Origin of the sequence: Pseudomonas sp. 57B-090624, assembly GCF_003234055.1 — a bacterium.
In the GTDB taxonomy this organism is placed as follows: domain Bacteria; phylum Pseudomonadota; class Gammaproteobacteria; order Pseudomonadales; family Pseudomonadaceae; genus Metapseudomonas; species Metapseudomonas tohonis.
Genome location: NZ_QKRU01000037.1, coordinates 1 through 54062 on the forward strand (window position 1 = coordinate 1; position 54062 = coordinate 54062).

Sequence of the window (54062 nt, forward strand, 5' to 3'; positions counted from 1 at the left end):
CAACTGCCACGACAACGCGGTCGCGGAAAGCTTTTTCCAGTTGCTGAAGCGGGAACGCATCCGACGGAAAACCTACGGCACCCGCGAAGAAGCCCGCAGTGATGTGTTCGATTACATCGAGATGTTTTATAACCCAAAGCGCCGGCACAGCAGCGCTATGCAGCTATCGCCAGTGGAGTTTGAAAAGCGCTATTTCCAGAGCTTGGAGAGTGTCTAGAAAACCTGGGGCGATTCAATGTGGGTCAGATTGTCGAGCCGTTCAGAAGTCAGTAGCTTGCTCGGTGTCGCTGGCGACTAGCTGGTTAATGAGGATCGACCGGCATGAGTTCGATCAAGGGTTTCAGTTGAACTCTGACACTGGCCAGCCAATTGCCCAGTTCCACCAGATCCTCATCAAGCGACTCGGCTTCCTCCCAGATACTGCCGCCTTCCGTCACAGACACCGATAGTGCCGCACCATCGAGCACCGTTTTCGCCATGGCATGTACCCGCAGGAGGCCATCCCTGAGGCCGCCGATGTTGTTCATTTCCTTCAGCAGCAGATCCAGCCCATCGACTAGACGCAGCAACTGGATGGTGTCGTAGTCGTCATGCAAACGCTCCAGCGCCTCGGCATCTACCTCGCCGTAGGGCGTGACGCGAAATGACGCAGGAGGAATGTTCATCAGGTCATCTCCTCGGTTTCCGCAGTACCGAGCTTGCCAGTGCGGATGGACCCGGCTGCCTGCTGGAACACCGAGTCTTTGATCCAGGGCTCCGGCGGCCGGTTGAGCTTGAGGTTGAACTCGCCGAAACGCTTGACGTTGCTGGTCAGGTAGGGGCTGAGGAAGGACACATCTTCATCGGTGAACTGCCAGCCCTCGCGGGCCAATTTCTGCAGGATCCGCATCATGTCCACAGTGTTCTGCAGGATCACCGACGAGGCCACCATGTCGTTGTAGCGCAGTCGCTTCTGTTGCTCGTCCGGATCGTTCTCGGCGATCACGTCGCCACCGAAGGACTGGGCGCGAAGGTTTCTCATAGTACGGAGCTTCGCGCTCCGTACTGGTGACTGGCTGTAGGCTTACCCCTCAAAACCGCAAGGGCATCTTCGGAATGCAAACCGGGCATGGCCGAAGCGCAACCCGTACACAGGAAGAGTATTTAGCTCCAAGCACAGAGAAGATGGTTCACTACGTCTAACCAGATCTGAGTTGCGTCAGCTGTGGACGACTGAGGCGTTCCGTGATTTTTGCCGGTCGCACATCATGTGGTACGCGGAGCAACATCCCCATCATGTCTTCGGTGTTCGATATCCGTTTCGCTTTCCCCGCTGGTAAGCGCTTACCAGCAGGTATCCGACAGTTGGTAAAGGGGGCAGGGGAGCAGTCCCATAGCAAACCCCACAGATGTGCAACACTGAGTGCAGGGTCTTTAGCGCAGGTGCCCGACCATGAACCAGGAATTGCTAAAGCTCGTCACTGAGAAGGTGCTGTTGGCAGGGAAGCTCCTTGCAGCCGAGTGGGATCTTCCAGGCGGGCCGCGTGGCTACGGCGACAAGGCAGAAGTAGACGCCGAAATCGAAGTGGTACTGCGCAGGGGGCTCCTTGACCTTCTGCCATGCGATTTCTGGGGAGAAGAAACAGGCTCCAGCCTGGCTGGCCACGAGTATTGTTGGGTTGTAGACCCCAACGATGGAACCAGCGATTTTCTACAAGGGCATAAAGGATCTGCAGTTTCAGTAGGGCTTCTGCGCAATGCGACGCCCGTTCTCGGTGTGGTCTACGCACCGGTCACTCCAGATCTGGGGCCCGATTGCATCTCATGGGCGGAAGGCTGCGGAAGCGTTATCCGCAATAACCACAAAGTGAGCGCTCAGCTTGCGCATCGAGCTCTGGACGCGGGCTGCCAGGTCCTGGTGAGCACTGCGGCAATTAACAAGCCAGAACTCAACGCCGAGCTGTGCGCGCCCGCAGCTTTTGTTCCTTCCCCCAGCATTGCGTATCGCTTGGCTCGCGTAGCCGCCGGCGACGCTATTGCGGGAATTTCTCTCGTGCCGGTCTCGGCTCATGACGTCGTTGGTGGCCATGCTCTGCTAATCGGGGCTGGCGGTGTGTTGCTTAACGAAGATGGCGTAACAGTGACTTACGACTCAGAGGCCCGGATGAAAATAGTGTCGCTACGTTGCTTTGGTGGCGCCCCCAGTGTGTGTAGCGCGTTAGCCCACAGAGAGTGGGGAAAGCTCTTTTGAGGGCTCGGACGAACGATCTTTACTGATGAATATGCATATATTTTTGCACTTTTCACCATGACAGCTTAAGGCCTCTAGAATAAGGGTTCCAGTGCCGGCAGATGTGCTGTTCTGCAGATTTATTTGCAGATTTAGGCGGGCAGCAGGTCCCTTAGCTGTCACTTTCTTCATTAGGCACCGTGGCGGTGTAGCGGATTACATCACGGATGCGAAGAGCGGCTTGTAACTCCAAAACATTGAGGTTCGGTGAGGCAAGCCTGGCAGAGGTGTTACGGATCCACTGGAGCGATGCCGATCGTAACTGATCAACCTCCATTTCACTCCACCCGTCCTGCCGCATTCGAACAAGGGCTAAATCAAACACCGGCTGGAGGAGTCCGCGGATGTGGTGGTCGGACAATCCCGGTCGCCCTCTCAGGGTACATAGTAGAGGTACGGCCTCGTCGTCGGAGGGCAGGGGAGGTAGGTTTAAAATGCGCCGGTAACGTGCAAGGTAAACATCCAGGTACTCCTGCGGCGCACGAACTCTGTCTATCAACCGGCCGCCTTTACGCAAATAGAGCCACCAGAGACCAGCAGCGTCCCTGCGAAAATCCTTCATCGCCGGAGCGTCGCGCCCTGTACCTGATAAATCGGATACGTTCAGGTACATGGCGTAAACGGTGGCGAGGATGAATAACGTCCGCTCATGTCGGACGTCTTCTGAAGCCATACCAGCTGCTGTATCAATCACGTATAGCCATTGATCCTTGCTCAGCGAACGCGCTCCATCGTTCCGCAGGATACGGCCTCCACGAGTAGGAAGGCGTCTAGATGCGAATGGGTTGACGTTGGTTAGATCCTCACCAACGGCATAGACAAAGAGGCATTTGCACACAGATATGCACTTATTAAGGCTTGCCTGAGATAGGCCCACTGGTGGACCGGATAGCGGAGGAGGTGCGGATCCTGAGGAGGCAGATCGATCGCGTTTTGGACAGTGCCAATTGAACGGCCGCCAGTCTCCATTGACCATGTAGCTGTCTGACTCATGCGCCATCCTACTGCCAATGCGAGTGAACCTACCCCTTACGACCGGCCCAACCCAGCTGTTCGGCGGTTTAAGGCAGAATGCTATGAAGCTCTTGCTATCCGAGTGGTTTAACTCGAGGAGCGGCTTCTGGGCCTCCAGGAGCGACCAAAGAAGTAAGCACTCTGCATGATTTCGGTAGCTGTTGAATGTTGTCTCGTTGTCGCTGCGGGTTTTTAGGAAAGCACCTACTGCAGCGTATCCCTCCTTGGCGCGAAGCGCCGCCGGAAACCCTTCCAGGAACGCGCGCACCTCAGGTAGCTCATATCGCAGCTCTGGGGATTTAAACTCGAGCTTCTTGAAACGAGTGAGTACCTCAAAAAGAGGTTGTGGCGCGATCTTCATGACGTTAATCCCGGCTCTGAGCCCTAAGAGCCATAAGGGAATCGGCGTGCGTACCTGAGCGCGACGTGAGTCGTACTGATTCAGGCTAGTTCCGGGTGTCTAGGGGATCAACTGATCGAGAGATGCGTGGCCGAATCGAATGGACGCGCTGGCGAACTGAAGATTAGAAACGGAGAGGCAGGTGAACCAAAGATTCGAAATGGAAAGGTCATCCATGAGCTGAAGATTAGAAATGGGATTATTTCGTGAACCAAAGATTGGAAACGGGAGGGCATGGAGTGAACTGAAGGTTAGAAACGGAGAGCTCACTCCCGTTTCTAATCTGTAGTTACCAGAAATTCGAATCTTTAGTTCAGATCACTCGAAACCGGGAGGGCTGACGAGTTCATGGGCATGATTCATCCCTACGCGATTTAACATAATCTACATTATGAGTAACCCGAGGTAACGACGGCTGCGCCGTTGCCCTCAGATTCGAACCAGCCTGAGGATGGTCGGCAAAAGCCCGAGAGCCAGGCCGATGGCAAGACCGTAGCGAAACGCGCGGTTACGCTCACGCTGGACAGTCCTGGCAATGCGAACCTGCCACACCGCGTCCGATGACGAAGCAGGCAGCCCAGGGTCGTTTGCAGCAGTACGGGAATCCATTCAGGGGCGCTCCAGGGGAAAGCCGAGAGCGTATCGTCATGGCTGGGCCTGGCCAAGCGGCAACAGGCATCAGCATGAAGGAAAAAGGCTTCGCCAGCTGGATCACGGCTGCGCGAGCGCAGACGTGACCCCAGCCGGCTTCAGAGCGTTGATTTCGCGCTGTGGAACGTTGCCGAAGTTGTCCAGGGGCCAGGGCCTGACGACGTACGACCTATCACCCTTGCTAATCAGAATGCCGTAATCGAACCGCTCAATACGCCAGCCCAAGCTAGCCACATCGCGACGCGACATGCGCTCTTTGATCCTATATCCAGGGTCGAGAAAGTCGATAACGAACTCAAAAGCGGCCTTGCCTTCCTCGGCCTCCTTACGATCCATGATGGCCGACAAACGAAGTTGGTACTTAAGGGCGAACTTGTCGAGGTAATCAATAGGCTCAACTTCCTTGGCGGCGCCCTGGGATGGTTCTGCAGCTGGAGTAACGGACTGAGCTGCAGGCGGAATGATCGGCTCAGGCTCAGGAGTCAAAGGGGAACTAGCAGTAGACTCAGCGACACTCGGACTGGAAAGTTCTGCCGGGTGCCAGAAGCTCCAGATATTCCAAACTGCAGCGACCAGGGCGATCCCGAACAACACGGCCCAAAATTTGTGTTTGGCCTGAAATACGGAAAAACGAACGTCTTTATAGTTGCCCTTGTTTGTCGTTTCATCGCGGTGACTCTTATAGAAGCCGAAGAAATCTTTGTTATATGGCTTCTTGCCCTGAGCGGTCTGCTTGAATCGACCGCGCGAGACGTTCGTCAGAGTCGACCAGTGATAATGATCCTCCTTGCCCATCATATCCATCTTGGTAAAGCGCGTATAACGCTGCAACCGCTTGCGCCAAGTTTGATGAAGCTCGGTTAAATCTTGACCCATGATCAGAATATCTATGCCCAAGTGGCCATGCTCAGTAACGAACTTAGCCCAGTCGGCGGACAGTGGCTGGCGATCAGGCGGCCAGAATTGATTTATCTCATCCCAAATCCAAAGACTGTCATTTATACGGTGATCCCAAAAAGCCTTCTTGTACCACTTAAGCTTTTCATCCTCATCCATATCCTGGGGAGCCTCAAGACATGTAATGAGAAGCTCAACAGAGTGAATGGGGATGCCAATATAGTCGGCAATAGCTCGCTTATTGATGCCATGCACGTTAGTAACAATGTGGCGACCATGTCGAAGCGCATCGACGACGTGCTGCATAGCCTCCAGGGACTTGCCGGAGCGCGGTAAACCTTCGTGTCCAAATATCATGTCACTCCCCTACCCTTACCACTGGCCTAGCGTAAGCGCTTTGCGAGTGAGATTGAAAATAATGGCCGCACCAATTAAGCCAAGGCCGGTATCAATGCCGAAAAAATCAACGAAGTAGATAACGTCAGGACCCAGCGAATTAAACATCGTCTGAAGCGCGCCCTGCTGAAGAAAATCCGGGACGGGTATGAGGGATAGAATATATATGACGCCATCAAGTATGCCGCCAAATATCTTGACCGGTATATCCATCACGAATTCCATAAAATCCGTGAACAAGCCCTTCAGCCATTCAAATATCCGGCCCACCCAGGAAATAAGAGCAGAAAGCCAACTCTTAATAGTAGCGATCATTAAAGGAGTCCTATGCGAATTGCGAGATACATAAAGCCAATGAGCACGATTGCTTGAACATATGTTTTCTTATCAATAAACCAAGGTAAGCAGTGGTAATCGAATACGAGATCAATATTCATAGTCTCGCCTAGGAGTTCCATTTGCTGATGAGTTTCCCATATAGGGCACTGAGCACCCTGGACTTGAACATCAAACAAACCAATAACCGCTTTCATCAGCGGGATGTTCTTGACGCGAGAAGAGTAACTATCAATCTCACCTTCCTTGGTCTTGTCAGTAGGCTGATAGAGGTCTTTATACGCAGGGCCATCGCAGCCAGTTACGCAAGGATCGGCGTCCTCCTTGTCCTCCTCGGCAGGCTTTTCTTCGGTTACATCATCAGTCTCGCCGGTAGTTTCGTCGGAAACCTTTTCGCCATCTTTATATATGGTTACCGCCTTATTTTCGGTGAAGTCGAAATAAGTCGGACCATATTTGATGTTGTAGTTAGTCGTGGTCTCCGTCCTAGTGGAACCATAAGTGCCATCAGGCTTCAGGTATGTTCCAGTGGAGACGGTCTTGTCGGCAGTAACTGTCGCAGGGCCTGACGTCGTTACTTGGTCGCGCAGGGACTGCATACAAGCCTCAGGAGACTGCGAGCCCTGGCACGACTCACGGAGAAGGCCTTTGAGCCATTCAGCATCCTGTGCGGCGGCATAATCGCCAAATTTTTGGTCAATCTCTTCGGGAGTAACTTCAACAGTGGAATCGGGACTAACGTTGATCGGAAAATCAGATGCAAATGCCTGAGAAAGATAAGGGTCATCACAGTTACCGACATACGTAAATGGCGCTTTAGTGTAAGGAGTACCGGCGGAAACAACATATACCCACCCGCCGCCGCTATATACGCCAGGACCATACTGACGAGCAGCGGAACAGCCCATACCACTAAAACCGGCGCCCTTGTAAGGAAGGCCAATACCTTCAACAGTACCTGGAACTTTCTTAACGAGTTTCCTTTCAGTGCCGCCACCAGGCTTAACGCCCTCCTCCATCACCCAGTCAACTGCACTAACGGCGCCCATGATCACGCCAGTCAAGAGGAGTTGCCCAAGATTAGACTTGAGCAAACTTTTCCCCGCATTAATCGTCCTGGGAATCGAATAATCAACGGTCTTTAATACCTTTACTGGGACTTTCTTATTGAGTTTATGAGCCTCAATATACTCACCCTCATGAACGCCAACCTTGAGCACATCGCCGGCGCGAGTAGCAACACTCTTGTTAGAAGTCATAACCTCATTATTCGGGATGGTGACATTCTGCCGAGTCGCGCCAAATGAAGTTACTGACGCGCATAGAATGCAAAGGCCGAAACTCCACCGCACACAAAGCCGCCGAACACCGCTATCACGAGCCATATCATAGTTCCACCAATTGAGAGGCGCCCCGAAGGGCGCAGGAATTAATGCCAGTAGTTATCGGGGTCGTTCGGGTCTTCAAAAAACATGATGACCTGATTAATGCACCACTGACAGAAATCAGCAATGCCGCGAATACCACCCATGGCAAGTAGAACAGCAACAAGCCCGATAACTTGCCCAGTTACTTCAGCAATCATTACTGCAAAGTTGAGATCAGCATCCATGGCGAACTCCGGATAAAAAAAGGGAGCCCGAAGGCTCCCCAGGCATTGCGCCGAGTTGCAGTTAGCGGCCGAAGAAGCCGGCAACTTTGTTGATCGCCCATTTGGCGAAGTTCGGACCGAGCTTGATGACGCCCATCGACACGAAAGCAGCGATGACCGCAGTGGCGGAAACGGCGCCGACCATGGTCGAGAAGTCGAGGTCACCAGCAGCTGCCATGGAGAGCGGAGATGCCACTACCAGGGCGAGAGCGACGGACAGTTGGTTGCGAGTGAATTTCATAGTTCTTCCTCCTTGGAAGAGTCGAAAAAGCCGGCTACAGAGCCGACGGTATGAGCCACCACGGCGCATCTGAGAACGATCCCGAACGACGCCATGAAGGCGGATGCAAAGGCGACCGGATCGGGCCACCCAAAGAGCTGGGCGATGGTCATGGAGCCCGCGTAATCAGCAGGCGTCATCAGGACGTAGCCGTTGCACTCACCGGTAAATTCACCCCGAGAAACAAGGGCGCCAGTGGAGTCAACGACGACGCAAAGGGGCATCATTCAGAGACGCCCAGGACAACAACGCCACGGCGAGTAGCCATGCGCATACGGCCGTCTACGCCACGCCAAATGCGACCACAGACCCACCCCAGCAGGAAGCCAGAAAGGGAACCAACGAGGACCCAGAGCAGCGCGGCAAAAACGAAAGAAGACATGACACCCCCTCCCCCTTTATCAGGCCGTGGCAGCAGGCTTGGCGGCCGAAGGCGTAGCAATACGGCGACCTTGCCGAGGATCGAGGTGGAATTGAACTCGACCGTCTTTGATTTCGCCCTTGAGGGGAACTTCATAATCCCCAGTGGGGAGGGCTTCTTGCTGGGAAGTGCAGTAGTAAGAGAACTTCTGCGGGAAGTCACAGCCAGGAAGATGAGCATAGGCTTCAGCCATGCAATAAGGTTTGCCAGCGCCGGAAGTACCAGAACGAGTCATGCAACTTGCGGTGATGGAGACTTTTACGAAAACATCCATTAGTTTTGCTCCGATTGAGATATAACAAAGGCATCACCAAGAAACTTGGCGCCACCGGCTGCCGAATACTCTTCGACAAACTTAGAGTCTTTCCAATCTTGGAAAGAGTGCTGAGCCTCGGCAATAACACTGCCCGAGGTTTTCATAGTGCGAATCTTTTCTTGCATGGCAGCCCTGGAAGAGAGATTGCCACCGAAATAAACATCAAACATCGATTTCATGCCGATACCCTGCGAGTGGAATGATGAACAATATTCCTCTCAAAGAAGAAAGCAGGAATCTGAGCGGGCTTGGCCTCAAGGATTCGAATCATTGGAACGACGTTCGTATCATCGCGGCGATCGCAGCGAATATTAATATCGATGCCCAGGGCGAGAAGTTCTTTGCGATGACGGTAATAAGTTGGCTTGGAAAGCATGCTGGAAAGGTCGTGACCCTGCTTCCAAAGAACATACGTCGCGCGGAGCTTATTGGGAAGTTCAAGTAATTGCTTACTGTTCAGCTCGATTTGCTCGGACATGTCTAGTTCACCAAGAAAAATGCGGTACTGTTTCCAAAGTTCCGCCGGAGTAAGAGAGTGGCCGTTTTGTAGGCCTAGAGAAATTAACTTCTTGGAGCACAAGCGCAGTTCAGCGCGAAGTTTGTTATCGATAAATTCGTGTATCTCAGGTATCTGGACAAACTCCTCAGCGAGCTTGTGGGAGCCCTTCCCTGCTATTTCATCGGCCTTGCAATAAAACGTGAATTGCCAGTGAGTCGAGCCCTTGCCGAACTTCAAAGTTCCCCGATCATTAACGGGCCGTCCATGACGTGACTTGCACTTGAACTCACCAGCTCGTAGCCAGGCGCGCACATCAGCCCTACTGGGAAGTTCAAACATGCGGTTATAGTCGATACGGGTAACACGGTAGTGCCCTGCCCTGACCTTCTGACGCTCAAAGTCATTGGGGACAAGTTGAAATATCCCGCAGAGTCTGGCGAACACGTCGTTGATGAGAGCGATAAGGTCATCCGAACCAACAAGGTTGTGGCCTTGTAACCACTTGGAAGGGTTTCCATCGATATACAGGTGAGTTGCATTGCCCTTTCCATCCCCGCCTACGCTACGGATATGCATCGACGATTCGTGGGAACCACGGACTTGCATCTTTCGCGGGGTCTCCCAGGCAAGGGAGCCATCAGCTTCGACACAGATCACAGCACCAGAGCGAATGGGTGCGTGATTGGGGTTTGGGGAGCAATGGAACCAAAAACCAACGTAAGCTCTGAATCCCACCGTAAAGGGGCTTTCCGATCTCCAGCTCACCCGCCAGGCATTACTCTCTGATCAGTGCCTCGATGATCGGGCAGATCGTTCCGCCGTCTCCCGCATCACATTGCTGCACCAGTTCGCCTAACAGTTGCTGCATGACGACCAAGTCGGCCATCTTCTGCTCGATCAACGCGAGCTTGCGTGCAGCCCGTGCTCGCGTTTCGGCACAGGCGCACGACTCATCCAGCGTCAGCAGTCCACCGACTTCCGAGAGCGTGAAACCCAGCGCCTGAGCCCGCTTGATGAAACGCAGTCGCTTCACCATGTCCACCGGATAGCGCCGATGGCCACCCAAGGGTTTGGCTGGTTCATCCAGCAGCCCGCGTCGCTGGTAGTAGCGGATCGTCTCGACGTTCACCCCGGCGGCGTCTGCCAGCTTGCCAATGGTCAGCTCTGTGGCCATCACTTTCTCCTTGATTCCGTACTTTGGTACGGAGTTTAGAATAGCACCTAGGCAATCAGGCTCAGGAGATGGGAATGGGGATGCAACTCACCGGGAAAGGCTCGCTGGTCGCGAGTTCGCTGACCGCCATCGGTGCGTCGGTGTGCTGTGTCGGGCCACTGGTGCTGTTGGCACTCGGTGTCGGCGGTACGTGGGTGGGCGCTCTGACCATGATGGAGCCACTACGCCCCCTCTTCATCGGGTTGACTCTACTGTTCCTGGGATTGGCATTCCGCAAGCTCTACCTGGTGCCACAGGTTTGTACGCCAGGTACACCCTGCGCCGATCCGCGCACGCTCGTGCGACAGCGACTCGTGTTCTGGATCGTCAGCGTGCTGCTGCTCGGCCTATTGGCCGTGCCGTGGCTCGCCCCGCTGTTCTACTGAAGGAGATTAACCATGCGCAAACTGCTGATCGCCGTGCTTTTCGCCTTGCCCTTCGTGGCGCTGGCGGCTCCCCCGAAAACCGTCACGCTCGACGTGCAGAACATGACGTGCGGACTCTGTCCGATCACGGTCAAGAAGTCGCTGGAGAAGGTGTCCGGCGTGAGTGACGTCCAGGTCAATTTCGACCAGAAGACGGCGACCGTCACCTACGATCCCGATAAGGCCCAGCCCGAGGCACTGACTGAGGCGACCGCGAACGCGGGATACCCCTCCACAGTGCAGAAGTGAGGTCACGATGAGCGCCATTGTCCTTGAGTCCGTGCTGACTTGCCCGCGCTGCGGCTTCGCCAAGCCGGAAACCATGCCCACGGACGCCTGCCAGTTCTATTACGAGTGCAGCAACTGCAAGGCGCTGCTGCGCCCCAACCCAGGGGATTGCTGCGTTTTCTGTTCGTTCGGCTCGGTGAAGTGCCCGCCGATCCAGCAGCAGCTTGGGTGTTGCTCATAGCGTTTAGGGGGATCACAGGTCGTCGTCTGGATTACGCAGTGGCCGCAGCTCGCCGCGCGCAACTTCTTCCGGTACCGCAAAGGAATACCGCCCGAGCATGTTGATGTGCTCGTAGATCAGCGGCGATAGCCGGGCCAAATCCTCTTCCAGCACTGGATAGCCGTGCTGCTTGAGCCGTTCCACGGCCGCCGTCATGTAGAGGGTGTTCCACAGCACGATGATGTTCACCACCAGGCCCAGAGCACCGAGCTGGTCTTCCTGGCCTTCGCGGTAGCGCTGGCGGAGCTCGCCGCGTTTGCCGTGGAACACGGCGCGGGCCAGGCTGTGCCGGCCTTCGCCTCGGTTCAACTGGGTCAGGGTGGCGCGGCGCTTGGACTCGTCGTCGATATAGGTCAACGTGTGCAGAGTCTTTTCGATCCGCCCGAATTCGGCCAGCGCCTGGGCCAGCCGGGTGGGTCTATCTCCCGTTTGCAGCGTGCGCATGATGCCAGTCGCCGGCACCCGGCCGAGTTTGAGCGAGCCGGCCAGGCGCAGCAGGTCGTCCCAGTGCTCGGCGATCAGGTCGAGTTTGACCGACTGGCGGGCCAGCCCGTTGAGCTTGCCGTAGTCCGCGTCCGGGCGCGTGCGCCAGAAGCGGGTACCGCCGACATCGGCCAGCCGCGGACTGAAGTGGTAGCCAAGTAGGCGGAAGAGCCCGAACACCACATCGCTGTAGGCCCCGGTGTCGGTCATGATTTGCGTCGGCTGCAACTCGGTCTGCTGTTCCAGCACGACCGCCAGCAACACCAGGCTGTCGCGCAGCGTGCCGGGCACGGTGATGGCGTTGAGGCCGGAGAATTGGTCGGAAATCAGGTTGTACCAGGTGACACCCCGGCCGGTGCCGAAATACTTCGGATTGGGGCCGGCATGCACGGTGCGCACCGGTACGACGAAGCGCATGCCATCGGCGGAGGCGACCTCGCCGCCACCCCAGACTTGGGCCAGTTCCAGTTGGCTTTGCGCTCCGACCAGGATGGCGTTAGCCGCTGACAGGGTGTCGTCGCGGATATAATTCTGGCTGACCCAGGACAGCCGGTCACGGCGCAGCGCCGGGTTGTCGGTGCGGATCAAGGGCTCCAGGCCGGTGTTGCAGGCCCCGCCCAACAGCACCGCGCAGAGGCTGGTGACCAGGTTGTCGGCGCGTGCATTGCGTTCGGAGACATGGGTGAAGGCCTCGGAAAAGCCAGTGCGGGCGGCGATTTCCAAGAGGATTTCCGGCAGATCGACACGCGGCATCAGGTCAGACACGGCCGCCCGCAGTTGCAGCAACGAGCAGGGCTCGTCCAGCTTGTCCAGCGCCCCGAGCGACAGTTCGGTCTTGCCCTCGGTGTTCTCGCTCAGTTGAATCGCCGGGTTGTCGGGCAGGCGCGCGGCTACTGCCAGCCAGGTTGCATCCAGCTCGACGGACAAGGCGTCCAGGGTGGTTTTGGCGTCGATGGTCAGGCCCAGTGACCGGCAGATGATCGGTCGCGCCGCCAGCCATTCGGCACCGTCGAGCAGGCCAAGGCGCGGGTCGGCATAGCGCCAACTGGGCGAGACGAAGACATCGCGGCGGCGCAGGGCCGTGCGCAGCGCATCGAGCGTGCAGAACACATAGGCACCCATGTCGAGGGAGCCATCTTCGCGGGTGATGTGCTTCTGCCAAGCCTTGGCCACGATCTCCTGCGGCGCGTCATCCTCTGGCTTCCGGCGCGGCAGGTTCAGTTGCAGCCACTCCAGACTAGCCGCCACGCCCTTGCCGGCCGGGCTGAAGCCGAAGCGGATGTGCTTGAGCAGGTCGGGCAGGAAGCGGCGCACGCTGCGGTAGCGCGCTTCCAATGCAAGAAAATAGACGTCATCTACCGGGCGGATCAGCGCGTTGACCTCTTCCAGGGCCTTTTCCAGGGTGGTCCTCGGCAGGTCGTTGAACAGCCGGGCGCGCACGTTGTCATCGCTGATCGAGCTGTCCAGCACGACCTTGCACGCGGCGGCGAGCGTCGCGGCCGACCGATCCAGGTCTTTCAGGCTGCGCATGCGGGCTTTCTTGTCGGCCTTCTCCGCGTTGCTGAACAGGTCGCGCAGCAAGGCCTCCAGGACTTCCAGTGCGTCGTCGTGCGCAGTCGCCTCCAGGCAGAGTGCGAAGGCCACCAGTGTCGCCATCCGCCGCGACGCCGGCAGCCGATTAATCGCGGTGACCTTGGCCGTGTTGGCGAAGCGGGCCAGGGCGGCGATACGGCTGGGAGGGATGTGCGCCGCCGCCGGCAAGGTGATGCCGATGCCGCGCACGTCATCGAGCCGGCGCAGTGCCCGAATCAACGCGGGGCCACTGACCATGACCGGGCCGGAGCGCAATTGATCCAGCCGGGAGCTGCGGTTGCCTTCGGCCACCGTCAGCAAGTCTTGCAGTTGCAATCGCTGTTCCTCAGTCACGCTGCGGCCCAGCGTAAACCAGAGGCGTTCTTCGACCCGACTGCGCAACTGGGCGATAAAGCGCTCTAGTTGAGACACACCAGGCAGGAGGACTTTCTGTGTGAACAGCCACGAGGTGGCTCGCTCAAACAGCACTCCCGGCCGGTCGGTGCCCGTCCAGCAGAGGGCATACAGCCAGCGGCTCAAGCGAAAGCCGATGCCCGGATCGGTGAAATGACGATAGCCAAAGCGGTTCTGAATATCGGTGGCATGTATCCAGCGGCGATGATCGCTATAGCGCTGGAGGCAGTCGGGGTCTGGAATCGCCAGTTGTCGGCAAAGCACCTGCAGGACTTCCACCGGCACGGCGGCGGGCTTGTCCGGCAGAACGCCAACGAAGCGGACGGTGGTCAGCAGAACGGCATAACCCAGACGGTTATGGCTACCCCGCAGCACCTGGATGGCTTCACGGTCTTCATCGCTCAGGTGGAAGTAACGTTCCAGCTCTTCACGGCTGGGCGAATCAACATAGCGGCCAAAACCGTCGCGTTGCTCTTGAGTCAGAAAACCGACCGGCATTGATCACAGCACCTCGACGCAGAACACGGCGGGCGTGACGATCCGCGTGCGTTCGATGTGCCCGCGTTGCAGCAGGCCGGCGCGGCGATCACCGGTTACCAGGTAGTCCGCATCGCCCGCCAAGGCCATGGCCAGCAAAAACGAGTCATCCGGATCATCGGCTTCGACCTCGATGGTCAGGCGCTCCAGTACCACAGCCCGTTGCAGGTTATTGATCATGGCGCCCACCTTGGCGGGCTGTAGGATGGCCTGAAGCTTGGGATAGCGGCTGGCTCGACGAATTTCATCGAGTTGCATCCGCGAGGTCACCACCTCGAAACGCGCCGCCCGCCAGGCACGGTAGATCGCATCGGGCGCGCCATGTGGCGAGATCAGGGCGCTGAACAGGATGTTGGTATCCAACACGACCCGCATCAGCGCTTACGTGCCCAGTCGAGCGCTTCGTCAACCGCGTTGGTCAATTCTGCCTCACTCAGATGGGCGTTAGCGGCCTTGGCCTGCTCAGCGCTCAGCTCCAGGATGTGTGCCCGTACCGCTTCTTCGATGAAGCGCGACAGGTCGCCCTTACGGCCGCCGCCCTGGCTGGCCAGAAACATCCGAAGCGACTGGTCGGTGTCGGCCGAGACGGCGACATTCCAGCGAATGGTATTCATAGCGTTCTCCGCTAATAGGTGTTTGTGTGTTTATACGCCAATCACAAAGGGCGATGCAATGGTTCGACAAAACGATGGTTTTCCCGAACTAACCAGACGCCACAAGGGTTTGCGGGCAGGCGCTGGGCTTAAGTGCACTTTCTGTTCCGTTGCTCCCCAAACCCCCTCGACCGGCCTCTCATTGGACAGCACGACATTCGGTGCCGTTAGCCAGTGGAGCGCACCTCCTAGATCCCCATCGTACAGCTCCAATAGCGCATCGAGGATCTCGATAAGACGACAGAACACCTCACCAGCCTGTATAGACATCACGGCACTGCCGGGGGACGCAGTGATCCACTGCGCGATCTGCGCTGGCGATCGCTCCAACTCGCTTGCCAAATCGGAGATCAACGACACCGGCAGGCCCGCCAGTACGGCGACGTGCAGATAGTAGTGGCCTCTCGGCAAATCCAGTTTTTCGCGGAGCCTTTCCATAACTGCCTCCAGGATAATTGGCCATTTGATAATGTCATCTTGGCCCCGAGTTTGCGCATGATGGTCTCGAACCATCCGCACCGTAGCTTCGAGAGAGAGCGAATGAACACTATCTGAAGGCTACTCGGCAGTGCGAGAGGGCTTTGGCAGTGACGCTTTGATCGGTGTTATTATTGAAACCTGCCCAAGAGCTTCCTCTCCCGGGTGCGTGTACCGGTGATGAAACTTGGTTTGAGGCGGTCTCGTTGAGGCCGCCTTTGTCGCTTCTGGGAGAGCCCCCAGTACTAAGCAGCCGTTATGCGTCGAAGCGCAAAGCCTCGACCAAAGCTGTTCGCAGGCCCTCTAACTCGGCATTTCTCCAATCTTATGAACTCGCGCTGGGTACGGACGGCGGGAATTATCTGCAATTATCTCGGCATAGATAATTGATCAATATTTAGCCGCCACTACTGAGCAGCGCCTCTCAAAGTTAATCCTTTAGATACAGCAGGTTACAGAACGAATGTCCTAATTTTTGCCTTATCTCGGCATGCCCCCTAATGCGGAAAATGGCTGCTGCGAGGTGCTCGCGGCGGCCAAAAACGGAGAACTGAGCGGGTTACCTGGTCGATTTTGATCGACGGCCCGCTTTCAAAAGCAGCAAGGGCTGAAGTCGACCGGAAATACAGGGTTACTTCAGACCTTCCTTAGGTAGCGGCCATTGCTGCGAGTGAACAACGCGCCAACTTCCGTTCGACAGACATTCACGGCGATCGCCAGGCAAAACAGCGGGAACGAGAGGCGTCCCAGAATGAACAGGTTATCCAGTGATGGCCATGCCAGACGCATGTGGTCGAGCACCATCGTGAGCAGGGCGATCCACTTGATGAGGTCCTGTCCGTTGTGTCGTTCAACCCGCGAAGGTGGTGATTCGTACGCGCTCAACTCAGGTTCTCCAGGATGAGAATCGCAAGGACCAGATACCGTCCGCCCTTGGCGAGCGTGACGATCAGGACGAACCGCCAGAGCGGCTCTTTCATCACGCCGGCGATCACGGTTAGCGGGTCTCCAATGATGGGTACCCAACTGAGCAGCAGCGACCAGTACCCGTAACGTTCATAGGAGGCTTTGGCTTTTTCGAAGGCCGCTTGCTTTACCGGAAACCAGCGCTTTTCGCGATAAGCCTCGATACCTCGTCCCAGCAGCCAGTTCACAACCGATCCGAGTACGTTGCCTGTGGTGGCCACCACCAGCAGGATGGCTGTGGAAAAACGCTCGGATATCAGCAGTCCGCCCAGCACTGCCTCCGATTGCATGGGCAGCAGGGTTGCCGCGCCGAATGCAGCCAGAAACAGGCCGAGGTAACCGCCGTACTCAAACATTCAACAACCGAGCACCGTGCCTACAGGTATTTGGTGATTTGCTTGAATTCGTCCAGTGCCGAACGGTCGCCCTTGCTCAGGGCTGTCACCGAGTCTTCCAGGCAATGGTCGATGTGGTCCTGGATCAGTGTCCGCTTCGCCTGGCACACGGCCTTTTCAACAGCATGGAGCTGCTGGGCGATGTCCACGCATTCACGTCCTTCATCGATCATGGTGATGATGCTGCGCAGGTGGCCGTCCGCTCGCTTGAGGCGTTTGATGATGGCGTCGTGAGTCTGGTGGGTATGAGCGTGACCATGCGGTTGGTCGTGAACGTGTTCTGACATGACTTGAGTCTCAGACGGCGATACTTTACGCTCTGCATGCTATCCCCCTGGGGGGGTTGGGTCAAACGCGCTATTTCACACCGTGTTTCAACCGGATAAGCATTGGGATGTCTCGTCGTTTTCTTTCAGCGACCATGATCGTGGCTTTGGCAATGGCCTTTCTGCTGGCCTGGACCGGTCATGCCTATTCACTTTCCGTCCTCTCGCAAATCACGGCAAAGAGCGCCCAGAGCCTGACTCATGATCACTCCCACGACTCGTCCCTGAGTTGTGCGCAGTGCTCTGATCACTACCACTCCCCCCTGACGCCCGATCACCAGCACGAAACGCCTCAGATACCAGCTGCAATCCACTTCTCCAGTCATTTCGAAGCCTCGGTACACCTGGCCATGCTGGGCGATTCCGTGCCTTGGCCCCCCATCTTCCGTATCGAACGCCCACCCCGTCCTGTGCTTGCTTCCTGACCAAGGCCGCTCTGCGGCCAACAATCACTGCAAGAAAGGATTGATCCATGCATTCGCACTCCCTAAAGGGTGGGGGCCTGTTCGCCATGCGTTCACGCCACCTGTTGTATCTGCTGTTCCTGCTCGTCGCCTCGCTGTTCATCGGCATGCCAGAAGCTCTGGCCCATGCCGTGGCCGAGGGTGACAAGGGCTTCATCCAGGAAAGCACCGGGGTCATGCTGATCCCCTTCATCTACATGGGCGCCAAGCACATGGTCACGGGATACGACCATCTGCTGTTCCTGTTCGGCGTCATCTTCTTCCTCTACCGGCTGAAGGATGTCGGCCTGTACGTCACGCTGTTTGCGGTCGGCCATTCGGTGACGCTGCTGATCGGCGTGCTGACGGAAGTCAGCATCAGCTCGTACGTCATCGACGCAATCATCGGTTTCTCGGTGGTGTACAAGGCCCTGGATAACCTGGGCGCCTTCCAGCGCTGGTTCGGCTATCAGCCGAACACCAAGGCCGCCACGCTGATTTTCGGCCTGCTGCACGGCTTCGGCCTGGCAACCAAGATCCAGGAATACGAGATCTCTCCCGATGGGCTGATCCCCAACCTGATCGCCTTCAACGTAGGGGTGGAGATCGGTCAGCTGATGGCGTTGAGCGCCATTCTGATCCTGATGGGCTTCTGGAGGCAGACCCCAAGCTTCTGGCGTCATGCCTATACCGCCAACGTCGCAATGATGAGTGCTGGTTTCCTGTTGATGGGTTACCAGATCTCCGGCCTGTTTCTGACCGCTTAAGGACTCCTGATCATGTTCAATTCTCCACTCCCATCGGCAAGCGAATTGCCGAGCAGCCGCCAACTCGTTCGTTCCACCGTCATTGCCCTGGCTGTCGCCATGGGCCTGCTGGTCACCGTGGTGATGCCTTCGGAATACGCGGTCGACCCGACCGGCCTGGGCCGCGCCATGGGCCTGACGCAAATGGGCGAGATCAAGATCACCCTCGCTGCCGAGGCTTTGGCTGACGAGGCTGCGTCGAAAGCGGCAGCTGCTCCGGCCCCAGCTCCTGTCGTTGCTGCTGCACCGGCACCTGCACCGGTAGCGCCACCCGTACAGCAAGTGGCAGCAGCCCCTCAGCCCGCGGCTCCCGTATCCAGCAAACCTGCTGCCAACGCCAAGTCCGATCAGGTCACCGTAACCCTGACGCCAGGCGAAGGTCGGGAGATCAAGCTGGAAATGCTCAAGGGCAGCACTGTGAGCTATGAATGGACCGCATCCGGCCCGGTCAACCACGACACCCACGGTGAGATCTACAACGCCGCCCAAGGCGATTTCCACAGCTACAGCAAAGGGCGTCAGGTGAAAGGCGACAAGGGCGACCTGACCGCGCTGTTCGATGGCACCCATGGCTGGTTCTGGCGTAACCGCACCAACGCCGATGTCACCATCGTGCTGAACACGACTGGCGACTACCTGAACGTGAAGAAGTAATCCCGCCGGGGCGAACCTGTTGTTCGCCCCGACTTTTTGATCTCAATTGGAATAGCTGAAGATGACTACCAAAATCCTCAAATCGCTCGTTGTGCTGAGCTTCCTCGGCCTGTTGGCTGCCTGCGGTGGTACTGATACCGAATCGAAGTCTGGCGATGCGGGTCACGGCCACTCGCACGAGTGATGCAAACAGGGCCGCTAAAGCGGCCCTGTTTCTTTCTGGATTACGCGAAGATCATCGATAGAACCCGTGCAACGCGGGCTTTATGGCTTTGGCCATTTCCGGTGATCGTCATCGATGACGAACGAGTGCGCATGCGCATTGCCGTTGGCCACGTGCGGGTGGTCTTCCGGCAGGTCATCGTGATTGTGCGCTACCACGTCTTCCTCATACTCCGGGCGCCAGATCCGCTTGCTCACCAGCCAGGCTACGGCGGCAACCAGACTCAGTCCGATGAACGAAGCCGTCAGGCTGACGCTTGCCCCCAACCATCCCGCGAGCGGGTAGGTGATCAGCCAGCAGGCGTGTGAAAGGGCGAACTGGGCGGCGAACAGCGCAGGTCGATCCTGGGCTGAGGACGAGCGCCGCAGAATGCGTCCGGACGGTGTCTGTGCCAGGGAGTAGCCGGCACCCAACACCAGCCACAACAGGATCAGCGCCGGGTAACTGGAGACGAAGGTACCCAGGATCAAACCGGCTACCAGCACGGCACCGCCGGCCAGCATCGCCTTGCGATCGTCCAGTCGTTCCAGCAGCTTGGGCAGCATCAGGGCGACCACCATCGAGCCACCGCCGAAGGCCATCAAGGCCATGGCGGTAGAGCTCTGGGGCAGCGCGAACTTGGATTGCACCAGTACCACGGTGTTGACGATGACCATGGCGCTGGCGGCTGCGATCGTCAGGTTCAGTGCAAGAAGGCCACGCAGCCGCGGGGTGCGCAGGAAAATCCGCATGCCCTTGGTGGTGCGTTCATAGATGCTGCGTTTGGGTCCTCGTGCCGCCAGGGGCAGCACCACGGTACCGACCATCGCGGCGGACACCAGGAAGCCCACCACCGTGCCCGCGAACAGGCTGTGGAAGCTGACCACCGTAAGCAACAGCGCGGCCAGCATCGGACTGATCACGCTTTCCAGGTCATAGGCCAGGCGCGAAAGGGAAAGCGCCCGGGTGTACTCGCGCTCATCCGGCAGGATGTCAGGGATGGTGGCCTGGAAGGTTGGCGTAAACGCCGCAGAGGCCGACTGCAGCACGAAAATCAGCACGTACACCTGCCAGATCTCGGTGACGAAGGGCAGCATCAGCGCGACCGCTGCCCTGACCAGATCGAGGGTGACCAGCATCGCCTTGCGCGGCAGATGCTCGGCGAACGCGGCGGCAACCGGTGCAACGCCGATGTAAGCCGCCATCTTGATGGCGAGCGCGGTACCCAATACAGCTCCCGCCTGGGCGCCGGCCAGGTCGAATGCCAGAAGCCCGAGGGCAACCGTCGCCAGACCAGTGCCCACCAGGGCGATCACCTGGGCCAGAAAGAGGTGTCGATAAGTACGATTTTTTAGAACGGATAGCATGCGCTACCTCCGGGTAGTGCGGGTGATTCATGTTTCTAGCGTATCCCCCCTGGGGGGATACGGTCAACGTGAGTGAATCGAACCCTCATCCCGGCAGTGCATTTTCCTGAGAACAGAGCTAAAGTAGAGATTCATACATTTTATGTTTGATTCTCTACATGAAAAATTGGCTTCTTCTTGTGTTGGCACTCCCCACGGCCAACGCGACCGAACGTATGCGTGCCTGGCGGGCGTTGAAGGCTTGCGGCGCTGCCGTGCTGCGCGACGGTGTGTACCTGTTGCCTGAGCAGGACGCGGGCCGCGAGGCGTTCGAGTCCGTGGAGCGCGATGTGACGGTCAGCGGCGGCACTGCGTTTCTGCTGGCATTCCCGGACGAAGAAACTCGCTTCGCCGGCCTGTTCGACCGGAGTGAGGAGTACAGCAAGCTGCGCGACGAAGTCGCCGCGTGCAGGGAGGGACTGCTTCCCGAGAACGCCCTGCAGGTCGCTCGCCAGGTCAGAAAACTGCGCAAGAGCTTCGCCCAGTTGGCCCTGATCGACTTCTTCCCCGGCGTTGCGAAGCAGCAGACGGAGACCGCGCTGGAAGCGCTGGAGACGGCAATCAGCCGTGCCCTCTCACCTGATGAACCGCACATTCAGGATCATCCCGTCACGCTGCTGGACCACAGTCATTACCAGGGGCGTCGCTGGGCAACCCGTCGACGTCCCTGGGTCGACCGGCTGGCCTGTGCCTGGCTCATCCAGCGCTTCATCGACAGCGGCGCGGAAATCCTCTGGCTGGAATCCCCGAGCGACTGCCCCGCCGATGCACTGGGCTTTGACTTCGATGGCGCCGCGTTCAGCCATGTCGGGCACCGCGTCACCTTCGAAACCCTGATCGACAGCTTCGTGCTGCAGGCTCCAGGCCTTTCACGCATCGCCGCGCTGGTTCACTACCTCGATGTCGGTGGCAGCCAGCCTGCGGAAGCGTCCGGCATCGAGCGTGTCCTGGCGGGCCTGCGCGAGAGCATTACCGATGACAACCAACTGATGGCAGCGGCAAACGGCATCTTCGACGGGCTGCTGGCGGCCTTTGCCAACGAGGAAAACGGTCATGGCTGAAACGACGACGCTGGCCACGGGCGAAGCCCCCCTCAAGCCAGCGACCCCGGTGGGCTTGTTCGAAGCGTTGCTGTTCTGGCTGAAGATCGGCTTCATCAGCTTTGGCGGGCCGGCAGGACAGATCTCCATCCTCCACCAGGAGTTGGTGGAGCGTCGCCGCTGGATCAGCGAGAAGCGCTTTCTGCATGCCCTGAACTACTGCATGTTGCTGCCCGGGCCCGAGGCCCAGCAGCTCGCGACCTACATCGGTTGGTTGATGCACCGGACCTGGGGCGGGGTGATTGCTGGCGGGCTGTTCGTGCTGCCGTCGCTGTTCATCCTGATCGGGCTGTCGTGGGTCTATATCGAGTTCGGCAACGTTCCGGTGGTTGCCGGGATCTTCTATGGCATCAAGCCGGCGGTCACCGCGATCGTCGTTCATGCGGCGCACCGCATCGGTTCCCGGGCATTGAAGAATGGCTGGCTATGGGCGATCGCCGCAGCATCCTTCGTCGCCATTTTTGCCCTGAACGTCCCGTTCCCGCTGATCGTTCTGGCCGCTGCCGTGCTGGGCTACATCGGCGGAAAAGTGCTGCCGGACAAGTTCGTGACCGCTGGCAAGCATGGCTCCGGGAAGGCCAGTTACGGGCCTGCGCTGATCGATGACGATACACCGCCACCCGCGCATGCCCGTTTCCGCTGGAGCTATCTGCTCAAGCTGATCCTGATCGGTGCGGCGCTATGGATGCTCCCCATGGGGTTGCTGACCGTCATCTTCGGCTGGCAAGGCACTCTGACCCAGATGGGGTGGTTCTTCACCAAGGCTGCGTTGCTCACCTTCGGCGGTGCCTACGCGGTGTTGCCCTATGTCTACCAAGGTGCGGTCGGTCACTACGGCTGGCTGTCGCCCACGCAGATGATCGACGGCCTGGCCCTGGGGGAAACAACGCCGGGGCCGTTGATCATGGTGGTGACTTTCGTCGGCTTCATTGGCAGCTACATCCACCCGATGTTCGGCACCGACCATCCGTTCCTGGCGGGCGCGGTGGCGGCTGTGCTGGTCACCTGGTTCACCTTCCTGCCCTCGTTCCTGTTCATCCTTGCCGGCGGTCCGCTGGTGGAGTCGACGCACAACGAACTGAAGTTCACAGCGCCGCTGACCGGGATCACCGCCGCCGTGGTAGGTGTGATCCTGAATCTGGCGTTGTTCTTCGGTTACCACGTGCTCTGGCCCAACGGCTTTGGGGGAGGATTCGAGTGGGCCTCCGCACTTATCGCCGCGGCCGCCGCTATTGCCCTGTTCTACTTCAAGCGCGGTGTGATCCAGGTGCTGGTGATGAGTGCACTGGCGGGGCTGGCGGTCCAGCTGTCGATGCGTTGAGGAGGATGCCGCTTGAGGGTGATCCGGGGCAGGCGGTCAAGCGCCTGCCTCAAGATCGAGGGGGAAGGAGGAAGTAGAGAAACAGCACATCCATGAGCCTAGGATGGGCTTTTAGCGTTTTCCTTTTCTTTGGTCTCTGCCGGTTTGGCTTTGTCTGCGGTGTCTTTTTCACCCCAGAGGCGTTTCTGGTCCTCGCGGAATTTCTTGTTGAATTCGATCGAGCGGTCGTAGCCATCTTCGGCAAATACCGGTGTCGTCACACCAACAGCCAGTACACCGATGAGAAGCGCTTGGGTCAGTCGCATTTTCAGAAACTCCAGGGGTTTGGATCTCAATGGATCGTGAGATTTTCGATACCCCTGAAGCTTAAAGAAGCGTCTCTGACGACAACGTGAGGCGCGAATTACAATGTTGAAAGACGCCTTGGGCTCAGAGACGGTTCACCGGAAAACTCAGGTGGAACCAGGTAAAGCCCGAGCCCGTTATTTCTACCTTCGCCACGCCTTGGTGCAGGCTCATGATCGATCGCACGATGGCAAGCCCGAGGCCTGTGCCTCCCTCGCTGCGCGCACGCCCTTTGTCGACCCGATAGAAGCGTTCGAACAGATGAGGCAGGTGCTCTTCCGGAATACCTTGGCCTGGATTGCCTACGCTGAGCCTGATGTGCTCCTGCTCACGGTGAACCTTCACCACTACAGCCTGCCCTTGTGGGCAGTAGCGAATGGCGTTGGAGAGCAAATTGGACACTGCCCGTTGAATCATCAGGCGATTGCCTTGGATCACATCGACACTGCCTGACACATCGAGCCGAACGCCGCTCTCTTCGGCACTCAGGCTGAACAAGTCACTGACCCTCTGCACCTCGTCGACCAGTGCCACCGTCTCGAATTGCACCAAGGCTGCAGGCTGGCTGACATGTGCCAGGAAAAGCATGTCGGCCACCATGCTTTTCATGCGATCCAGCTCCTCGGCGCAGGATTCCAGCACCTCACGGTACTCCTCCGAGCTGCGTGGTCGTGACAGGGCCACCTGTGCTTTGCCCATCAGGTTAGTGAGCGGAGCACGCAACTCGTGGGACAGGTCGTCCGAGAACTGCGATAGCTGCTGCACGCCACCGTCCAGGCGGTGCAGCATAAAGTTGATGCCGTCCGCGAGCTCCAGCAGTTCGATCGGCAAGCGGTCGGTAGGCAGCCGATGCTGCATGTTGTCGGTGGAGATCTTCGACGCGACTTTCAGAAAGCGCGTAAGCGGCAGCAAGCCCCGGCGTACCGTCCACCAGGCCACGACCATGATCAGCGCCAGGATGAAGGGTGACGCCATCAGGGCCCAGCTCAGCATCGCCCGGAGCAATTCGGCATCGGAGGATTCATCCACGGTCATGTACACACCGACCTGGGTACCGTCAGCCAGACGCATGAGCTGGGAAACGCTGAGCATGGGCATGCCCAGTTCGTTGTTCCACTCGTAGAACTCCACTTGATCGTTGGCAGGAAAGCTGGTGAGTTCGGTGGTTATCTTTTTCGAGCCGATGGTCAGCAGGGGGATTCGGCTGTTTGCCGTATCGAAAATGCTGACGAACAGGTTGTTGTGGCCCATCGCAAGGTCGACCAACTGGTGGGAGTCTGCGGTGACCTCGGACAGATCCGCGACGGTCGATAGGTTATGGGCCATGCCACCCATCTTGGTGATCAGGCTGCTTTGCGCCGTGCGCTCCAGCGCCTGGCCGAGCATCAGGTAGCCCACGATAGAGAGCAGCACCAGCAGTATCACGCTCATCAAGCCGACTTTGAGTCCCAACCTGGCGGCCAGGCTGAAGCGCTTCATGAACGCTCCTCGATCACATAGCCCACACCGCGCAGGGTGTGGATAAGTTTGTTCTCGAACGGATCGTCGATCTTGGCGCGCAGGCGCCGGATCGCCACGTCGATCACGTTGGTATCGCAGTCGAAGTTCATGTCCCAGACCAGGGAAATGATCTGCGAGCGGGTCAGGGCTTCCCCTGGGTGGCTCATGAGCAGGCGCAACAGGGCGAATTCCTTGGTAGTCAGCTCGACGCGCAGGTCACCCCGGAACGCGCGGTGGCGACCCGGATCCAGCTCAAGGTCTGCGACCCGCAAGGTCGGGTGGTCCACCACCTTGTCGCCACGCCGCTGCAGCGAGCGGATGCGGGCAAGCAGTTCCGGAAACTCGAACGGCTTCACTAGATAGTCGTCGGCGCCGCCGTCCAGGCCCTTCAGCTTGTCGTGCAGGCGGCCACGACCGGTCAGCATGATGATGCGAACCCGACTGGTCTTGCGGATCGTGTCGAGCACGTCCCAGCCGTCCACCTTGGGCAGGTTCACATCCAGGATGACCAGGCCGTAGGTGTTGTGCTGGAACAGGTGCAGCGCATCGACACCATTACTTGCCCGGTCAACGATATAGCCACTTTCGGTAAGCCCTTGCTGAAGATATTCGGCAGTTTTGGCTTCGTCTTCCACTACTAGAACACGCATTATTTGTTTATCTCAAATTAAAAAAGTATTCGGGTGTCAAATAAAAAAATATTCATTTATTTCTTGAAGTGGGCGGTTGCAGGAGCTGAGTGCAACACGGTTATTGAATTAAAGCTGGAGCATCATGCCGCATAACCAAGGCTTCCTGCATCACCTCGCCCATGACTTCGATCGGGCACTTGAAATCAAAGCGTTTACGGGGGCGCATATTCAGTTCCAAGGCGATGGCATTCAATTGCTCTTGGCTGTGTACCGACAAGTCAGTCCCCTTGGGCAAGTACTGGCGAATCAGGCCGTTGATGTTTTCGTTGCTGCCGCGCTGCCAGGGGCTGTGCGGGTCGCAGAAGTAGATCGCCACGCCGGTTCTTTGGGTGATCTCGGCATGTCGCGCCATCTCCCGGCCCTGGTCGTAGGTCATACTCTTGCGCATCGCCAGCGGCATGCCATTAAGCGCTGCACTGAAGCCCTCCATCGCCGAGGTCGCCGTTGCGTCGTTCATCTTCACCAGCATCAGGTAGCCACTGGTGCGCTCCACCAACGTGCCTACCGACGAGGCGTTGGCCTTACCCTTGATCAGGTCGCCCTCCCAATGCCCCGGCATCAGCCGGTCTTCGATCTCTGGCGGGCGCACATGAATGCTGACCATTTCAGGGATCTGGCCGCGCCGATCCACGCCACCAGAGCGCGGCCGGCGCGTCGTCTTGCCTTGGCGCAGGCAGACGATCAGCTCCTTGCGCAACTCGCCGACCGGCAAGGCATAGATCGCGTTATAGATCGTCTCACGACAGACGTAGGCGTCTCTGAGGTTGGGTATGGTCATGCTGCGCAGCTTGCCGGCAATCTGCTCGGGAGACAAACGCTTACGCAGCATGTGGGCCACCAACTTGAAGCGCTCGCTACCCGGCAACAGCTTTCGTTTCGGTCGACAGCGTTGGCGGCGGGCCTGCATCTGCTGCTGGGCCACGCGGGCCGAGTAGCTGCCACAGGCATCTCGATTGCGGCGCAGCTCGCGACTGATGGTCGAAGGGGATCGGGTGATCAAGCAAGCAATCTTGCGTAGGCTGAACCCTTGGGCACGGCCGATTTGAATGGTGGCGCGTTCTTCAACGCTGAGTTCGGAATAGGACATAGGGGCAGCACGGTACCGGAAAGGTCAGGTGTTGCACTCAGTTTTCGCGGCCGCCGTGTCATTGCCTCATGCACCGAACCAGCATGGTGATCATCGATGAATCAATCTTAAAACGAAAATCAGGAGGGAGGTGGAATCCTTCAAATTTGTAATTCAGCGGTAACGTTCCTGATAGTCACCCCCCTCTAGAATCGAACCTGTAGAGGAGTCTACGACAATCTCCTTCCATGCAAAGGGTGCAGCAGACGAGTGGGTTACTCATGTGTGTCCTGCGACCGCGCTCGCCTTGCGATTTAAAAATCCTCAAAGACAGGTCTAAAGCATGCCCATGTCATGGCGCTTCACGGGGAACTTTCGATGAATAACGAACATTATCTGCGCAGTGTAAAGGGGCTCTCTTTCGCCATCGCTTTTATTATTTCAGGGCCTGCCATGAGTGCTGAGAAGTTCTCTGTCGCCAATGAACAGATTCAAGCGCTGGGTATCAAGACGTCTGCTGTGCAAAGCATGAAACAGACGGTCAGCACGCGATATCCCGGCCAGGTTGTCGTGCCTCCGAAAGCGGAGCAGATCGTCAGTTCCCCACTTGAAGGTGTGGTGGTGCAACTGCTGGTGGGCGAGTACCAGGCCGTTCGCAAAGGCGAGCCGGTCGTGCGCCTGTCCAGTCCGGCGATGAGCCAGCTCCAGCTCCAGCTGTTGCAGGCATCTGCCCGCGCCACGCTGGCCCGGCAGGCCTACACCCGGGAACAGAAGCTGTTCGATGAGGGCATCATTCCGCAGCGTCGGGCGCAGGAAGCCCAGGCAACGCTGAAGGAAGCGGAAGCGACTCTGGTGCAGACCAAGGCCGAACTGGCCCTGGCGGGAATGACCCCGGCCATGATCGAGCAGGTCATCCGCTCCGGGATTCCTTCCGACAGGATCACCCTCAGCGCCGTTCAGGACGGCATTGTCAGCAACATCTCGGTCCGGCCCGGCCAGCGGGTCGACGGTGCCACGTCGCTGCTGAACATCACCCAGGTCGATGCGCTGTGGCTGGACGTGCAGATTCCGGCCGCGGCCAGTATTGGCATTCAGCCGGGCGCGGGCGTAACGGTGGTCGACAAGGGCATTAATGGGCGTGTCATCAACCTGAGCCCGACCCTCTCGGCTACCAGCCAGTTCGTGGTGCTGCGCGCCGAAATCGAAAATGCCAACGGCGCCCTGCGTCCCGGCGAGCTCGTCACCGTGGAGATCCCGGTTCAGGCCGCTGGCAAATCCTGGGACATCCCTCTGTCTGCCGTCGCTCGCAACAAGACCGACTCCGTGGTGTTCGTCCGCACGCCCGACGGTTTTGAAGCCCGCCCGGTCAAGGTCGAAGCCAGCGCGGGGCAACTGGTCCGTGTCCAGGGCAACATCAGCGAACAGGACCAGGTTGCCGTCGCCGGCGTGATTGCGCTGAAAGGCGCCTGGCTTGAAGAGGACGGTGAGTGATGCTGAGCCGTCTTATCCAATTCTCTTTGTCCCAGCGCCTGTTCATGGTGCTGGCGACGCTGTTGCTGACCGGCGCGGGCTGGTATGCCTACCGTGGGCTGCCCATCGATGCCTTCCCTGATGTGGCCAGCACCCAGGTCAAGGTGATCATGAAGGCACCGGGGATGACCCCGGAAGAAGTTGAAAGCCGGATTGCCGTGCCGATCGAAGTGGAAATGCTCGGTATTCCCAAGACCAAGATCCTGCGCTCGGTCACCAAGTACGGCCTGGTCGATGTCACCATCGATTTTCAGGATGGCACTGACATCTACTGGGCGCGGCAACAGGTTTCCGAGCGTCTCGGCAACCTGAGCGACAGCCTGCCGGACGGCATCAGTGGCGGCATGGCGCCGATCACCACACCGCTGGGCGAGATGTTTATGTTCACGGTGGACGGTACAACCTTGTCTCTGGTCGAACGTCGCAGCCTGCTCGACTGGGTGATCCGGCCGGCGCTGCGTACCGTACCTGGCGTGGCGGATGTGAACTCCCTCGGTGGCCAGGTCAGGACCTTCGAGGTACTGCCAGATCCCATCCGCATGGCTGCCAGCGGCGTGAGCCTTGAGCAGCTGACCAACGCGGTCAACACCAACAACCGTAACGACGGTGCCGGCCGACTGGGTGAAGGTGACGAAGTCCTGCTGGTACGCAGCGAGGGCAGCATCCGCACCCTGGATGACCTGCGGGCCGTTGTGGTCAATTCCAACAGCTCCAGCCCGGTGCGGGTTGGCGACCTGGCCGAGGTTCGCCTTGGCACCCTGACCCGCTACGGCGTGGTGACCCAGGATGGCAAGGGCGAGGCTGTGCAAGGCCTGGTGCTCGGCCTGGCTGGCGCCAACGCCCGCCAAGTGGTCGCCGGTGTGCAACTGAAGCTCAAGGAACTGGAGGCCACACTACCGAAAGGCATCACCATCACCAGCTTCTACGATCGCTCGTCGCTGGTCGATAAAGCGGTAGGGGCTGTGTCCAAGGCGCTGATCGAGGCCACCGTGTTGGTCATCGTGTTGCTGGCCCTGTTCCTCGGCAACGTTCGCGCAGCGCTGACGGTTGCCCTGGTACTTCCGCTGGCGGCGTTGATCACCTTCATCCTGATGCGCTTCGTCGGCATGTCCGCCAACCTGATGAGTCTGGGAGGGCTGGCCATTGCCATCGGCATGTTGGTGGATGCCGCGGTGGTGGTGGTCGAGAACATCGTCCAGCGTCTGGCCACCGATCCTTCCGGTGGCAAGCTGCCGCGTCTGCACATCATCTACCGGGCGGTGCGCGAGGTCGCGGTACCGGTGACGTCCGGCATCCTGATCATCATCACGGTGTTCCTGCCGCTGCTCACCCTGCAGGACCTCGAAGGCAAGTTCTTCGTCCCGGTGGCGCTGACCATCGTCTTCGCTCTGGCGGGATCGTTGCTGCTGTCGCTGACCGTGATCCCCGTGCTGTCCTCCTACCTGCTGCGCGAGGTCAAGCACGAAGACCCCTGGCTTGCCCGCAAGCTGCTGGGCATCTATGGCCCGGTGCTGGAGTGGGGGCTTGGCCGGCAGAAACTGATCGCGATCATCGCTGGCGCCATGTTGGTCGTCGCTGGCCTGGTCTACACCCAGGTGGGCAAGACCTTCATGCCGACCATGGATGAAGGCGACCTGATCGTGGGTATCGAGAAACTGCCATCGGTCAGCCTCGAACAGACGGCCGAGCTGGACAAGAAGATCCAGACCGCGCTGATGGCAGCGGTCCCGGAGATCCGGGGCATCGTGGCGCGGGCCGGTTCCGACGAGATCGGTCTTGATCCCATGGGCCTGAACCAGACCGATACCTACCTGCTGCTCAAGCCCATGAGCGAATGGCGGATGGACACCAAGGAAGAGCTGATGGACGAGGTCCGCAAGGTGCTCGATCCAATGCCGGGTATCGGCTACAGCTTTACCCAGCCCATCGAGATGCGCGTCTCCGAGATGATCATCGGTGTGCGCGGCGACCTCGCCGTGAAGATCTATGGCCCTGACCTGGGCACCCTGAGCCAACTGGGCGGCAAGATCGAGTCGCTGCTCAAGACTGTGCAGGGCAACCAGGACGTCTACACCGTGCAGAACGACGGTGTGCAGTATCTGCGCGTGGAGATCGACCGGCTGCAGGCTGGCCGTTTCGGCCTGAGCGTCGAGGCCATCCAGGATGCACTGCGCGTGCAGATCGAAGGCCAGCAGGCCGGCCTGGTGATCGAAGGCAACCAGCGCACGCCGATCCTCATTCGCTCGGACGAGTCGGTGCGCACGTCGCCGGCGGACTTCAACGCGGTGCGGATCACCACGCCGGATGGCCAGACCATTCCGCTGAGCAGCGTGGCGAGACTGGAGCGTGCCGATGGCCCGGTGAAGATCGACCGGGAAATGGGCAGCCGCTACAGCGTGGTGATCGCCAACGTCAGCGGTCGTGACCTGGTCGGCTTCGTCGAGGAGGCCAAGGCGCTGGTGGCTCAGCAGGTGGAACTGCCCAACGGCTATCGCATCAGCTGGGGCGGCCAGTTCGAGAACCAGCAGCGTGCGGCTGCCCGGCTGTCCATCGTCGTTCCCGTGGCGCTTGGTCTGATCTTCGTCCTGCTGTTCTCGACCTTCGGCTCCGTGCGCCAGGCGTTGCTTATCCTCAGCAACATCCCCTTCGCCCTGGTGGGCGGCATCGTCGCGCTGTGGGTCACTGGCGAGTACCTCTCGGTGCCAGCGTCGGTGGGGTTCATCGCTTTGTTGGGTATCGCGGTGCTCAACGGCATCGTGCTGGTCAGTTACTTCAACCAGTTGCATGGCGAAGGCCTGCCACTGCGGGAAGTGGTGCTCCAGGGTGCCCGTCGCCGGTTACGCCCGGTACTGATGACCGCCTCGATCACCGCCTTCGGTCTGGTCCCACTGTTGTTCGCTACCGGGCCCGGCTCCGAGATCCAGCGGCCGTTGGCCATCGTGGTGATCGGCGGTTTGATCACCGTCACCGCGCTCACCCTCATGTTGCTCCCGATTCTCTATCTGCGATTCGCCCACGCGAAAAAGGAGGCCAAAGATGCCTGATACCTGGTTGACGCTGCTCTGCACCCCAAGCTTGGAGGAGAAGCTCATCGACCACCTCCTGGTCGTGACGGGGAACCAGATCTTCACCAGCACACCGGTTGCGGCGCACGGGCTGTCCACCGCGGCACTCAATCCGATGGAGCGTGTCATGGGGCGGGCCAAGGCTGTGCAGATCCAACTCGTGGTGGAACGGCAGCAACTCACGGAGGTGCTGCAATCCCTCAAGGAGGAGTTTCCAAATACCGGGCTGCGCTATTGGACGGTCCAGGTCAGTAACTTTGGGGAGTTCGTGTGATGAAGCGCCTTGTTCCCCTGGCTCTGCTGATCAGTGTGTGTGGCACGGCCGTGGCGCAACCTGCCGCTCCGGCAAACATTCTGCCCAAGCCGCTGGTGGTGTCGCTGCTCAACGCCGATCCCCGCGTGGCCTCGGCACGCTCCAGCATGGATGCCGCCATGCTGGAGGCTGGCATCATCCGGCGTTCGCCTTATGAATGGACGGCCACGGCAATCGGCCAGCAACGGCGTACCGACGCTGGCCCCAACTACAACGAATGGAACGTGGGTATCGAGCGCACGGTGCGCCTGCCTGGCAAGGCCAGTGCCGACCAGGACATCAGTTCGGCAACGCTGCGATTGGCAGATGCCACCTATGGCGAAGTCCGTCATGAAGCCGCGCGGGAACTGATGACCCTGTGGCTGGATTGGCTGGTGTCGGAGCACGCGCTCACCATCGCCAATAAAGGCCTGGCCTCAGCCAAGGAAAGCCTGGCGGCGGCGGAAAAACGCAACCGTGCGGGTGACGCCTCTAAGCTGGATGTAAGCCTGGTCAAGGCGGAAGTGGCCGAGCAACTGCGACAAGGCAACGAAGCCAAGATAAAAGCCGCTGCGAGCTGGGCAACACTGTCGCGGCGCTTCCCTGGCATCGAGCGCAAAGTGGTTGATCTGCCCATTCCTTCGGCCGAACTCGGTCAGTACGACACCTGGCGCGAGCGGATCCTGGCCGAAAGCGATGTGCTGCGTCGGGTCGAAGCCTCTCTGCTGAGAAATCAGGGGCAATCGGCCCGGGCGAAGGCTGACAGGGTGCCGGATCCTACGTTGGGGGTATTCACCGCCTCCGAGCAGGGCAACCGTGAGCGCATCTACGGTGTCAGCTTCAGCATGCCGATCCCCAGCGGGTCGCGCAGTGCTCGCTACAGCCAGGCGCTGGCCCAGGAGAATGCGGCTCGCGAGGATGTCGACCTGGCCAAACGCGAGCTGGAAGCCGGGATTGCCCGTGACGTCGAACTGGCTTCAGGTGCTTACGAGAGCTACCTGATCGCGAAGGATGGCGCCGCTGCCATGACCCAGAACGAAGCACAGATGCAGCGTGCCTACGAACTGGGCGAGGTGGATCTGCAGTCGTTGTTGCTGGCTCGCCGGCAAGCCGTCGCATCGTCTACCAGCGCCCTGCAGGCCCACGCGGATACGCTGCGCACCCATCTGTCGCTGTTGATCGATGCCCACTGGATATGGGGGTTGGACGAAAGCTGAGTTGTTGCGTTGCCCGGCATAGGCCGGGCAACCTTTCAGAATCGTAATGAGTTACTCATGCTCCGGTTAGTTTTCGGCAGCAATGATAGGAAACGGCCAGTGACCACAGCTGAATAATAAACGGCCGTCCTATCTCAATAAGGGAAGGTCTGAAGTAACCCTGTATTTCCGGTCGACTTCAGCCCTTGCTGCTTTTGAAAGCGGGCCGTCGATCAAAATCGACCAGGTAACCCGCTCAGTTCTCCGTTTTTGGCCGCCGCGAGCACCTCGCAGCAGCCATTTTCCGCATTACAGGTGCACCTTTCCTGCGGTAGTCAGCAAATGTCGGCGCGCCATCCATAGGTTCGACAGCGCGAACAGCGTCACCAGCTGAGCGGTGTTCTTGGCCAGGCCACGGAAGCGCACCTTCACGTAACCGAACTGGCGCTTGATCACTCGAAACGGGTGCTCGACCTTCGCTCGCACTTGTGCCTTGGCCTTCTCGATCTTGCGCTTGGCTTTGTACAGGGCGCTGCGTTTATCGAGCTTCTTGTAGGTGCTGCGGCGTGCTGCGACCTGCCAGATCACTTCGCGGCCCGCATGTTCGGGGCGCTTTTCGACGCCGGTGTAGCCGGCATCGGCGCAGACGACGTTCTCGTTACCGTGCAGCAGTTTGTCGACCTGGGTGATATCGGGGTTTGGGGAGCAACGGAACAGAAAGTGCACTTAAGCCCAGCGCCTGCCCGCAAACCCTTGTGGCGTCTGGTTAGTTCGGGAAAACCAAGGTTTTGCCGAACTCTATCGAGGAATGGCTCGGTTCGTTAAGCTCCCCACGCTACGGTTCAAATAACTGGTACGCTTTATCAAAGTTCAACTATTACTAACGTAGTCGAGTAAACGGTACTTTTGATGAAGATCGGTTATGCGCGAGTGAGCACTCGGGATCAGAAAGCCGACCTACAAGTCGATGCCCTGAAACAGGCCGGGTGCGAACGCATCTACCAAGACATCGCCAGCGGCGCGAAAAGCGCCCGTCCGGAACTGGACAAACTGCTGGCCAACGTGCGTCCGGGTGATGCCGTGGTGATCTGGAAACTGGATCGCCTCGGGCGCTCGCTCAAGCACCTGGTCGAGCTGGTCGGCGAGCTGGCAGAGCGTAAGGTCGGCTTGCAGAGCCTGAATGACCCCATCGACACCACCCATGCCCAAGGCCGCCTGGTGTTCAACCTGTTCGCCTCGCTGGCCGAGTTCGAGCGCGAGCTGATCCGCGAGCGGACTCAGGCGGGCCTGTCGGCCGCACGGTCGCGGGGCCGGATCGGTGGCCGTCCCAAGGGTCTGCCCGCCAAGGCCGAGGCCACCGCCATGGCGGCGCAAACGCTGTACCGCGAGGGTCGCCTGAGCGTCAGCGCCATCGGCGAGAAGCTACACATCTCCAAGAGCACACTGTACAGCTACCTGCGCCACCGGGGTGTCGAGATCGGCGCATACCAGAAGAGCGCCCGGTCACGCGATCAGCAGATCACGGCCTCGTCGTCATCGCCGGCAGAGCCGCCCGCTGTCGAGCGGGTGGCCACCGTCACCCTGCGCCTGGCGGTGGTGAATAACAGCAAGTTCGTGCGCGGCCGGAAACGGGCCAAGGAGAACATCGAGCGCTACTGCCTGGAACCCTACGGCATGAAACGGCTGGAGTCGGGCCACTACGAGTTGGCCATTTCGTATCGAAGCGACGACGAGCTGGACAAGACCGTGCACGACCTGCTGACCGAGATCAGCCAGGAAGCCGACATGCGCAACTGCTTCATCGAGGCGGATGCCTGGGAAGAAGGCACCGAGCGCAGGTGGTAGGGCTTACGTTGGTTTTTGGTTCCATTGCTCCCCAAACCCCTGATTCAGTTCGATGAAGAGCGACGTCCAGTCGATCATGGTAAAACCCTGTCAAGTACTACGAGTGACGCATTGAGGTGTAACACATTACACCCGGTCCCACCTGAGAATCTACCCCTCAAGGTGCAAACAATTACACCACCATGAAAATCAAGGACATACGATTGAGCACCGACCACGACGCGCACGAACGAGGCGACATGAACATCGCAGAGACCTTGCGGAAGGCCAGGAAAAACAAGGGCCTGACTCAGAGACAGGTTGCAGAGCTGGCCGGTGTTTCCCTAGAGGCATACAAGGGGTGGGAAGGTGCAAGACACTCACCCCGCTCGGAGAACATTGCACCCTTGGCGCAAGCGCTAGGGATATCGACCGATGAGATCATGATGGAAGCGAAAAACAGGTCGATTTCAGAGGACCTGAGAGCGCTGTTCAACGCAGCGGACCGCCTTCCAGACGAGCAAAAGCGGCAGCTCCGCATGGCACTGAAAGGCATGCTGCTGGCGATGAGTCAGGAAGAGCTGGAAAAGGAGGATTGAGGTAAAAAAATGAGACAAAAGTCGGGTATTACCTATACCGACTTTCCCGGGCCGCGAAGTCAGCCCGGGAGCCCCTCAAAGCGTGCGCGTACGCCACGATGTGACGGCACGCTGGGCTAGATGGGCGGGTTTTTCCTCGGAGGTCTACGGGCCCGCAATGGGCCTTAACGGCGTGCTGTATGGGATGCCGCAGTGGGCAACTGAGGGTGATCATGGCGCGAGGTGGGCACGGAGCGGCGAAAAGTCTCCAGTTCGCGGACGTGCACCGAGGGGCGGGAGCTTCTGCTAGCAGCGGGCGAGATCCTGGACGAAACCTGCAGGTGAAATTGCTAGCAGATTTCGCCCTGGAACAGCAGCTCGAGCACGCAAACTGCTAGCTCAGAACGGGATAGGACCCCAGTCGGCATAGTCGCCGGAACGAATGGGGCTGTGCCAGAAACAGCTTTCGCCGAGGTCATCGAGCACATCAGCCTGATCGTCGGTGACACGGCCAAGGGCACGCAGCGACCTAACGGCATCGAGATAGTCACGGCTGTACAGGTTCAGCGCGTCCCAGGATTTCGCGAACCGAATGCGCCACAGCATGTGAACGAGCCTGTAGCTGTCATCACTGGTCATCAGGCGAACCTCCGGCCGGCCGGGCGCAGCACGTTGCTGGGATCGAACATATCGCCCTGCCCTGCTATTTCGGCCAACTGGATGGCGGCGCCGTGGGCGTCAGCGAGAACGCGCTGCAGCACGGCAACCTTATCCCGTTCCTTCGCGAGCTCACGGCGCAGGTCGCTGACCTGATCGCTGAGGTTGATGGCCATAGCTGCGCCTGCCATGAGCGCTTGTGATGCCGTGCCCTTGTCGGTGAGCACTTTGATGTTGCGCAGAACGTCGACATCGGGGTCGCGAATCGTGAGGGTTTTGCCTGACATGCTGTTTCTCCCTGCTAGCAATTTTGGTCCTGGATCGATCGCACCAGGTGCAAAAATGCTAGCACGACGCTGGAGTGAATTGCTAGCAATTTACAGCCCGGGCCGCGGGCGCCGGCGAACAAAATGCTAGCAATCGCTATCGGCAACCGCGGGACAAAGTGCTAGCGATTTTCGCCCTGGATCTGCAGCTGCAGAACGAAAAACGCTAGCACTAGAGGTCAAGGATCATCCTGCAGGCGTCCTGCAGGCGAGCAAGTCGGACATCGAACTGGAGTGCCTCATCGTCCAGTTGGGCGACCCTGGAGCGAAGGCGCCGGAGATCCGCAACGACGTTCGGGTAATCCTGCAGGATGTAACAGACAGCATCGGCGTCAGTGCCTGGCTTGGCGTAGAGCCTGGCTTCGCGGACGAGGTGGGGCGGGATCAGGAGGGGAATAGGGTCACTCATAATAGGCCCTATGTTAACCGACGCCCGGAGCTACGCATGGTCCGGACGCCGCTGAACATAAGGCCGCGCATTATGAGCAACCAAGGTTGTGGAGGCCTGAGTCAGTGGGCTCAGAATTTAAAGGCCAGAAACGGCCCCAGGAAGCGTTTAAAGCAAGGTTACGGCTAGACCGCGAACTCGGTCGTATTGGCGACTCCTTCGCTTGTCAGCTCGCTCGTCGCCGCCAATTCGACCTACGTAACTGGTATCAGCAGTCAGAGCCAGGTCGCTCCGCTCACTGGCGCAGACTGCTGACACCAGTCGAGCACGTGCGTGAGTGATCATGACGAAAGAACTTCGAGGATGGTGAGACCCGCAAGATCGACGTAATACGGGTCAGAGCCATCATCATCCTGCAAAAGCAAACTCGACTCGATGCCGTGCTCGATACTCCCGAGATTTACAGCCAGAACTGTAGAAATAGCGATCGATGATTCAGGCGCGAAGGGATAGCCATCCATATTGCATGCACTAACGAGCTGAGCATTACGGATACGCTTACCCATGAGAGTGAGAGGATGAAGAAGTGCCTTTCCGCGAATTGAACATGATATTTTTTCAAGTTCAGGCATGCACAGTAGCGCTTTCGGGAAAGCGTCTGCCGTTGCTGGTGCGGGACTAACTGTAAAATTTGCATTAGCCATTTCGATCTCCTACTTAGATCGCTATTGGTAGCCACCTTGGGGAGCGGCAACTCCCCAGGGCGGCATCTAGCCCCTCATGGGCTGGATTCACTTAGGCACGACCGCGACGCTCGTCGCGGGTCCCTCCCGCAAGCGGGAGCCCTCCCGCTTTGGCTTCACGGCCGGCCATGACTCATTAGCAAAGGAAGCGGCAACTCCCCTGCCCTCACCGCTCTGCGTCACGAACCGAAATAAGCTCCCCGTCGTAAGCTTTAGCGATGTCAATACCAAGACGCCTAAGGCGAGCCCGATGGACCTTCACAGCGCTTTTAGCAAGGTCAAAAGTCTTTCCCTCGCGCCACTGGACGGCATAAACAAAAGTTGCATTTGCCGAAGGTACGGACGAGGTAACTTCGGCAAGAATCGCGTCATGCAAATCGAGCAGCTTGATGGGGAGAGTGATCGTCATTTTTCGCTTTTGGCCGGTATGGATTTCCATTCTTTTATAAAGGTAGAGAAATGGGAGCGCAAGGGAAAAGTCTGCGATTGCATACCAAAGTGGGGGTGTAACAGCACCCCCACCGCGCTGCGTGCAACATGCTGAACGCAATGTTCAGCATTTCGAACTCTCGAGCGGCAAGAGCAATCCGATTGCGCACCACCATCGAGCCGCCCCGGCTGGGCTAGACCGGCGGGATTTTTCCTCGGAGATCTGCTGCACATGTGAATGCCTGGACGGCGTGCGCTATGTGCTGCCGCAGTACGCACCCGAGGGGTAATCATTGCGCGGGGTGGGTCTTGAGCGGCGGCGACGCCGAGTTCGCGGACGTGCACCGAGGGGCGGGGATTTCTGATAGCAGCTGGAGAGATCCTGGACGAAACCTGCAGGTGAAATTGCTAGCAGATTTAGCCCTGGAACAGCAGCTCGAGCACGGAAACTGCTAGCTCAAAACGGGATAGGGCCCCAGTCGGCATAGACGCCGGAGCGAATGGGACTGTGCCAGAAGCAGTTTTCGCCGAGATCATCGAGCACATCAGCTTGATCATCGGTGACGCGGCCAAGAGCACGAAGCGACCTAACGGCATCGAGATAGTCACGGCTGTACAGGTTGAGCGCGTCCCAAGATTTCGCGAACCGTATACGCCACAGCATGTGGACGAGCCTGTAACTGTCGTCACTTGTAATCACGGTCGATCCACTCCCGAAAAAGCTTCTTGGTCTGGTACCACGCCATCAAGCAGACGAACCCAATTGCAGCAATCGCCAGGACCGCCAGGAAGACACGGATAGGGTCCATTACATGAACCTCCGGCCGGACGGACGAAGCACGTTGCTGGGATCGAAGAGATCACCCTGCCCTGCAATTTCAGCCAACTGGACGGCGGCGCCATGGGCATCGGCGAGAACACGCTGCAGCACGGCCACCTTTTCCCGTTCCTTCGCGAGCTCATCACGGAGGTCTGCAACCTGATCACTCAAGCGGATAGCCAAGGCAGCACCGGCCATAAGCGCCTGCGATGCAGTGCCCTTGCCGGTAAGAATTTTGATGTTGCGCAGAACGTCAACGTCGGGATCGCGAATGGTGAGGGTTTTGCCTGACATGCTGTTTCTCCCTGCTAGCAATTTTGGTCCTGGATCGATCGCGCCAGGTGCAAAAATGCTAGCACGGCGAACAAATGGATTGCTAGCAATTTACAGCCCGGGCACCTGGCGCCGGCGAAGAAAATGCTAGCAATAGCCGTCGATAGCTTCATGGGCGGTGCTAGCAATTTTCGCCCTGGAGCAGCAGCTGCAGAACAAAAAACGCTAGCACTACAGGTCGAGGATCATTCTGCAGGCATCCTGCAGGCGAGCCAATCGGTCATCGAACTGCAGCGCCTCATCGTCCAGCTGGTGAACGCGAGCGCGAAGCCGGCGCAGATCGGCAACGAGGTTGGGATAATCCTGCAGGACGTAACAGACGGCATCCAAATCGGAACCGGGCTTTGCGTACAGACGGGCTTCACGGACGAGGTGCAGCGGGATCGGAAGGGAGACGGGGTCACTCATAATCGACCCTATGTTACGCGACGCCCGGAGCCGTTGGCATTGTCCGGACGGCGCTCAACATAAGGTCGCCATTATAGGTAATTTCGTATTTTCCCAGCAGGCGCCCAGGGCACAGATTTCAACGCCCAAGAATGTCCTTTGTCGCAGGACGATCACCGAATCGTCCTTCAATTGATGGTTATCTCCACCGACGATCATCAACCTTATTCTCCAACTTGTGCCGAGGCCACGATACCTTTGAGCGAGAAAATCGAGTCATTGAGGATCGGCAGGCCGTGGTCGCGCCAATGTAGCTACACGAACTCAATGACATGACCAAAGACCAGGCGATCGATCAGATTTCCCATGGCGCCACCAAGAGTCAATGCGAACCCCAGAAACACGTACATGGGCTGGGTCGTTCGCCGGATCAGCCCTATGACGATGGTCACAGCAGAAAGCAGCAATTGAAGCCCCCAAAAGCTGCGCCTGTGTTGTAGGAAAATTGCAGAGCCAGTGCGGGAAAAAGCTCAAGTAACTGAGAATATTCCAATAGTGCGTCCACCACATGTTTCGTGATCTGGTCCATGACTACGACAGAAACAGACAACGCCAAGAATACGAACTTCGCCCGCGCCTGAGAAATCAACTTGGCGCTCCTTGTTAAATGGCTTGCTTTGAAAATCGGGGGCAATAATTCCCGGTGTGTGAGAGCGCATGGCTATTACCTCCGCTCCTGGGTGGTCAATCCGCCCAACTCTGTTTTCGTTGAATATATTGGTCCGCCAACGTCCAGTTGCATTTCGATACATGACAACATCGTTGAGTTCGCCCTGAGCACGAAGATGTAAAAATACTGCGTGGTGTATCAAAAGATTTGACGTGACATGTCCAAGCCGCTTGGCATCAGGCCAAACATAATCCTCCTCCCCCCCCAGGTGTTGTTTGTTATGCAACATCCTGCTGACTTATTTTTCACGTTTTTTTGATACCCCGAATTTTAGACTACTTCTCTCACTATTCGAGCGTGCTGGAGCGACCAAACCCTCCGTATTGTGCCCAAGGAGTGTTTCTTGATACCGAACGATGAAGAGTCGATCAACCTCACCAAGGCTCTGGGGAAGGCGCTGAAGGAGTTCAGGATCAGCAAGGGTTTTTCACAGGCAGAGGTCGGACGTAGCCAGCACACGCTCAGCGTGTTGGAGAAAGGAAAGAAGGCAGTGTCTATCGACGATCTGGACTTCATCTCCACTTGCATCGGGGTTGCCCCGCTGACTGTCCTGGCTAGAGCGTACCTGATGCTCGACGATACGCTCGGCCCCGATGAGTTGTTGTCCCGAGTGATGGCTGAGCTGGATGCTCTTGCGCAAGCCGAAGTTTCAAGTTTTCCGCTGAAATGAGCGATCAAGTAAGCGCTTCACGCCAGCTTCATGAACCAATCAGATAGCGATGCACCCGGTCTATGCGTCGAGTGCGTTCGTATGCGCCAATTTTCTCCAGAACGGAGTGCCAGCCTGCATGCGGCCTCGCGATGAGTCCTAATAGATATGTTCAAGAAGATCTCGATTCGCCCTGAACTGCTTGCCTTTCTGACGAGCGCTCTATTTTTATCGTTTTATAATTTCCCTCTGTGGAAACATATCGCCAACATCGTCCCGTCCGATGTTGGTGGCATGCTTATGCGCATTGCATTCGGGGTGATGGTACTGGCCATCTTCAACTTTGTTCTGGTGCTGTTCTCGTTTCGCTGGGTCTTCAAGCCCCTCCTGATAACTCTCTTTCTGGCAAGTTCCGGCGCCGCCTATTTCATGAGCCAGTATGGCGTACTGATCGACGCCAATATGCTGCGCAATGTCATGGAAACAGACGTGAACGAGGTCCGCGGACTTCTCTCCCTGAAGTTCGCTCTGTTCGTGGTGCTCCTGGGAATACTGCCGTCTTGGTTGTTGTGGAAGTTACCGGTCAGGCATCAGAAGCTTGGGCGCGAACTGCTGGGCAAGTTGGCCATCGCCATCGCTTCACTTGTGGTGCTTGGCGTTGTAGCCCTGGCCAACTATCAAGGACTGGCCTCCCTCTTCCGCAACCACCACGAGTTGCGGCTGCTGGTGGTGCCCAGCAACTACCTGAACGCCTCGTTCGGCTACGTGCGCGAACAACTGGCGGTGGCCAAGGCACCGCTGCGCCCTATCGCGACCGATGCCCATAAGGCCCCTGCCTGGCAGTCCCACCAGCGTAAGTCCCTGACCGTGCTGGTCGTTGGCGAAAGTGCCCGGGCGAAGAACTTCGGCATCCTCGGTTATGAACGCGATACGACACCTGCCCTGAAGTCCCAGCCCGACGTCGTTGCATTCGCCAACGCGCGCTCCTGTGGCACAGAAACGGCGGTATCGGTGCCCTGCATGTTCTCCAACATGGGGCGCAGCGGCTATGACGCAGCCCAGGCCCGCAGCCAGGAAGGGCTGCTGGATGTACTCCAGCGCGCGGGCCTTGCGGTTACCTGGCGCGACAATCAGTCCGGCTGCAAGGGCACTTGTGATCGCGTGGCGCTGCAGGACCTGAGCCATGAGCAGGACCCGGCGCTGTGCAACACCGACGAGTGTCATGACGGAATCCTGCTCACGGGCCTGCAGGAGTACATCGACCAGATGAAGGACGATTCGGTGATCGTCCTGCACCAAGTGGGCAGCCATGGGCCCGAGTACTTCAAGCGCTATCCGAAGCAGTTCGAGAAATTCAGCCCGGTATGTACCAGCAATGCCCTGAACAACTGCAGCCAGGAAAGCATCATCAATGCCTACGACAACACTCTGGTCTACACCGACTACCTGCTGTCGAGCCTGATCGACCTGCTGAACAGGAACCAGGACCGCTTCGACACAGCGATGATCTACCTCTCCGACCACGGCGAATCCCTGGGCGAATACAACCTCTTCCTGCACGGGACGCCCTATCTGCTGGCCCCGGACCAGCAAAAGCACGTGCCGTTGCTAACATGGTTCTCCAAGAGCTACCAGCAGGATTTCGGGCTGGATCTCGAATGCCTGCGTATGGAACGCGACAAGGCGCTGAGCCACGACAATCTCTTCCACTCTGTTCTGGGTCTGCTGCAGATACAGACCAGTGAATACCGGGGCGGGCTCGACATGTTCTCGGCCTGCCGTGGCACCACGACAAACACTTCCGTGGCTATCGAATAGGAACGCATGGATGCTACGTATCAACTCCACCACCGCCACTACTTCTCCCCTCCTCGCCTGGCAACGCATCAGCCTATGTGCCCTCTACGGCTTGCTGGTGGTGCGCCTGATGCTCATGGGCTGGGTGCCCCTTACCGACACCACCGAAGCACGTTATGCCGAAATCGCCCGCAAGATGCTTGAAACCGGCAACTGGGTAACGCCGCTGCATGACTACGGCATTCCCTTCTGGGCCAAGCCGCCGCTTTCCACCTGGCTCTCCGCGCTCAGCATGGGGTTGCTGGGGCAGACCGAGTTCGCCGTACGGCTGCCTTCGCTGCTGCTGTCATTGGGTGTGCTGTGGTTGGTGGGGTCGCTGGTCTTTCGCCGGGCTGGCCGGGACATGGCGCTTATCACGGTGCTGATGCTCGCCAGCAGCCTGTTTTTTTTCGTGTCCGCCGGCGCGGTGATGACAGACCCGGCCCTGGTGTTCTGCACCACCCTGATCCTGGTCGCGTTCTGGCGCGCCGTGGTGGATGGCGATGGTATCTGGGGCTACGCGTTCTTCCTCGGCATTGGTCTGGGGTTGCTGGCAAAAGGGCCGATCGCCATTGTGCTGAGCGGCATGCCGCTCTTCTTCTGGGTGCTCCTGCGTCGGCAATGGCTGCCACTATGGCAACGCCTTCCTTGGGTCCGCGGCTCCCTGCTGGCAGCTCTGGTGGCGGTCCCCTGGTACATCTGGGCGGAGATACGCACGCCGGGCTTCCTCGACTATTTCATCATGGGCGAGCATGTGCAGCGTTTCCTGGACCCGGGCTGGCAAGGTGACAAATACGGCTTCGCCCATGCCACGCCGCACGGGATGATCTGGCTGTTCGCCGTGGCCGCCCTGCTCCCCTGGTCGCTGGTCGCTCCCTTGTGGATATGGCGCAGCCTCAAGCAGCCCCGGGCCCAGGCGGCCGACGATGGCGGCTGGTTGACCTTCCTGTTGCTCTGGGCCTGCTTGCCGCTGGCATTCTTCAGCCTGTCAGGGAATATCATCTTTCCCTACACGCTGCCCATGCTGCCCGCTGCCTGCCTGCTCTTCGCCGAACTCTGGAACCGCACCCGCCGGCACGACGCCCCTCCCCGGCTGCCCTGGCTGGCGATCGCCGTGGTGGTGCTTGGCATCGTCCTCATCTTGCTCCAGGCGGCGGTTCCGGAGCGCCTGCTGCGCACCCAGAAGGCCGTCATCGCTCAATGGCACGCCCTGCAGCCGGACGCCGACAGCCAGCTGATCTACTGGAGCAAGCGGCGGGAGTTCTCTTCGGAGTTCTATTCATCGGGGCGCACCCGCGCGACTCATGACGCCGAGGCTTTGAAGAGGCTGCTAGGCCCTGCGCGCAATTTCGTCGCAGTCAGCGCGGGGGATGTCTCCGAGTTGCCGAATGAACTCCAAAGCAGGCTTGAGCGCCTGGCGGAGATCAAGGTCAAGGGCGACACCGTCCTGATCCTGGGCGATGCACGCACGGAGCAAGAGACGCCAACCACTGGCAAGGAGATGCCCTGATGGATGCCTACGTAGAACCTGATCGCCTGGCCTGCAGCAACGGGGAACGTCCCAGGTCCCCCCTCGTCAGCTGCATAATTCCCGCCTTCAACGAAGCGGAGAACATCGGCGCCCTGTTGCGCACCCTGCATGGCTTGCTGACCGACCATGGTTACCGTCACGAGCTGCTGGTGGTGGAAGATGGCAGCCGCGACGGTACCGCATTACGGGTGCTCGATGAATGTGATTCGATGCCGGTGGTCCTGGTGCAGTTGTCGCGAAACTTCGGCAAGGAGATCGCGCTCACCGCCGGCATCGACCATGCCGAAGGTGATGTCGCGGTACTCATCGACGGGGATTTCCAACACCCTCCAGAGATGGTCCCGGTATTTCTGGAAAAGTGGCGTGCAGGGTACGACATGGTCTACGGTGTGCGCCCCGACCGTGTCGGAGAGAGCCTGATAAAGCGCCTCTTCACCCACGCCTTCTACATATTGGTCAACCTCGGCTCGCCTCAGCGCATTCCAGAGAACACCCAGGACTTCCGGGTGATGGACCGCTGTGTGATGGACGCCCTGCGGCAGATGCCCGAGCGAAACCGTTTCATGAAAGGGCTCTACAACTGGGTCGGCTTCTCGCAGCTGGCGATGGAGTGCGAGACCGCAGAGCGACGCGGTGGCAAGAGCAGCTTCAACTTCCGCCGCCTGCTGACCCTCGGCATGACGGGGCTCACCGCCTTCTCCAACATGCCGCTGCGCATCTGGACGCTCGCTGGTTGCTGCATCTCGCTGTGCTCGATCCTCTACGCCTGCTGGGAGCTGGGCCATACCCTGTTATTCGGAAACCCGGTTTCCGGCTGGCCGACCCTGTCGGTAGCCATCACCTTCCTCGGCGGCGTGCAGCTGTTTTCGGTCGGTATTCTGGGCGAGTACATCGGGCGCATCTTCGATGAGGTGAAGCAGCGCCCTACCTATCTGGTTCGGCAGGTTTCTCGACATCGCCCGAGAGCTGGTCAATGAGCCGACAGTTGTTCTGGTTCAGCGTGGTCGGTTTGCTGGCGATGTTCGTGCACTTCACCCTGGTCGCCGGGTTGCTTGTTCCCGCCGGCCTGGCCCCCCTGCAGGCCAATGTCCTGGGGTTCCTGCTGGCCTTTACCCTCAGTTACTGGGGCCACCGGACCCGGACATTCGACGCCAGCCACGTCCCTCATGCCAAGGCGTTGCCGCGTTTTTTCCTGGTGTCGTGCCTGGGATTCTGTCTGAACGAGGCCCTGTACTTCCTCACGCTGCGCTTCACCCAGCTCGGCTACAGGGAAGCCCTGTTGTTGGTGTTGGTGGCCGTCGCGGGCGTGACCTTCCTGCTCGGTCGCTTCTGGGCCTTTCACGGACCGCGCCCAACATGAAGAAGATCATCCTGTGCGCCGATGATTTCGCGCTCTCGGCGACGAGTAGCGAACGTATCCTTCGGCTGATGGAGCTCGGCCGCATCTCGGCTACGAGCGTCATGAGCCAGTCCCCCCTCTGGCCATCGCTTGCGCCTGGCTTGGCGGCCCAGGCTGAAACTGCCAGGCTCGATATTGGCCTGCATTTCAACCTGACCCATCCCTTCGACGACGGCGCACGCCCCCTCTCCCACTGGTTGCTGCTCAGCCAGGCACGGCGTCTTTCCGGCGACTGGTTGCGAGACCGCATGCTGGAGCAGATCGACCTGTTCTCGGGCCATTTCCAGCGCTTGCCGGATTTCATCGACGGTCATCAGCATGTGCATGCCTTCCCGGTCATTCGCGAGGCCCTGTTCAAGGCGGTTAGCCTGCGCTGGGGCACAGCTCCGAAGCCCTATCTGCGAGGTCCGGACAGGCTTGGCCATGCAGGGCGCGCGTGGTTCAAGGCGGGCGTGCTCAAAGCCATGTGCATGGGCTTTTCAGCGCGTGCTTCTGCTCTGGGGTATGCGCTGCCGGCGTGGTTCGGCGGCCTCTACAGCCTGGACTCGTCAGCTGGTTTCCCGCACCTGATGGCACAGTGGCTGGCACTGGCCCCAACGCGCGCCCTGTTGATGTGCCACCCCGGCGACAACGAGGCCGGAGACGCCATCGGACCGGCACGGTCCTGGGAGTACCACTACCTGGGTAGCAACGAATTCCTCGAGCATTGCCTGGAGAACCGGGTGCTCCTCACCGGCTTCCGCGGATAACACGTTTCCACCCTCCCCCACTGCGCCTTGACCCCGACAGGAGAGCCTGCTTGATATTCCTACCCAGCAAGCAGCCGCTTGAGCGGCGAATCATCACCGCGTTCGTCCTGATGACGTTGATCGTCAGCGGCATGTTCTGCCTGGGGATCGTCGCTATCGTGCACTTCCTGGAAGAGCACCTGGTATCTGAGGAACTGGTCCGGGAGCTGGATTTCACCATCAACGAAGAGCCCAAGATCGAGCAGGCATCTCGTATCCATGCCAACACGCGCTACTACAGCACCCGCTCAGGCAACCTGGCCATACCTCAGCGTTTCCTGGGGCTCCCCGAGGGGTTCTCCGAAATGGTCGATGGCAAGGAAGCCTTCTATGTCTACAAGCGCAGCCATAAGGGGCATGAAGACCTACTCGTGGAGGACCAGCACGAGTTCGAGGCGCGCGAGCAGACGATGTTCGATGTTGTGCTCGCTGGATTCATTCTCAGTGTCATTGGGTCCTGGGGGCTGGGTCGGCTGCTTGCCCGCAAGGTGATGATCCCGGTGCGCCGGCTTGCACAGCAGGTCCGCCATCGCGATCAGTTGCTCCCCGTCGCGCCTCGGCTGGCACCTGACTACCCCGACGACGAGATAGGCCACCTGGCCGCAGCCTTCGACGAGACACTGGGGCAACTGCGCCTCTCGCTCGAGCGTGAGCGGCTGTTCACCAGCGATGTCAGCCACGAATTGCGCACACCGTTGATGATCGTGAGCACCTCGTGCGAGCTCCTTCGTGAGACACCGCATCTGACGCCGGCCGACCAGGCGTTGATAGCCCGTATCGTGCGCGCGACTGCTGAAATGAACGACCTGGTGCAGACCTTTCTGCGACTCGCCCGTGCCGGCCAGGGAAACAGCGTCCAGGGCGACAAGGTCGCTCTGGAAAATATCGCTGTCGAGCAGTATCGGTTGTGGAGCCCGCAATTCGAAGCAAAGGGGCTCTTGTTCACGATCGAGGAAGAAGGGACGAGCCGAGGTCGATACGAGAGCCCACAACTACGTACGGTGATGTCCAACCTGCTCCGGAATGCCCTGCACTACACCGAAACGGGCAGCGTCAAACTCATCCTCATGGCAGAAGGCTTTCGTGTCGAGGACAGTGGACAAGGGATCCCGGAGGAGGAGCAGGAACGGATATTCCAAAGCTTCGTGCGCGGCCAGCAGACCCGGGGCGAGGGGTTGGGCCTCGGCCTTTCGCTGGTCAAGCGAATATGCCAGCAGCAGGGATGGGAAGTTTCCCTGGAGTCCAGCCTGGCGACCGGCAGTTGCTTCATCGTGAAGCTGGGCATGGGGGGTTGACACAATTTTCACGTGCTTTTGACTTCGCCTGTACGGCGCTCCACCTAGATTGGCTCACTCATACATGGAGTGGAGCCTAAATGTCACAGCCTCGGACGAAGCACTTTGTGCTGGACTTCTCGGGTGTCAAAGCGCTTAGGGCCGACGGTGAAACGCCCATCGGGCGACCTGGCCCAGGCATGGCCGGCCGTCTCACCGCATGGCGCGAAGAGCGCCTGGTACGGCGGGCATTGAGCGACGCCGGCGAGCCCAACCTGGTGCTCAACCTGTCGTCCAGGAGCGGGCACCTCTGGCAGGTACTGACCCGCCACCCCAACCGGATCGTCATCGTGGGCGATGACCTCGCCGGTGCCTCGGCCCAGAGCCGTACGACCCGGAATCCGGGCGTTGCAGGACAGGTCGCGGTTCAGTACCCACCCCTGCACATCGATCTTGGCGAGAACGCCGTGGATTCGATCTTCTGCCTTCGTGTCCTGCAACGCATCGAGAATCCACAGTCACGCCTGCAGGTCCTGCGCGAACTGCATCGGGTTACCCGCGACACCCTGATCATCTCGCTCTGGATCGACGGCAACTATCAGGCCTGGAGGCGCAAGCGCCTGGAATCGCAACGGACCCTGGAAAGAGGACAGTCGGCCCGCATCGTCGTGCCCAGGCGACAGATCGAAGAGGAATTCCAGGACGTTGGCTTCACCGTCCTCTCTCACATGGACCTGCTGCCCGGGTACTCGATGTGGCGTTTCTACATTCTGCGGAAAACATCCTGAGGTGCAGGTATGACATTGGCTGCCAGCTCGAAATGGACGCGCAACCCTTCGCAGGCGAGGACTGCATCCATCCCATCCCGGCCGTACAGCCGGAGAACCAGCCGAGCGCTGGCATTGATAGCCCTGGTGTTGCTACTGGCCGCCTATCCGGCGTGGCGCCACTTCTATCCGGCCACGGCCGCGCATGGTTGGACCTACGACGTCCACCTGACATCCATCGAACGCGCCAGTGCGCTGCTTCCAGACGGTAATGGCGGGCTGTTCGTAAGCCAGGAGATCCAGGACAGAAAAGGGAGCATTCTGCATGTGGGGCGTGATGGTCAGCGGCAACATCTGGTGACGGGTCTGTCCAAGCCGGATGGCATGCTTCGTTATCGGGGCGGAGTGGCCTTCACCCAGGAACAGGGCAAGCATCCCGTGCTGTGGATGGACGAGCAAAGTACCCGGTCGCTTTTCACTGCCGATAGCGTCGAGGGAATGGCCACCGATGGGCACTATCTCTACGCGGTAGAAGATCTCCACGGTACAGGGCGCCTGCTCCGCTACGACTTCGAGACGAATGAAGTCACCGCGCTACGTACGGGCCTGGATGAGGCGGAATCGGTGGCCCACTGCCCGGACGGGCGTCTGTTCTACACCGAGAAAACCCACGGCCATGTCCGCCAGTTGCTCGCCGATGGCTCCGACCCTGTGGTGCTGGACGGTCTGCGCGAGCCCGGCTTCCTTCTGTGCAATCTCGAAGGGCTTTGGATCACCGAGGATGCGACCCATATGGCCCGGGTCTTCCTCTGGGAAGGGTTGAGTGACCTGAAGGTGGTTCTCTCTCACCTGCGCTCCCCGCAGACGATCGTCGAGGCGACGCCTGGGCAATACCTGGTGGCTGAACAGGGACGCGACCGCGTGCTTGAGCTCGGGCGCCTCTAGGTCTGGCAATTTCGCGGAACATCGCCCACTCATCGCCGCGCGTGCTCCGGCCCCGATGCTTTTTGGCCAATCAGGCAATGATCGGCTATTAGCTGGGAGTAACGAATTTTTCACGAGTGGATGGCTAGTTTGGCTGACCGGCGCATGGAGTGAGTAGGAACACTCGCAACGATGCCATTCAGGAACAAGGGACGGGCGGGAGCTGAATGAAGATATCCATTTTCGGAACGGGCTATGTCGGCCTGACTCAGGCGGCGTGCCTGGCAGAAGTCGGGCATAGCGTCTGCTGCGTCGACATCGACGTCGAACGCATCGCCTTGCTCGCTCAAGGGCGCTCCCCGATCTACGAGCCCGGGCTCGAGGCCCTGCTCCAGGGCAACATCGCCGCTGGACGCCTCCACTTCACAACCAGTGCCCATGAGGGCGTAGCTTTCGCCAAGGTCATCTACATCTCCGTAGGCACCCCACCCGACGAGGATGGCAGCGCTGACATGAGGCATGTCTTTGCCGTGGCCCGCACCATTGCCGAGCACGCCATCGAAGACAAGGTGGTGATCAACAAGTCCACCTCCCCCGTGGGCACCGTGAAGCGCATCGGCGCGCTCATCGACGCTGCCCTGGTCGCCCAGGGGAGCCAGCTGCGCATCCAAGTGGTCTCCAACCCTGAGTTCCTCAAGGAAGGCTCGGCCGTCGACGACTGCATGCGCCCCGAGCGGATCATCATCGGCATCGACGGCGAATGTGACCTCGGGCTGTTCCGGGAGATCAACAAGCCCTTCAGCCGGCATCGGGAGAAACTCATCTTCATGGACAGCCGCAGTGCCGAGCTGACCAAGTATGCGGCGAACTGCATGCTAGCCACCAAGATTTCCTTCATCAACGAAATGGCCAATCTCGCAGAGCGCCTGGGCGCCGATATCGAGATGGTGCGCAAGGGGATCGGTTCCGACCCGCGGATCGGCTACGACTTCATCTACCCCGGCTGCGGTTATGGCGGCTCCTGCTTCCCCAAGGACATCCGGGCCCTGCAGCGTACCGCCATGGACATCGGCTATCGCCCCGCGCTCCTGGAAGCGGTGGAGTCGGTGAACCAGCAGCAGAAGCACAAGGTGTTCCAGAACATCGAGCGACATTACCAGGGCGACCTGCGCGGCAAGACATTTGCGCTCTGGGGACTGTCCTTCAAACCCAACACCAACGACATGCGCGAAGCACCGAGCCGGGTACTGCTGGAATCGCTCTGGGCAGTAGGCGCCCGCGTCCAGGCGTTCGACCCCGAAGCCATGGATGAGGCCCGGAGGCTCTATGGCGACCGCCTCGGCCTGCAACTGACCGACACCAAGGAGGCGGCACTGGAGGGTGCAAACGCCCTGGTCATCCTCACCGAGTGGCTGAACTTCCGCATAGCCGACTTCGCCCTGATCCGTGAACGGCTGGTCGACAGGGTCGTCTTCGACGGGCGCAATATCTTCGAGCCCGTGCAACTGGCACGTGAGGACCTCAGCTATTACTCGATCGGGCGCGCCGTCGCCGGGGCTTCCCGTTGAGGTTCCTGGTCACCGGCGCCGCCGGCTTCATCGGTTTCCACACAGCCATGCGTCTCTGCCGGTCCGGGCACCAGGTGGTGGGCGTCGACAACCTCAACGACTACTACAGCGTCGACCTCAAGCGGGCCCGTCTCGAGGAACTGCTCCACGGCGCGCCGGGGTTCGAGTTCCACAAGCTAGACATCGCCGATCGCCAAGGCATGCAGGCCCTGTTCGACCGCCAGCGCTTCGACCGGGTCATCCATCTCGCCGCGCAGGCGGGCGTGCGCTATTCGCTGGAGAACCCCCACGTCTATGTCGACGCCAACCTGGGCGGCTTCATCAACGTGCTCGAGGGCTGCCGCCAGACCAAGGTCGGCCACCTGGTCTATGCCTCCAGCAGTTCGGTGTATGGCATGAATGCCAAGGTTCCCTTTGCCATCGGAGACACGGTCGACGACCCGATCTCGCTCTATGCCGCGACCAAGCGCGCCAACGAACTGATGGCGCACAGCTATGCGCACCTGTATCGCATCCCCTTGACCGGGCTGCGATTCTTCACCGTCTACGGCCCATGGGGCCGTCCCGACATGGCGCCCTTCAAGTTCACCAAGGCAGTGCTAGAACGACGCCCTATAGAGATCTACAACCACGGCGACATGTCGCGGGACTTCACCTACATCGACGATGTCGTAGAAGGCATCGTCCGTGTCCAGGCTTGCCCTCCCCCCTATGCGGACGAGCCCGAGCAACGTCGCCAGGGCCCGACCGACCGCCTGTTCAACATCGGCCTCGGCTCGCCCGTCAGGCTGCTGGAATTCGTCGAATGCATCGAATCGGCCACCGGCATGGCCGCCATACGGCAGTTGCGGCCCATGCAGCCGGGCGATGTCCCGCAGACCTGGGCGGAGGTCAGCGCGCTGGCCGAGCGCACGGGGTTCCGCCCCACCACATCGCTGCGCGAAGGCGTCGGACGCTTCGTCGATTGGTATCGGGGGTTCTATGGTATCTGAGCCCATCCGGTACGCCGGAGCCCGCCCATGCTGACCCCCCGCGTGGTGCTCAAGGGGCTGGGCCTGATCCTCAGCCTGGCGTTGATCGGCTACCTGTTCGACAGCAGCGACCTGGGCAATGCCATCAACGAGGCGTGGATCGACGCGCATATCCGTGACCGCGGTCTCCCCGGCATCCTGCTGTTCCTGGCCATGGGCGCCCTGTTCACCATGGTGGGGCTGCCCCGGCAGATCATCGCCTTCCTCGCCGGCTACGCCTTCGGGCTGCTGTCCGGAACGCTCCTCGGGGCGGCGGCGGCGCTCTTTGGTTGCCTGATCACCTTCCTGTACGCGCGGCTGTTCGGCAGGGGGGTCCTCCACCGGCGGCTGGGCCGGCGCGCGGCGCGCTTCGATCGCTTCATCCAGCAGAATCCGTTCTCGATGACCCTGCTCATCCGCTTGCTGCCGGTCGGCAGCAACGTACTGACGAATCTCGCCGCTGGTATCTCGAGCATCCGCCTCGTGCCCTTCCTGGCGGCCAGCTTTGTCGGCTTCCTGCCGCAGACGCTGGTGTTCACCCTGGTCGGCAGCGGCATCAATGTGGCACCGGCCGCGCGCATCGGCACGGCAATCTGTTTGTTCGTGATATCCGCCCTGCTTGGCGGCTACCTGTATCACCGGCACCGCCACGGCCTGAGCATCGACGATGGCGTCGACGTGTCGCTCGGCGAAGTCGAGCACACCCCGTGAGCCCACCCCTCCCTCGTCCGCCGGAGCCGGTCGCCCCGAACCCAACTTTCACGCATGGAGCCAGAATGCCGACCAAGCCTTACCTCTCCGTACTGATCCCGGCCAAGAATGAAGCCGAGAACCTGCCCCCGCTGCTGGAAGAGATCCGTCAGGCTCTCGCCGGCGAGGACTTCGAGGTGCTGGTGGTGGATGACGGCAGCACCGATGGCACCTCCGACGCCCTGGTTGCCCTCAAGCGAGGTGGCTACCCGCAACTGCGGGTCCTGAAGCATGACCGCTCCCTGGGGCAAAGCACCTCAATCTACCACGCGGCGCAGGCGGCCTGCGGAACCTGGCTCGCTACCCTGGACGGCGATGGCCAGAACGACCCGGCCGACATCCCCGGGATGCTTGCGGTCATACGCTCACCGCAGGCACCACGGAACCTGAAGTTGATCGCCGGGCACCGCGTGAATCGACGGGACACCGCCAGCAAGCGTTGGGCCTCCCGTTTCGCCAACCGCCTGCGCGGCCGCCTGCTCAGGGACAACACGCCGGATACCGGATGCGGGCTCAAGCTGATCGAGCGCGACGCCTTCCTGAGGCTCCCCTACTTCGACCACATGCACCGCTTCATCCCCGCGCTGATCCAGCGCCACCAAGGGGCGATGCTGGTTCATCCGGTGAACCACCGCCCCCGTGGCGCCGGCGTTTCCAACTACGGCAACCTGGATCGTGCGCTGGTGGGGATACTCGACCTGTTCGGCGTCTGGTGGTTGATCCGTCGTACGCGCTTAAACACCACGCCCTGCGAGTTGGAAGGCTGAACATGGGCCAGACCTCCCCCGCCATCGGCCGTATAGAGCCCCGGGAGCTGATCCGCAGCAGCCGCGCCTCGCTGATCCTGCTGTTACTCCTGGCTGCGGCCATGATCAGCGCCGGCCTGGGCATGCGCGCCCCCTCCAACGTCGACGAGGAGCGCTTCCTCGGCGTGGCGCTGGAGATGCTGCAGAGCGGCGATTGGCTCATCCCCCATCGTGCCGCCGAGATATACCCCGACAAGCCGCCGTTGTTCATGTGGGTCGTCGCGGCCCTGAGCGAACTGGGCATACCGCCCACCATCGCCCTGTTCCTGCCCGCGCTGCTGGCCGGCATGGTGGCCACCGCGTGTCTGCATGACCTGGGCACACGCCTGTGGAACCGTCGTGTGGGCATGATCGCCGGCCTGCTGTTCCTTGCCACCTATCAGACCTACAGCATCCAGCGCGCGGGGCAGATCGACGGTTTCCTGCTGCTGTGGATCGCTCTTGGTTTCTACGGGATGGCCCGCCACCTGCTGCTCGGCCCCGCCTGGCGCTGGTTCTACCTGGCCTGCGCCGCCATGGGCTTCGGCATCATCAGCAAGGGTGTGGGATTCCTCCCCGTGCTGATGCTGATCCCATACGCCTACGCCGCCCGGCGCGGCTGGAACGGTGTCGTGCGCATGCCGGGCGCCGGCGGGGCATGGGCACTGGGCCTGCTGGTTGCCCTGGCGGCCATCGCGAGCTGGCTGCTGCCGCTGGTGATCAAGGTAGCGCTGTACGGCGACGAAGCCAGCCGTGCCTACCTCGACGAGATACTCCTGAGGCAGACGGCCAAGCGCTATGCCGACGCCTGGCACCATCGCGAGCCGTTCTGGTATTTCTTCACCCACG

Annotated in this window: 61 protein-coding genes and 4 pseudogenes (1 of these 65 running past the window's edge); 30 read left to right on the forward strand and 35 right to left on the reverse strand. The window is 59.4% G+C overall.

The features are described from left to right. Positions 1–217 (forward strand): IS3 family transposase (locus DMX10_RS17905; RefSeq protein WP_146603025.1); only part of this gene is annotated, 217 nt, incomplete at its 5' end. Positions 218–302: 85 nt separating this feature from the next. On the opposite strand, the gene tnpC is transcribed toward DMX10_RS17905, so the two are convergent. Together tnpC and DMX10_RS17915 are read right to left on the reverse strand one after the other, a co-directional pair. Then, entirely contained in the window at positions 303–665 is a 363-nt protein-coding gene (gene tnpC / locus DMX10_RS17910) for a Tn3 family transposase post-transcriptional regulator TnpC (RefSeq protein ID WP_003117279.1), read from the reverse strand. Continuing rightward, positions 665–1000: pseudogene (locus DMX10_RS17915) on the reverse strand (Tn3 family transposase); the annotation flags it as partial. The pseudogene DMX10_RS17915 and the gene tnpC, both read right to left, overlap by 1 nt. Before the next feature lie 432 nt (positions 1001–1432). Here DMX10_RS17915 and DMX10_RS17920 point away from each other — a divergent pair. Further along, entirely contained in the window at positions 1433–2230 is a 798-nt protein-coding gene (locus tag DMX10_RS17920; RefSeq protein WP_081672366.1) for an inositol monophosphatase family protein, read from the forward strand. Positions 2231–2381: 151 nt separating this feature from the next. On the opposite strand, the gene DMX10_RS33230 is transcribed toward DMX10_RS17920, so the two are convergent. The 11 genes from DMX10_RS33230 to merR form a co-directional block, all read right to left on the reverse strand. Next, positions 2382–2963: a hypothetical protein gene (locus DMX10_RS33230; protein ID WP_256604830.1), complete on the reverse strand. Its 582-nt coding sequence runs from the start codon at positions 2961–2963 to the stop codon at positions 2382–2384. Positions 2964–4394: 1431 nt separating this feature from the next. After that, positions 4395–5588, reverse strand: coding sequence for a zonular occludens toxin domain-containing protein (locus DMX10_RS17930; protein ID WP_111262340.1), 1194 nt, complete (start codon positions 5586–5588; stop codon positions 4395–4397). 15 nt (positions 5589–5603) lie between these two features. Next, positions 5604–5942 carry a DUF2523 family protein gene (locus tag DMX10_RS17935; RefSeq protein ID WP_111262341.1) on the reverse strand — a complete coding sequence of 113 codons (339 nt, stop codon included), beginning with the start codon at positions 5940–5942 and terminating at the stop codon, positions 5604–5606. Then, the gene (locus tag DMX10_RS32525; RefSeq protein ID WP_146603026.1) at positions 5942–7222 is read right to left on the reverse strand and encodes a hypothetical protein; all 1281 of its coding nucleotides are present in this window, start codon (positions 7220–7222) and stop codon (positions 5942–5944) included. The genes DMX10_RS17935 and DMX10_RS32525 overlap by 1 nt, the downstream gene beginning before the upstream one ends. Before the next feature lie 170 nt (positions 7223–7392). Beyond that, positions 7393–7575, reverse strand: coding sequence for a hypothetical protein (locus DMX10_RS17945; protein WP_111262343.1), 183 nt, complete (start codon positions 7573–7575; stop codon positions 7393–7395). Between the two features lie 61 nt (positions 7576–7636). Further along, entirely contained in the window at positions 7637–7855 is a 219-nt protein-coding gene (locus DMX10_RS17950) for a hypothetical protein (protein ID WP_111262344.1), read from the reverse strand. After that, positions 7852–8007: a hypothetical protein gene (locus DMX10_RS32810; protein ID WP_158545614.1), complete on the reverse strand. Its 156-nt coding sequence runs from the start codon at positions 8005–8007 to the stop codon at positions 7852–7854. Before DMX10_RS32810 ends, DMX10_RS17950 begins: the two co-directional genes overlap by 4 nt. Before the next feature lie 288 nt (positions 8008–8295). Next, a complete protein-coding gene (locus DMX10_RS17960; protein WP_111262346.1) occupies positions 8296–8589 on the reverse strand; it encodes a hypothetical protein in 294 nt (97 codons plus the stop codon). Beyond that, the gene (locus DMX10_RS17965) at positions 8589–8810 is read right to left on the reverse strand and encodes a hypothetical protein (RefSeq protein ID WP_256604831.1); all 222 of its coding nucleotides are present in this window, start codon (positions 8808–8810) and stop codon (positions 8589–8591) included. The genes DMX10_RS17960 and DMX10_RS17965 overlap by 1 nt, the downstream gene beginning before the upstream one ends. Next, positions 8807–9895, reverse strand: coding sequence for a phage/plasmid replication protein, II/X family (locus tag DMX10_RS17970; RefSeq protein ID WP_111262347.1), 1089 nt, complete (start codon positions 9893–9895; stop codon positions 8807–8809). The genes DMX10_RS17965 and DMX10_RS17970 overlap by 4 nt, the downstream gene beginning before the upstream one ends. Before the next feature lie 10 nt (positions 9896–9905). After that, positions 9906–10304: an Hg(II)-responsive transcriptional regulator gene (gene merR / locus DMX10_RS17975; RefSeq protein ID WP_003089120.1), complete on the reverse strand. Its 399-nt coding sequence runs from the start codon at positions 10302–10304 to the stop codon at positions 9906–9908. A 74-nt stretch (positions 10305–10378) separates the two neighbouring features. Here merR and DMX10_RS17980 point away from each other — a divergent pair, with 74 nt between their 5' ends. From DMX10_RS17980 to DMX10_RS33235, 3 genes are read left to right on the forward strand one after another with little or no spacing between them, the layout of a single operon-like run. Next, complete coding sequence (locus tag DMX10_RS17980; protein ID WP_003089115.1) at positions 10379–10729, forward strand: mercuric transporter MerT family protein; 351 nt, start codon at positions 10379–10381, stop codon at positions 10727–10729. A gap of 12 nt (positions 10730–10741) precedes the next feature. Continuing rightward, positions 10742–11017 (forward strand): mercury resistance system periplasmic binding protein MerP, encoded by a 276-nt coding sequence (gene merP, locus DMX10_RS17985; protein WP_003150552.1) that lies wholly within the window; start codon positions 10742–10744, stop codon positions 11015–11017. A gap of 7 nt (positions 11018–11024) precedes the next feature. Beyond that, positions 11025–11237 carry a GDCCVxC domain-containing (seleno)protein gene (locus DMX10_RS33235; RefSeq protein ID WP_003089113.1) on the forward strand — a complete coding sequence of 71 codons (213 nt, stop codon included), beginning with the start codon at positions 11025–11027 and terminating at the stop codon, positions 11235–11237. Positions 11238–11249: 12 nt separating this feature from the next. Here DMX10_RS33235 and DMX10_RS17995 read toward each other — a convergent pair whose 3' ends face one another. The 7 genes and pseudogenes from DMX10_RS17995 to DMX10_RS18025 form a co-directional block, all read right to left on the reverse strand. Beyond that, a complete protein-coding gene (locus DMX10_RS17995; RefSeq protein WP_003089110.1) occupies positions 11250–14243 on the reverse strand; it encodes a Tn3 family transposase in 2994 nt (997 codons plus the stop codon). A gap of 3 nt (positions 14244–14246) precedes the next feature. After that, complete coding sequence (locus tag DMX10_RS18000) at positions 14247–14657, reverse strand: putative toxin-antitoxin system toxin component, PIN family (RefSeq protein ID WP_003150546.1); 411 nt, start codon at positions 14655–14657, stop codon at positions 14247–14249. Then, positions 14657–14896 (reverse strand): ribbon-helix-helix domain-containing protein, encoded by a 240-nt coding sequence (locus DMX10_RS18005; protein WP_003089107.1) that lies wholly within the window; start codon positions 14894–14896, stop codon positions 14657–14659. The genes DMX10_RS18000 and DMX10_RS18005 overlap by 1 nt, the downstream gene beginning before the upstream one ends. A gap of 30 nt (positions 14897–14926) precedes the next feature. Then, the gene (locus tag DMX10_RS18010) at positions 14927–15373 is read right to left on the reverse strand and encodes a hypothetical protein (RefSeq protein WP_003288519.1); all 447 of its coding nucleotides are present in this window, start codon (positions 15371–15373) and stop codon (positions 14927–14929) included. 687 nt (positions 15374–16060) lie between these two features. After that, positions 16061–16297, reverse strand: a pseudogene (locus tag DMX10_RS18015) (TraX family protein); the annotation flags it as partial. Beyond that, positions 16294–16734 carry a YqaA family protein gene (locus tag DMX10_RS18020; RefSeq protein ID WP_003089095.1) on the reverse strand — a complete coding sequence of 147 codons (441 nt, stop codon included), beginning with the start codon at positions 16732–16734 and terminating at the stop codon, positions 16294–16296. The gene DMX10_RS18020 and the pseudogene DMX10_RS18015, both read right to left, overlap by 4 nt. Before the next feature lie 20 nt (positions 16735–16754). Then, the gene (locus DMX10_RS18025) at positions 16755–17060 is read right to left on the reverse strand and encodes a metal-sensing transcriptional repressor (RefSeq protein WP_003089094.1); all 306 of its coding nucleotides are present in this window, start codon (positions 17058–17060) and stop codon (positions 16755–16757) included. 511 nt (positions 17061–17571) lie between these two features. Here DMX10_RS18025 and DMX10_RS18035 point away from each other — a divergent pair. From DMX10_RS18035 to DMX10_RS33240, 3 genes are all read left to right on the forward strand, one after another. Next, positions 17572–18309 (forward strand): HupE/UreJ family protein, encoded by a 738-nt coding sequence (locus tag DMX10_RS18035; RefSeq protein WP_003089091.1) that lies wholly within the window; start codon positions 17572–17574, stop codon positions 18307–18309. 12 nt (positions 18310–18321) lie between these two features. Beyond that, a complete protein-coding gene (locus tag DMX10_RS18040; protein WP_003089089.1) occupies positions 18322–19002 on the forward strand; it encodes a hypothetical protein in 681 nt (226 codons plus the stop codon). A 61-nt stretch (positions 19003–19063) separates the two neighbouring features. Further along, positions 19064–19186, forward strand: coding sequence for a hypothetical protein (locus DMX10_RS33240; RefSeq protein WP_016713062.1), 123 nt, complete (start codon positions 19064–19066; stop codon positions 19184–19186). An 80-nt stretch (positions 19187–19266) separates the two neighbouring features. Here DMX10_RS33240 and DMX10_RS18045 read toward each other — a convergent pair whose 3' ends face one another. Then, positions 19267–20571 carry an MFS transporter gene (locus DMX10_RS18045; RefSeq protein WP_003089087.1) on the reverse strand — a complete coding sequence of 435 codons (1305 nt, stop codon included), beginning with the start codon at positions 20569–20571 and terminating at the stop codon, positions 19267–19269. Positions 20572–20729: 158 nt separating this feature from the next. Between DMX10_RS18045 and DMX10_RS18050 the strand changes: the two genes are divergently transcribed. Beyond that, positions 20730–21671, forward strand: a complete 942-nt coding sequence (locus tag DMX10_RS18050) for a chromate resistance protein ChrB domain-containing protein (RefSeq protein WP_023095846.1) — start codon at positions 20730–20732, stop codon at positions 21669–21671. After that, positions 21664–23031: a chromate efflux transporter gene (gene chrA, locus DMX10_RS18055; RefSeq protein WP_003089083.1), complete on the forward strand. Its 1368-nt coding sequence runs from the start codon at positions 21664–21666 to the stop codon at positions 23029–23031. Before DMX10_RS18050 ends, chrA begins: the two co-directional genes overlap by 8 nt. A 98-nt stretch (positions 23032–23129) precedes the next feature. Here the strand turns inward: chrA and DMX10_RS18060 are convergent, their stop codons facing one another. The 4 genes from DMX10_RS18060 to DMX10_RS18075 form a co-directional block, all read right to left on the reverse strand. Beyond that, on the reverse strand, positions 23130–23336 hold the full coding sequence (locus tag DMX10_RS18060; RefSeq protein WP_003089081.1) for a hypothetical protein: 207 nt from the start codon (positions 23334–23336) through the stop codon (positions 23130–23132). Positions 23337–23460: 124 nt separating this feature from the next. Beyond that, a complete protein-coding gene (locus tag DMX10_RS18065) occupies positions 23461–24855 on the reverse strand; it encodes a heavy metal sensor histidine kinase (protein WP_003089080.1) in 1395 nt (464 codons plus the stop codon). Then, entirely contained in the window at positions 24852–25526 is a 675-nt protein-coding gene (locus tag DMX10_RS18070) for a heavy metal response regulator transcription factor (RefSeq protein ID WP_003288515.1), read from the reverse strand. Before DMX10_RS18070 ends, DMX10_RS18065 begins: the two co-directional genes overlap by 4 nt. 100 nt (positions 25527–25626) lie before the next feature. Beyond that, positions 25627–26655, reverse strand: a complete 1029-nt coding sequence (locus DMX10_RS18075) for an IS30 family transposase (protein ID WP_039615380.1) — start codon at positions 26653–26655, stop codon at positions 25627–25629. Positions 26656–27012: 357 nt separating this feature from the next. Between DMX10_RS18075 and DMX10_RS18080 the strand changes: the two genes are divergently transcribed. Genes DMX10_RS18080 through DMX10_RS18095 form a run of 4 tightly spaced genes read left to right on the forward strand, consistent with a single transcriptional unit; the run spans position 27013 to position 32738 of the window. Further along, positions 27013–28125 (forward strand): efflux RND transporter periplasmic adaptor subunit, encoded by a 1113-nt coding sequence (locus tag DMX10_RS18080; protein ID WP_023628708.1) that lies wholly within the window; start codon positions 27013–27015, stop codon positions 28123–28125. Next, the gene (locus DMX10_RS18085) at positions 28125–31208 is read left to right on the forward strand and encodes an efflux RND transporter permease subunit (RefSeq protein WP_003089077.1); all 3084 of its coding nucleotides are present in this window, start codon (positions 28125–28127) and stop codon (positions 31206–31208) included. Before DMX10_RS18080 ends, DMX10_RS18085 begins: the two co-directional genes overlap by 1 nt. After that, the gene (locus tag DMX10_RS18090; protein ID WP_003288512.1) at positions 31201–31503 is read left to right on the forward strand and encodes a DUF3240 family protein; all 303 of its coding nucleotides are present in this window, start codon (positions 31201–31203) and stop codon (positions 31501–31503) included. The genes DMX10_RS18085 and DMX10_RS18090 overlap by 8 nt, the downstream gene beginning before the upstream one ends. Then, positions 31503–32738: a TolC family protein gene (locus tag DMX10_RS18095; RefSeq protein WP_003089075.1), complete on the forward strand. Its 1236-nt coding sequence runs from the start codon at positions 31503–31505 to the stop codon at positions 32736–32738. The genes DMX10_RS18090 and DMX10_RS18095 overlap by 1 nt, the downstream gene beginning before the upstream one ends. Positions 32739–33026: 288 nt before the next feature. Here the strand turns inward: DMX10_RS18095 and DMX10_RS18100 are convergent. Next, positions 33027–33410, reverse strand: a pseudogene (locus tag DMX10_RS18100) (transposase); the annotation flags it as partial. Between the two features lie 216 nt (positions 33411–33626). Between DMX10_RS18100 and DMX10_RS18110 the strand changes: the two are divergent. Together DMX10_RS18110 and DMX10_RS18115 are read left to right on the forward strand one after the other, a co-directional pair. Next, positions 33627–34562, forward strand: a complete 936-nt coding sequence (locus tag DMX10_RS18110) for a recombinase family protein (protein WP_003089068.1) — start codon at positions 33627–33629, stop codon at positions 34560–34562. 203 nt (positions 34563–34765) lie between these two features. Further along, positions 34766–35140: a helix-turn-helix domain-containing protein gene (locus DMX10_RS18115; RefSeq protein WP_178082976.1), complete on the forward strand. Its 375-nt coding sequence runs from the start codon at positions 34766–34768 to the stop codon at positions 35138–35140. Between the two features lie 378 nt (positions 35141–35518). Here the strand turns inward: DMX10_RS18115 and DMX10_RS18120 are convergent, their stop codons facing one another. The 9 genes and pseudogenes from DMX10_RS18120 to DMX10_RS32535 all read right to left on the reverse strand — a co-directional run bounded on the left by DMX10_RS18120 (position 35519) and on the right by DMX10_RS32535 (position 40161). Continuing rightward, entirely contained in the window at positions 35519–35758 is a 240-nt protein-coding gene (locus DMX10_RS18120) for a hypothetical protein (protein WP_111262349.1), read from the reverse strand. Next, positions 35758–36063: a hypothetical protein gene (locus tag DMX10_RS18125; RefSeq protein ID WP_111262350.1), complete on the reverse strand. Its 306-nt coding sequence runs from the start codon at positions 36061–36063 to the stop codon at positions 35758–35760. The genes DMX10_RS18120 and DMX10_RS18125 overlap by 1 nt, the downstream gene beginning before the upstream one ends. Positions 36064–36831: 768 nt before the next feature. Further along, positions 36832–37194: a hypothetical protein gene (locus tag DMX10_RS32530; RefSeq protein ID WP_146603027.1), complete on the reverse strand. Its 363-nt coding sequence runs from the start codon at positions 37192–37194 to the stop codon at positions 36832–36834. 205 nt (positions 37195–37399) lie between these two features. Further along, a complete protein-coding gene (locus DMX10_RS18135) occupies positions 37400–37642 on the reverse strand; it encodes a phage/plasmid replication protein (RefSeq protein ID WP_218281327.1) in 243 nt (80 codons plus the stop codon). 477 nt (positions 37643–38119) lie between these two features. Further along, on the reverse strand, positions 38120–38326 hold the full coding sequence (locus DMX10_RS18140) for a hypothetical protein (RefSeq protein ID WP_146603028.1): 207 nt from the start codon (positions 38324–38326) through the stop codon (positions 38120–38122). Positions 38327–38470: 144 nt separating this feature from the next. After that, a complete protein-coding gene (locus tag DMX10_RS18145; protein WP_111262354.1) occupies positions 38471–38776 on the reverse strand; it encodes a hypothetical protein in 306 nt (101 codons plus the stop codon). A gap of 210 nt (positions 38777–38986) precedes the next feature. Further along, positions 38987–39223, reverse strand: a complete 237-nt coding sequence (locus tag DMX10_RS18150; protein ID WP_111262355.1) for a hypothetical protein — start codon at positions 39221–39223, stop codon at positions 38987–38989. 293 nt (positions 39224–39516) lie between these two features. Further along, positions 39517–39791 (reverse strand): annotated as a pseudogene (locus DMX10_RS33645) (signal peptidase II). Then, positions 39733–40161 (reverse strand): hypothetical protein, encoded by a 429-nt coding sequence (locus DMX10_RS32535; protein ID WP_146603029.1) that lies wholly within the window; start codon positions 40159–40161, stop codon positions 39733–39735. The pseudogene DMX10_RS33645 and the gene DMX10_RS32535 overlap by 59 nt, the downstream one beginning before the upstream one ends. A gap of 114 nt (positions 40162–40275) precedes the next feature. Between DMX10_RS32535 and DMX10_RS18165 the strand changes: the two genes are divergently transcribed. From DMX10_RS18165 to DMX10_RS18230, 14 genes are all read left to right on the forward strand, one after another. Further along, on the forward strand, positions 40276–40602 hold the full coding sequence (locus DMX10_RS18165) for a helix-turn-helix domain-containing protein (protein ID WP_111262358.1): 327 nt from the start codon (positions 40276–40278) through the stop codon (positions 40600–40602). A 147-nt stretch (positions 40603–40749) separates the two neighbouring features. After that, positions 40750–42399: a phosphoethanolamine transferase gene (locus DMX10_RS18170; RefSeq protein WP_111262359.1), complete on the forward strand. Its 1650-nt coding sequence runs from the start codon at positions 40750–40752 to the stop codon at positions 42397–42399. A 10-nt stretch (positions 42400–42409) separates the two neighbouring features. After that, a complete protein-coding gene (locus tag DMX10_RS18175) occupies positions 42410–43927 on the forward strand; it encodes a glycosyltransferase family 39 protein (protein WP_111262360.1) in 1518 nt (505 codons plus the stop codon). Then, positions 43927–44925 carry a glycosyltransferase family 2 protein gene (locus tag DMX10_RS18180; protein WP_111262361.1) on the forward strand — a complete coding sequence of 333 codons (999 nt, stop codon included), beginning with the start codon at positions 43927–43929 and terminating at the stop codon, positions 44923–44925. The genes DMX10_RS18175 and DMX10_RS18180 overlap by 1 nt, the downstream gene beginning before the upstream one ends. After that, positions 44922–45308, forward strand: coding sequence for a GtrA family protein (locus DMX10_RS18185; protein WP_111262362.1), 387 nt, complete (start codon positions 44922–44924; stop codon positions 45306–45308). Before DMX10_RS18180 ends, DMX10_RS18185 begins: the two co-directional genes overlap by 4 nt. Continuing rightward, the gene (locus DMX10_RS18190; protein ID WP_111262363.1) at positions 45305–46096 is read left to right on the forward strand and encodes a ChbG/HpnK family deacetylase; all 792 of its coding nucleotides are present in this window, start codon (positions 45305–45307) and stop codon (positions 46094–46096) included. The genes DMX10_RS18185 and DMX10_RS18190 overlap by 4 nt, the downstream gene beginning before the upstream one ends. 110 nt (positions 46097–46206) lie before the next feature. Next, positions 46207–47430, forward strand: a complete 1224-nt coding sequence (locus tag DMX10_RS18195) for a HAMP domain-containing sensor histidine kinase (protein ID WP_111262381.1) — start codon at positions 46207–46209, stop codon at positions 47428–47430. A 179-nt stretch (positions 47431–47609) separates the two neighbouring features. Beyond that, positions 47610–48197 carry a class I SAM-dependent methyltransferase gene (locus DMX10_RS18200; protein ID WP_146603030.1) on the forward strand — a complete coding sequence of 196 codons (588 nt, stop codon included), beginning with the start codon at positions 47610–47612 and terminating at the stop codon, positions 48195–48197. Between the two features lie 9 nt (positions 48198–48206). Then, entirely contained in the window at positions 48207–49121 is a 915-nt protein-coding gene (locus DMX10_RS18205; protein ID WP_236204885.1) for a hypothetical protein, read from the forward strand. Positions 49122–49327: 206 nt separating this feature from the next. Beyond that, the gene (locus DMX10_RS18210) at positions 49328–50668 is read left to right on the forward strand and encodes a UDP-glucose/GDP-mannose dehydrogenase family protein (RefSeq protein ID WP_111262365.1); all 1341 of its coding nucleotides are present in this window, start codon (positions 49328–49330) and stop codon (positions 50666–50668) included. After that, positions 50665–51660 carry an NAD-dependent epimerase gene (locus DMX10_RS18215; protein WP_111262366.1) on the forward strand — a complete coding sequence of 332 codons (996 nt, stop codon included), beginning with the start codon at positions 50665–50667 and terminating at the stop codon, positions 51658–51660. The genes DMX10_RS18210 and DMX10_RS18215 overlap by 4 nt, the downstream gene beginning before the upstream one ends. A gap of 27 nt (positions 51661–51687) precedes the next feature. Further along, positions 51688–52389, forward strand: coding sequence for a TVP38/TMEM64 family protein (locus DMX10_RS18220; RefSeq protein ID WP_256604832.1), 702 nt, complete (start codon positions 51688–51690; stop codon positions 52387–52389). A 65-nt stretch (positions 52390–52454) separates the two neighbouring features. Beyond that, on the forward strand, positions 52455–53195 hold the full coding sequence (locus tag DMX10_RS18225) for a glycosyltransferase family 2 protein (RefSeq protein WP_111262367.1): 741 nt from the start codon (positions 52455–52457) through the stop codon (positions 53193–53195). Between the two features lie 101 nt (positions 53196–53296). Further along, on the forward strand, positions 53297–54062 hold the 5' portion of the coding sequence (locus DMX10_RS18230; protein ID WP_236204953.1) for a glycosyltransferase family 39 protein. Its footprint extends 698 nt past the window's final position; the window shows 766 of its 1464 coding nt (coding positions 1–766); the start codon lies at positions 53297–53299; its stop codon lies beyond the right edge, outside the window.

What these genes read in the sequence shown, in the direction of transcription:
- DMX10_RS18110 (WP_003089068.1), top strand. Translation starts at nt 33,627, where the DNA reads ATGAAGATCGGTTATGCGCGAGTGAGCACTCGGGATCAGAAAGCCGAC.
- DMX10_RS18080 (WP_023628708.1), top strand. Translation starts at nt 27,013, where the DNA reads ATGAATAACGAACATTATCTGCGCAGTGTAAAGGGGCTCTCTTTCGCC.
- DMX10_RS17935 (WP_111262341.1), bottom strand. Translation starts at nt 5,942, where the DNA reads ATGATCGCTACTATTAAGAGTTGGCTTTCTGCTCTTATTTCCTGGGTG.
- DMX10_RS18200 (WP_146603030.1), top strand. Translation starts at nt 47,610, where the DNA reads ATGGCCGGCCGTCTCACCGCATGGCGCGAAGAGCGCCTGGTACGGCGG.
- DMX10_RS18220 (WP_256604832.1), top strand. Translation starts at nt 51,688, where the DNA reads ATGCTGACCCCCCGCGTGGTGCTCAAGGGGCTGGGCCTGATCCTCAGC.
- DMX10_RS17945 (WP_111262343.1), bottom strand. Translation starts at nt 7,575, where the DNA reads ATGGATGCTGATCTCAACTTTGCAGTAATGATTGCTGAAGTAACTGGG.
- DMX10_RS18210 (WP_111262365.1), top strand. Translation starts at nt 49,328, where the DNA reads ATGAAGATATCCATTTTCGGAACGGGCTATGTCGGCCTGACTCAGGCG.
- DMX10_RS18175 (WP_111262360.1), top strand. Translation starts at nt 42,410, where the DNA reads ATGCTACGTATCAACTCCACCACCGCCACTACTTCTCCCCTCCTCGCC.
- DMX10_RS18085 (WP_003089077.1), top strand. Translation starts at nt 28,125, where the DNA reads ATGCTGAGCCGTCTTATCCAATTCTCTTTGTCCCAGCGCCTGTTCATG.
- DMX10_RS18180 (WP_111262361.1), top strand. Translation starts at nt 43,927, where the DNA reads ATGGATGCCTACGTAGAACCTGATCGCCTGGCCTGCAGCAACGGGGAA.
- DMX10_RS18225 (WP_111262367.1), top strand. Translation starts at nt 52,455, where the DNA reads ATGCCGACCAAGCCTTACCTCTCCGTACTGATCCCGGCCAAGAATGAA.
- DMX10_RS17965 (WP_256604831.1), bottom strand. Translation starts at nt 8,810, where the DNA reads ATGAAATCGATGTTTGATGTTTATTTCGGTGGCAATCTCTCTTCCAGG.
- DMX10_RS18135 (WP_218281327.1), bottom strand. Translation starts at nt 37,642, where the DNA reads ATGACGATCACTCTCCCCATCAAGCTGCTCGATTTGCATGACGCGATT.
- DMX10_RS18125 (WP_111262350.1), bottom strand. Translation starts at nt 36,063, where the DNA reads ATGTCAGGCAAAACCCTCACGATTCGCGACCCCGATGTCGACGTTCTG.
- DMX10_RS18120 (WP_111262349.1), bottom strand. Translation starts at nt 35,758, where the DNA reads ATGACCAGTGATGACAGCTACAGGCTCGTTCACATGCTGTGGCGCATT.
- DMX10_RS18010 (WP_003288519.1), bottom strand. Translation starts at nt 15,373, where the DNA reads ATGGAAAGGCTCCGCGAAAAACTGGATTTGCCGAGAGGCCACTACTAT.
- DMX10_RS18150 (WP_111262355.1), bottom strand. Translation starts at nt 39,223, where the DNA reads ATGAGTGACCCCGTCTCCCTTCCGATCCCGCTGCACCTCGTCCGTGAA.
- DMX10_RS18065 (WP_003089080.1), bottom strand. Translation starts at nt 24,855, where the DNA reads ATGAAGCGCTTCAGCCTGGCCGCCAGGTTGGGACTCAAAGTCGGCTTG.
- DMX10_RS32535 (WP_146603029.1), bottom strand. Translation starts at nt 40,161, where the DNA reads ATGTTGCATAACAAACAACACCTGGGGGGGGAGGAGGATTATGTTTGG.
- DMX10_RS32530 (WP_146603027.1), bottom strand. Translation starts at nt 37,194, where the DNA reads ATGGCTAATGCAAATTTTACAGTTAGTCCCGCACCAGCAACGGCAGAC.
- DMX10_RS33235 (WP_003089113.1), top strand. Translation starts at nt 11,025, where the DNA reads ATGAGCGCCATTGTCCTTGAGTCCGTGCTGACTTGCCCGCGCTGCGGC.
- DMX10_RS17920 (WP_081672366.1), top strand. Translation starts at nt 1,433, where the DNA reads ATGAACCAGGAATTGCTAAAGCTCGTCACTGAGAAGGTGCTGTTGGCA.
- DMX10_RS18045 (WP_003089087.1), bottom strand. Translation starts at nt 20,571, where the DNA reads ATGCTATCCGTTCTAAAAAATCGTACTTATCGACACCTCTTTCTGGCC.
- DMX10_RS33240 (WP_016713062.1), top strand. Translation starts at nt 19,064, where the DNA reads ATGACTACCAAAATCCTCAAATCGCTCGTTGTGCTGAGCTTCCTCGGC.
- DMX10_RS18195 (WP_111262381.1), top strand. Translation starts at nt 46,207, where the DNA reads ATGACGTTGATCGTCAGCGGCATGTTCTGCCTGGGGATCGTCGCTATC.
- DMX10_RS18070 (WP_003288515.1), bottom strand. Translation starts at nt 25,526, where the DNA reads ATGCGTGTTCTAGTAGTGGAAGACGAAGCCAAAACTGCCGAATATCTT.
- DMX10_RS18205 (WP_236204885.1), top strand. Translation starts at nt 48,207, where the DNA reads ATGACATTGGCTGCCAGCTCGAAATGGACGCGCAACCCTTCGCAGGCG.
- DMX10_RS18060 (WP_003089081.1), bottom strand. Translation starts at nt 23,336, where the DNA reads ATGCGACTGACCCAAGCGCTTCTCATCGGTGTACTGGCTGTTGGTGTG.
- DMX10_RS18190 (WP_111262363.1), top strand. Translation starts at nt 45,305, where the DNA reads ATGAAGAAGATCATCCTGTGCGCCGATGATTTCGCGCTCTCGGCGACG.
- chrA (WP_003089083.1), top strand. Translation starts at nt 21,664, where the DNA reads ATGGCTGAAACGACGACGCTGGCCACGGGCGAAGCCCCCCTCAAGCCA.
- DMX10_RS18025 (WP_003089094.1), bottom strand. Translation starts at nt 17,060, where the DNA reads ATGTCAGAACACGTTCACGACCAACCGCATGGTCACGCTCATACCCAC.
- DMX10_RS18040 (WP_003089089.1), top strand. Translation starts at nt 18,322, where the DNA reads ATGTTCAATTCTCCACTCCCATCGGCAAGCGAATTGCCGAGCAGCCGC.
- DMX10_RS17950 (WP_111262344.1), bottom strand. Translation starts at nt 7,855, where the DNA reads ATGAAATTCACTCGCAACCAACTGTCCGTCGCTCTCGCCCTGGTAGTG.
- DMX10_RS17995 (WP_003089110.1), bottom strand. Translation starts at nt 14,243, where the DNA reads ATGCCGGTCGGTTTTCTGACTCAAGAGCAACGCGACGGTTTTGGCCGC.
- DMX10_RS18075 (WP_039615380.1), bottom strand. Translation starts at nt 26,655, where the DNA reads ATGTCCTATTCCGAACTCAGCGTTGAAGAACGCGCCACCATTCAAATC.
- DMX10_RS18145 (WP_111262354.1), bottom strand. Translation starts at nt 38,776, where the DNA reads ATGTCAGGCAAAACCCTCACCATTCGCGATCCCGACGTTGACGTTCTG.
- DMX10_RS18050 (WP_023095846.1), top strand. Translation starts at nt 20,730, where the DNA reads ATGAAAAATTGGCTTCTTCTTGTGTTGGCACTCCCCACGGCCAACGCG.
- DMX10_RS18005 (WP_003089107.1), bottom strand. Translation starts at nt 14,896, where the DNA reads ATGAATACCATTCGCTGGAATGTCGCCGTCTCGGCCGACACCGACCAG.
- DMX10_RS32525 (WP_146603026.1), bottom strand. Translation starts at nt 7,222, where the DNA reads ATGACTTCTAACAAGAGTGTTGCTACTCGCGCCGGCGATGTGCTCAAG.
- DMX10_RS18000 (WP_003150546.1), bottom strand. Translation starts at nt 14,657, where the DNA reads ATGCGGGTCGTGTTGGATACCAACATCCTGTTCAGCGCCCTGATCTCG.
- DMX10_RS18090 (WP_003288512.1), top strand. Translation starts at nt 31,201, where the DNA reads ATGCCTGATACCTGGTTGACGCTGCTCTGCACCCCAAGCTTGGAGGAG.
- DMX10_RS17960 (WP_111262346.1), bottom strand. Translation starts at nt 8,589, where the DNA reads ATGGATGTTTTCGTAAAAGTCTCCATCACCGCAAGTTGCATGACTCGT.
- merP (WP_003150552.1), top strand. Translation starts at nt 10,742, where the DNA reads ATGCGCAAACTGCTGATCGCCGTGCTTTTCGCCTTGCCCTTCGTGGCG.
- DMX10_RS18020 (WP_003089095.1), bottom strand. Translation starts at nt 16,734, where the DNA reads ATGTTTGAGTACGGCGGTTACCTCGGCCTGTTTCTGGCTGCATTCGGC.
- DMX10_RS17980 (WP_003089115.1), top strand. Translation starts at nt 10,379, where the DNA reads ATGGGGATGCAACTCACCGGGAAAGGCTCGCTGGTCGCGAGTTCGCTG.
- DMX10_RS32810 (WP_158545614.1), bottom strand. Translation starts at nt 8,007, where the DNA reads ATGACCATCGCCCAGCTCTTTGGGTGGCCCGATCCGGTCGCCTTTGCA.
- DMX10_RS18140 (WP_146603028.1), bottom strand. Translation starts at nt 38,326, where the DNA reads ATGCTGTGGCGTATACGGTTCGCGAAATCTTGGGACGCGCTCAACCTG.
- tnpC (WP_003117279.1), bottom strand. Translation starts at nt 665, where the DNA reads ATGAACATTCCTCCTGCGTCATTTCGCGTCACGCCCTACGGCGAGGTA.
- DMX10_RS18095 (WP_003089075.1), top strand. Translation starts at nt 31,503, where the DNA reads ATGAAGCGCCTTGTTCCCCTGGCTCTGCTGATCAGTGTGTGTGGCACG.
- DMX10_RS18035 (WP_003089091.1), top strand. Translation starts at nt 17,572, where the DNA reads ATGCATTCGCACTCCCTAAAGGGTGGGGGCCTGTTCGCCATGCGTTCA.
- merR (WP_003089120.1), bottom strand. Translation starts at nt 10,304, where the DNA reads ATGGCCACAGAGCTGACCATTGGCAAGCTGGCAGACGCCGCCGGGGTG.
- DMX10_RS17930 (WP_111262340.1), bottom strand. Translation starts at nt 5,588, where the DNA reads ATGATATTTGGACACGAAGGTTTACCGCGCTCCGGCAAGTCCCTGGAG.
- DMX10_RS18185 (WP_111262362.1), top strand. Translation starts at nt 44,922, where the DNA reads ATGAGCCGACAGTTGTTCTGGTTCAGCGTGGTCGGTTTGCTGGCGATG.
- DMX10_RS18170 (WP_111262359.1), top strand. Translation starts at nt 40,750, where the DNA reads ATGTTCAAGAAGATCTCGATTCGCCCTGAACTGCTTGCCTTTCTGACG.